Genomic DNA, 57,671 nt, shown 5'->3' with positions numbered 1-57,671 from the left:
CCACACGCGCTCCTGCGGGGCGAACTCGGCAGGCATGAAGAAGCCGTCGGCGGCGGGGGTAGAGTCAGACTCGTAAATAGTCTTCATGGGGAATCCTTTCGGAGTGAAATGGTTTCGGGATCGGGGGCGCGTCGAAGAGTTCGGGCGCGCCCCGGCACCACTTGGTCAGAGGCGGCCGGCACAGACCCGCCTCGGTTCCACGGAGGCCCTGATGGTTAAGGCTACAGGACCTTCTCGGGTTTGCCGCCGTTGGCGGCCAGGATGGCCTCGATCTGGGCGGGGTCGGCAGGCTCCAGCGAGTCCGTCTCGCCGGCGGCTTCGGCGGCCAAGCGCTCGGCAGCCGTGGCCTCGGTGAGGCCCGTGAACTCTTCTTTGCGGCCGCGGGCGCTCACCACGCGCAGCACCTCGCCCATAAGGAGGAATATGATGAAGATGGCGATCATCGGCACCTTGTCCGCCACTTCCTCGGCCGAGAACGGCACGAGCGTGGCCACGACGGCCAGCACCAGCTCGATGACCGGGATGGCCAGAATAACCTTCATAGCCGTACCCTGGAAGGGGAGGCGATACACGCGCGGACGGTTCGCATCCACCTTGCGCAGCTTGATGAACGCCGGGAACATGGGGATGTAGGTGAGCAGCAGGAACACGACCGAGGTGGCGAACAGCGTCCAGAACAACCCGTTAGAGATGGCCTCGTTGGGGATGAGCTGGATGAGCAGCACGGCGGTAGCCACGATGCCGTTCACAACGGCGGCACCGGTGGGCATGCCGGTCTTCGGATTCTCGTGGGCGAAGACCTTCGGCATGTTCTGGTTCTTCGCGGCGTACTGGGCCACGGCGTTCACGCCGAAGGACCAGGAGGCCATGTTCGCGAACAGGGTGATGAGGAACACCACGGCGATGATGATGAAGATGGGGGAGGTTTCGCCCACCATGGTCATTACGGCCACGATCATGCCGAAGTCGGGGTCGATCTGGTCGGCCGGGATGGCGGCGCCGATGCCGAAGCCGCAGAACAGGTAGATGGCGCCAATGGCCAGGCCGCCCAGGATGATGGCCTTCGGAATGTCGCGGGCCGGGTTCTGCATGTCCTTGGCGAAGGTGCAGACCACCTCGAAGCCCGTGAAGTTGAAGATGATGATGGACAGGTAGCCGAGCGCGGCAGTGTTGGTCACGTCGGGCAGGAACGTCTCGGGGGCCATGGATCCGGCAAATCCGTTGGCGCAAGCATACCAGATACCGAGCACGCCCACCGACACGGCCACGAGCACCTTCAAGACGGCTCCGCCGTTCAGAATCCACTCGGAGTCGGACACCTTGGAGAAGCTCATGAACACGACGATCCACACGAAGGCGATCTCGATGCCCAGCGTGAGCCAGATGTTCGACTCGATGTCGGCCCCGAACACCATACCGAGGATCGGCGGGAACAGGGTGGCCAAGCTGGCGATCCACAGCGGGAAGTTGATCCAGTAGTACCAGCTGATACGGGCACCCCACTTGTCGCCCAAAGCATCGCGCACCCAGTCGTAGATGCCGCCCTCGGAGTCGTAGGCGGTGCCGAGCTCGGCCGCCACCATGCCGTAGGGCAGAAGGAAGGTGATGATAAGGAAGATCCACCAGAAGAACTGCTGGTTGCCGATGGCAGCAGCCGGCGCCGCCGCCTCGCACACGAACACCACGCAAATCACCGACAGGATAACGGACACGAAGGAGAATTTCTTCTTACCACTCATAGTGTGGCTCCTTACTTGGAAGATAAAGGCGGGGGAGCCGCAGCTCCCCCGACCTGGTACGTCTTACAGACCGTGCTTACCGAGGGCCGCCATGCGCTCATCGATGGTGGCGCGGTAGGCCGTGGCCTTCTGCTCGTCGGGCTCGCTCTGGGGGCAGAGAGTGGCCAGGATGGCGCGAATGGAGTGCTTGCGGTTCTCGGCCTCGTCCCAGCACAGGCTGCGCGCGGGGTCGTCCATTACCTCGTCCACCACTTCTTCGCCACGGTTGGCGGGCAGGCAGTGCATGAACATGCTGTTCGGACCGGCCACGTTCATCATATCCCAGGTCACCTGGTACTTCGGATAGAACACGTCCATGTAGCTGGAGCTGGAGACTTCCTCGTCGTAGAGGCCGTACCACACATCGGTGTACACGAAGTCGGCACCCTCGATGCAGGAGATGTCGTCAGAAATGGTGATGGTGCCGCCGGAGACCTTGCAGTTCTCCTCACCGATAGCCATGAGCTGCTTGCCGAAGGCAGCGCGCTCCTCATCGGTGCCTATATGCAGGGCGCCGTCGGGAATCTGATGCCCCTTCGGCCCGAACTGCACGAAGTCCATGCCCATCTTCGAGCAGATGAACATGAGCGACACGCAGGTCTGGGTGGCATCGCCGATGAAGGCAAACTTGCAGTCCTCGATCTTCTTGCCGGCGGGCAGGTTCTCGATCATGGTCATGAGATCGCCGAGTTCCTGGGTGGGATGGTTGTACTCGCTCATGCCGTTGATGACGGGGGCCGCGGAGTACTTCGCCAGGCTCACCACGTCCTTGTGGCGGTCGACGCGGGCCATGAGGATGTCGACGAGGCTTCCCATGACGCGGCCGGAGTCCTCGATGGACTCATGACCACCCAGCTGGATGGAGCCGGGGCCGAAGAACTGGGCGTGACCGCCGAGGTCGGTCATGGCCGTCTCGAAGGAGATGCGGGTGCGGGTGGACACCTGCTGGAAGATCATGCCGAGGGTCTTGTTCTTCAGCAGCAGCGGGTACTCGCCGCCCTCCTTGATGAGCCCCTTCATGGCGATGGCCAGATCTACCATGCCGAGCAGCTCCTCCTTGGTGAAGTCGTTGGTGTCGATGTAATCCTTGACCATGGAAACCTCCTAAAGGTTCTCTGGGACCGGCCTGCCCCTTGCAGGACCGCGTCCCGAGCGCCCCGGGATCGGCGAGGCGCTCCTCTTGGCGCACAGCATGGGGCGCAGCGAAGGTTTTGAGAAGAAATAACCGGGATTATTTTCAGGTGGTAAAAGCTCACCGCGCACCTAATCCCAAATAATCCTAGTGCTTAGACGTATTGAACTGGTTTCTATGGTAGAAAAAGCCAATGCATTTTTTACCGGCTTCTCAACGCGTGACGCAGCCTAATCCGCCCTAGATCGCCATGGTTTATCATCGGACTCTGTGCATTATCGAGGAGGCTCGCTTTGGAGACAGCGTTCTACCTCTATACCATCGTCGTGATGCTCGTCTGCGTGGCATCGGGCTCCGTGTCGCTTTCGGCCTACTTCGTTTCGCGACGTCGCTCGTTCCTCTTCGCCGCGGCCATGCTGCTGTTCTACTTCCTCGATCTCGCGCTTATCTTTCAATACGAGTATTTGGGCCAGAACGTCGAGTACTCCATCACTCAGTTCTATACCATCGACCATCCGCAGTTGAAGATACTGCTCGCCCTGGGCACCCTCGAACCCATGTGGCTCATCTTGTGTGATTTCGTGAACGAGCGCCGGCGCACCTGGTGCCTCGCCCCGGCCCTGGTCTTCGTCGCAACCAGCGAGATCGTCGTGCTGTGCCTGCCCGTAGACGAGTTTCGTCAGTGGCTCTTTTACACACTGCGCCAGGCCTTTCTCCTGTGGTGCCTGGCTTTCGGAGCCTACCGCTACTGCACTGCCCGCAACGAAGTGGAGAAGGCTCGCCTGCGCCGCCAGGAGCCGCTGTTCTTCGTCACGACGGCCCTGTGCCTATGCGTCCTCATCGAAGATGTCGGCATGATCCTTGTCCTCGATGCCAGCTTCTTTGCGAATGCTGATCTTTTGCCTCTCTATATCAGCGAGCGGAACTTCTCCGAGAACATCCTGCTTTTGGCCCTGTCGTTCTTCACCCTGCGCGCTGCCGCCGACACCCTGCGTCTCCGTTCCAAGGAACCGCCGAGCACCGACGCACCCGATACCCAGGAATACATGGACGAGCTGCTTCCCGCCTTCTGCGAGCGCTATCACCTGACCGCGCGCGAGCGCGTCATCTTGGAAGAGGTGCTGCAGGGCAAGGACAACCAGAACATCGCCAGTTCGCTGCAACTGGCCCTGGGCACTGTGAAGGCCCATGTGCACAACATTTTGAAGAAAACCGACACCACCACCCGTCAAGAACTCACCCAGCTGTTCTGGAAGGGATGAAGAACGGCCGTAGACGGCCGATCCCGTAGGGGGCGGCCGCATAGCCGCACCGACCCACAGCCTCTCAGAATCCGGCCCTCTTGCGGCCGCGCAGTTCCTCTCTAAGTTTTTGCGCAAGCTCGTCTCGGCTACATACACCAAGCTTGGCGTAGACATTCGATATGTGGGTTTTCACCGTGTTGACGGAAATGTATTCTTGCTCGGCAATCTCCTTGTTCGACGCGCCCTTTTCAAGGAGCAACAACAGTACTTCCTCGCGCTTGGTCAGCCCGTATTCGCGAGCGATCCAGGGTACAAGGGATTCCGCCAGCTGCGCATTGCGTATCCGCCGATGATGCGCGAGGAAGACGTACGCAGCCACGGTGAAGCAGAGTGCCATAATCTCGACGGGAGCCTTACGAGGAGAGGCAGAGCCCCCGCCGTTCGCCTGTCCAAAGAAGTCCAAATACGTTGCCGTTTCTCCCAGAGCATATACAAGCACAAGCACAAGCGAGAAAACCCATCGCCAACGACTCATGTGTTGAAACTCCGCCACCAAACAGCAGGCACCGTACCCTATCACCCACAATGCCAGCAACCTGGCAAAGAGGAACTCGCGCCATAATGCAACCGTTTCAACCGATGAAGCGCCGCTTGCCCAAGCCACCATCATGCAAACCGCCCAAAAGAATCCCTCGATAGGAGAAAACCTGCGCGAGAGCAAGTTGCCGAGCACAAGCCGATACAGGAGGATTACAACCATGTTATATGCAGTGTGGAACATGGGGTAGACGCTTCTCACGCCTTCGAATTGCAGTGCGAATTCTGGAACGAACTCGTACATAAATAATAGAACAATATCTATCGTGTACGCAAAGAAGATGAGCGCGACGAAGAGGTAGCCCCGTTTGCACTCGACATAGTACAAGCTCCCATAGGCGGCGGTGGCAAACGCATAGGCAATGCAGCTTGCCACATTGTAGAGAAAAGCGAGGGACACAACTCCTCCTTCATCGGGCAGCAAACATTATAGACAATTTGGCAGCTAAGGCCAACGACTTGCCGTGTGAGTTACATGAATCCGGAGCGGTGCTCCCAGAGGGCCCCGGAGCCTGCCCTTGGAGGGCGCCGGCCGGGGCATTCGTCGACGGGAGCATCCTACCACACCTTCGAGAGGGCCTCGGCGCTGCGCTGCTTGGCGTGCCGCCGCGAGCTGTGGGGGACCTCCCATCCGCTTCCGCTGGACCAAGGCGCCTTCGCCGCGCTCGTGCCGACGGGCTGGCGGGCGGCCTTCTCCCGCTCGGTGAGCCACGCCCCCTTGGCGGGGGCCACGAGCGCCCGGCCCGTGCACGCCGCGCACCTCAGGGCGCACATGGCCTCGGCGCCCTCCCTCGACCAGGACATCCCGCGCCCCTTCATGCGGGCGGCTATGAGGGCGTTGGTCGACTCGGCGGTGCCCATGGAGGCGGCGCGGGCCCCTATGGCGGCCGCGTTGCGGCGCGCGTAGGAGGCGAGCTGGCGGACGCGCTCGCGCCTCGGCCCCGTCGCCTTGGCGGCCAGCCGCTCGGCCATGCGGGCGAGGGCGGCGCCCTTGCCCCGAAGCGCCAGGTGGCGGGCCCACTCCCGCGTCGGCCCCTCCGGGAACGCCCGGCAGACCGCCTGCATGACGTGGAAGGGGTCCAGCTTGAAGAGGACGCGCACGTGGGCGGGAAGCATCCCCCGCAGCCGCTCGGGGCCGCACCAGGCGCCCCCGTCGGCGCCGTAGTGGACCCGGCGCACGTCGTCCAGCTCGAAGGAGGCCGCCATCTGCGCCCGCACCCTCTCGAAGAACTCCTCGGGCGGCTCTGCCGAGGCCACGACCGCGAGCGCCGCGCGCCTCCTGCGCCCGCGCCCCGCATCCAGCTTGGCCGCGTAGGCCGAGGCCACCTTGAGCTCCATCGAGGAGCGCTCGCGGGACTGCTCGTAGAGGAAGCGCGGCAGCGCCTCCTCGCGGTGGGCGGCCCGCTGCAGCGCCACCCACAGCCCGTCCACCTCCACCCGGACGCCCTCGCAGGAAAGCCCAGGGCCCTCGGGAGCCGCCGCCAGCAGCAGCGCGCCCTCCTCGCGCGCGCAGCGCATGGCCGTGACGTGGGAGACCCGGGCGCCGCTCATCGCCTCGAAGTCGGCGGCCGCCTTGCGGAACGACACCTCGGCAGACCTCCTCGCCAGCCACAGGAACGCCCCCGCCGACAGCCTCGCCCTCGGGCGCACGCCCAGCAGCTCGTCGGCCCAGGCGCGCCTGCAGCCATGCTCGTCCAAGTAGACGGTGCGCCGGTAGGAGACCTCCCCGACGAGCGTCACCAGCGTGCGGGGCGCCACCTCGTGCGCCCTCCACCCGGGAGGCGCCTGGGAGCGCAGGGAGCGGTCGAAGCGCTCGATGCACGCCGACAGCGCCGAGGCGGCAAGGGCCCTGGAGCCCGCAGCGAGGGACGCCTCGAACGAGTCGAGGTCCTCGGTGGCCTCCAGGTCGGGCAGGAAGCAGTCGGCCAGGGCCGCCGCAGCGGCCTGGGCCATGGTATGATCGCGCATGGAGGGTCCTTCCTCTCCGTCTCCGGCCTAGACAACCCGAGAGGATACAGGAGGGGCCCTCTTCCTGTGGCACAGGGGAGCGACCCGGAATCCGGACAAAGTTAACTCACACCGACTTGCCCGGCACCCAACTTAACCTCCCATGTTTTCGCAGCTCAAGGGCGGGGGATAAAAATTCATCCTCCGATTAATCTAAAAACCCTCTCTGTTTTTCTTAACAAAGGACCCCCTGGTTCTTAGAGTTAAATCACTGCAGCGCCAAAAGAAGACAGCGCTGCGAACGAATTAAGGAGGGTTTTATGAGCGCACCCCATGTCGAACAACTTCTCAGCCGTCGTCATTTTGTCATTGGATCGAGCGCCCTTGCGGCCGCCGCGTTCTCGGGCGGACTTTGTGGATGCGCATCCGGGGAGCCGCTTGGATCAACTGGCGCACCCGCTTCCCCCGAGCAAAACATTGCCGATATCGTGCTCTACAACGGTCACGTGCAAACCATGGTGTCGGAAGGCGATGTTGCCTCAGCCGTGGCTATCGCGGGCAACAAGATCGTCTATGTAGGCGATGATTCAGGCATCGACGCTTTCGTGGGGGACAATACTCAAGTCATCGACCTCGATGGCAAGTTCGTCTCCCCCGGCTTCATGGACGGCCACATCCACGCCCCTGGCAACTGGTTCAACAGCCTCTTCCAAATCGATCTAACGGGACTTACCACCAATGAGGAATACCTCGAGGCAACCCGCTCCTTCGTGGAAGCCCATCCCGACGAAGAAGGCTACATCGGAGCGACCTTCATGCTCAATGCCTACCAGCTTCCCGACGGCTCGAATCCCGGGCCCAAGAAAGAGGATCTAGATGCCATCTGCCCCGATAAGCCCATTCTCATCCACGACGTCTCCTACCACGCCGCTTGGGTCAATTCCAAGGCCCTCGAAATGGCTGGCGTAACCGCCGACACCCCCGACCCAGAAGGCGGCCTGTTCTATCGCAATGAGAACGGCGAGCCTTCGGGGTGCGTCAGCGATGCCGCCAAGGGAATTGTATTCGCCATCATGCCCAACACCATGACCAACGACAAGCTGGAACAGGCCCTGTACAAATTCATGGAGGAAGCAAACTCCTATGGCATAACCGGCATTACAAATATCACCCAAGGCGGTTTTGATATTATCGACATGTATCACAAGGTGGAGGACGAGGGCAATTTGACCCTGCGCATGCGCGTCGTCCCCACTATGCGAGAAGATTGCACCTTTGACGAAGTGCTTTCCGTCATCAAGTCCTACAACGACTCCGCCACAGACATGATTTCTTCGAATACCGTGAAGATTTTCTACGACGGAGTGACCGAAAGCGGCACCGCCGTCATGCTGGAACCCTATCTGGAATCGACGGGACTCGGCAAAGACTGGTGCGGCACCCCCGTTTGGCCCCAGGAAGACTTTAACCGCCTCGTGCGTGACTTCGATGCAGAGGGTATCCAGGTGCACGTGCACGCCATGGGCGACGGCGCCGTTCACGGCACCCTTGATGCCTACGAGGAGGCTCGGGCGACCAATGGGGAGCGCGACGCGCGGCACACGATCACCCACGTATGCGCCATTACCGATGAGGATATCCAGCGCATGGCCGATTTGGATGTAGTGGCGAATCTCCAATTCCTGTTTATGTACCACGATGCTCTCATGGACCTGGAGCGCGCCTATGTCGGCGATGAGCGCGCCATGGCGATGTATCCGGTAAAGCACTTGGCCGAGGCAGGCATCTGCATCAGCGGCTCCTCAGACGCCCCCGTCATCCCATTTGTTCCGCTCGATGCGATCGAGGCCGGCGTTACCCGCAACTCGCCCTATCCCGGGGAAGAGGACACCGATATGACCCGCTGGCCCGAACAGGGGCTCACAGCCTACCAGGTGCTCGAGGCCTGCACCAAGAACAACGCCTACCAGAACTTCATGGACGATATTATCGGCACCGTTGAAGTGGGCAAGTTCGCCGATCTTGTCGTGCTGGACACCAACATTCTCGAAGTCGATGCCAAGGCCATCTCCGACACGCGCGTGGTCTACACCATCTCCGACGGCCGCATCGTCTACGAGGGATAGAACCACGCCAGAAGGTGCCAGCCATACAGAACGGCTCACAAACCTTCAGAACACAGGTCCCCGCGGCTCTGCGGTCATTAGTCCCGCAGAGCCGCGGGGACCAATCTATGCGCCCGCACAGCCCTTGCCGGCACTGCGGCAACACGCAAACACGCAGTATCCCGAAAAGGCGTTTCGGCCTCCTGGACTCACCCTCCCTATTCCAGAATGGATGAGAAGCCCGAAGAACATCTCGCTTTCCAATTTGCTTAAGCACATTTTACTAAAGTCTACTTTAGTAAAATTGATTTTAGTAATAGCATCTTCCAACGACGAGACTTCAGTTCATTTAACCGCCCTGCAGAAGGAGGGCGCCCATCGTAGGGAACAAGAGGGGAGGGCTTAAAGCCCTCCCCTGCCAGGAAGCGGACTCCCCGCCTGCGCTTGGGATGTACCGCCAGCGTTCCGCAAGCCTAGTTAAAGATTACATTTTCAGTCGTATAAGATGCCTGGGCATATCGCTGGGCATTGGCAAATTGCGAAGTCGCAAGACCATACAAGATCGCAGCCTGCTCCTTATCGCCCTGCGCTCCGGCGCAATCGGCCATGGTTGTGTAATTGCATCCTGTGTGCACTGCCTCAGCAGCCATATTGTAGTATTCCAACGAGCCATCATCTACCGACTCGTTCTTATACAATTCAGCTCCTGCATTTCTTACCGCAATACGCGCATCGGTTTCCGCCTGCTTATTAGTAGCCTGCATGTCCTCTCCAAGAATAAGCTTGCAGTAGTTAGCTGTACCATAGGGAACGTCTGAACGGAATTTCTCGTCATGGCCCCTCAGAACATACATTTCATGATCAGTCCCGTCAAAAATTGTCCTGAAAATTGTCTTGAACTCTAGATCATCGCCTTCCGGAGAGTGGAACTGATAGAAACCACCGAAATCCCAGTTTTCCTCACTCCATTTGCCCTCGTCATAGTAGCGAATGCTTCCGAGTCCGTTCGCGAGTGTAAGTGGGGTGACATCGCCGCTTTCGTCTAGCATAACCCTTTCCAGAGTATTAGCTCGCGGTACGCTGTCAGGATATGCCTCGTATGAATCATTCATCCATAACTCATCCTTGAAATGATTCGCTGCAATAAGATAGTCCGTCTCATCGTAGTCGCCGGCCTTGCGTACTACAAATGCATTATCTTTTTGCTCGATGAGATATGCGTTTCCGTTGTTATCGGAAACGTTGATGTTGCCTGTATGGATCCACTCAGTCTCTGTAAGCATTTTGACCGCTTCGTCTGCTGAAGCACACTTTGTAGCTGTGTACCAATAAGCAAACAGCGTATCCAGGAACGTGCCCTCCCTGTCGATCACCTCGGCACCTTCGCTCGGGGATGCATGGGGTCCCCCGGCATAGGTAATAATAAGGCCTTCAGAATTCATGAATGCATTTCCCTGCAATCCGCCTGACGCAATAACTGCATAGCCGTCATCCGGATAAGAAATCATCCCCGAGAACATTGCAGCAGGCGTCGCGCTGATTGCATCGAGATTGGCGCCTCCAAGATGATGACCATCCTGGGTCATATTCCCCCATGCAGATACATTCATACATGTTTTTGAACGCTCAGGATCGTAATGCATCATGAGATCATAGTTAAGAACAGATGAGCCCATAACTGCAACCACTGCATCTTCCTTTGAGATTCCTGCCCCGTCAGCTATCCCTGACAAGAAATCAAATACAGCTGGCTCATCCTCTTCGTAGTGCTTCAAAATCTTACCCATGGCTTCGTTATACGCAGCATCGTCTGCCTCCGTATAAATTAGAGCCATTACAGACGCCCAGTTATTCTCCAGTTGCTCCTTTTGCTGTAATCCATACTGCCTCCCCATATCAAACCAGGAGCCATTTACATATACAACTTCCTGCGCATTCCCTGCGTTGACAGTTGCGTCAAACACTCCATCAAACCCTTGATTTTCAGGAGTTGACGCTACATCTGCCGATGTATCGCCTGATGTTGCATTCGGCGCATTCTGTGTCGAACATCCTGCGCATGCCACCATGCTTAAGCATAAGCTGGCGCAGCACAATACGCTGACAACCTTTCTTTTCATAATCTAACCCCTTCCTTTCTCACCGAAAGCTTTGCATTGCCGACAGCTTGAGAGCTCGAGCAAAAGCTCCCTATCGTCAGCAACCTAATGGCTAGATTATGTAGTTCTTCAAACTATTTTCACATGAACTAACCCCTATAAAAATGCTCATTTTTAACCTATACCCTGGTTTAGTGCTCTATGAACTCTGGTTCATTCTGCCCAGAGCAGGCGTGAGCAAAAGGGAGCTGGATTCATATCGACCGATCCAGCTTAATCGGCGCTATAAATATTTGATTTTCTGCAGCAACTGCATCCTGTTGCCAACGCCGGCCTTTTGATAGATGTTATGCGTATGCGACTTGACCGTACCGACCGAGATAAACAGCAATTCAGATATCTCCTGTGTGCTCTTTTCTTCAAGCAAGAATCCCAAAATCTCTCGCTCTCGGAGACTGAGGCCAACAGATGTTGCATAGGTATCTACGACTTCTTCCGGAAGCCTCTCCGTCGAACCTTCATCATGAATCGGCTTCGCTGCGATCTTGCCAACAAAGAAATGCCCCGCAACAGCGATGAGATATACGGCAACGATTATTTGAAAAATATTCTCGCCAATATTACGGCTTCGAATTGCTCCACTGGCCACCAGACCCGCAACGTCATTACCGAGCCCATAGTATAGTCCCGTAACGACATCTTCAAAGACAATCACTATCCCAAGAATTCCAACCACTCTTAAGAATACATCTAACTTCAAAAACATGCTCTTCTGCGTTACCCTGCCGAAGGATTTGCTGCCGATAAAAGCTAGTACGACAACCAGAAGTTGGAATGGCAGCAGGTAACAAATATACAAGAACCCCGTACGCACCTCCAGCAAGGGAAACATGACGAGCCAAATGAACAAGAGCACTTCCACCAGTACTAATATCCATGCTCTTGATTTATCAAGAGCCCTCCTGAATAAACAACATACGAGAAAGACGGACGCACAATAGAGAAGCGACTTGGTCACCACGGGCGCTGAAAAATAACTATGGAGGTAATAGTAAATTGGCGAACCAGTCTCGTACCCTCGAACCATCAGCTCAATTAAGTACTGGCTTAGCATAAATAGAGCGATATACAGGTATTCCTTCTTCCGATCTCCGATAAAGAGAATTAAATACAGGGTCGCAGAGATCACACAGCCAGACCTTATTAACAAACTCATAATGGTAGATAGTACGAGCATCAGGCTCCATCCTTTATTTTGCAATGCAGATACCAGCAATAACGTCCCAGTGCGGATTCGCTTCCAAAGACAGTGTATCCGAAGTCGCAAAGGAAAAGCGGTGAACCGGAAACTGTATCGAGGTCATACCTGCATTCGGTAAATGAGTAGCTGCTAGATGTTTAGTACCAAGACGTGTTTACATTCGGGTGGTGGCAAACAAGGAGACCCCCGTCAAGCTGCGAGTTGTCGAGACTCATAGCGAGAAGGGGGCCTCCCGTGAAAACTGCATCCTACGTAAAGCTGGAATCGAGGAGTCGCCGCATCTATACGAAACCTTTCACCTCCGGCAAAACGAGAAGGTCGAGCGCATAGATCGTACGCTCGCCCAGGATTGGCGGCGTGGGAGGGCCCGGGAGAGCGAGACAGGGAGGGCTGAAGCCCTCCCCTACGGGATCGCTCCGCCAGGCCCGACCACGCGGGACCGAGCCCCGCGCGCCTAGGCGACGATGACGGTGCCGGTCTCGCCGCGCAGGCCGGCGGCCGCGCACTCCAGCGAGGTGATGAGGGCGCGGCCCTCGGGGAACTTCTCCACGTACTCGATGCAGGCCTCCACCTTCGGCAGCATGGAGCCGGGGGCGAACTGGCCCTGCCCGATGTACTCGCGGGCCTGGCTCACGGTCATCTCGGAGATCTCCTCCTGCTCGGGGGTGTTGAAGTTGACGCACACCTTCTCCACGGCGGTGAGGATCACCAGCATGTCGGCGCCCAGCTCGGAGGCCATGAGCGCGCTGGAGCGGTCCTTGTCGATGACGGCCGGGGTGCCCACGTAGCCCTCGGGGGTCTCGAACACCGGCACCCCGCCGCCGCCGGTGGACACGACGATGTAGCCGCCGTCCACGAGGTCCTTGACGGCGTCGAACTCGACGATGCGCCTGGGGATGGGGCTGGCCACCACCTGGCGCCAGCCGCGGCCGGCGTCCTCCTTCACGGTGATGCCCATGGCCTCGGCCTTGGCCCTGGCGGTCTCCTCGTCCATGAACGCGCCCACGGGCTTGGTGGGGTTCTGGAACGCCGGATCGTTCTCGTCCACCACGGTCTGGGTCACGATGCAGGCCGTGGAGCGGGGGATCCCGCGGGACTTGACGTCGTTTAAGATGGCCTGGGACAGCTGGTAGCCGATGTAGCCCTGGCTCATGGCGCCGGCCTCGGGGAAGGGCATGTCCGGGGTCTTGTCGTCGTTGGCCGCGGCGTAGGCGAACGCGTTGTTGATCATGCCGACCTGGGGGCCGTTGCCGTGGGACACGACGACGTTGGTGCCCTCCTCGATCATGTCGACGATGTGCTTGGCGGTGTTCTGCACGAGCTCCAGCTGCTCCTGGGGCGTGTTGCCGAGGGCGTTGCCGCCCAGGGCGATGACGACGGTCTTGCCGTCGCCCTTTTCGTATGGCATGGGGATTCCTTTCCTAACGGGATCTGTTTCTGGCAAAGCGCCGAACGGGAAGCCGTCCACCAATCACGAGGGGCACATCGGCGGACAGCTGATCTCAGCATGGCGCGTCGGCATAGGATAGAAAAGATCAAACCGAGATTATTTTTCTCCGCTACGTCCCTAAACCACGATAATCCCTCCCTGCGACCTGCACATTCAGTACCGGGGCAGATCGCAGGGCATCAAACCTACTCGCGGCCCTTCAGCAACTGCGCGGCAAAGGTTTGCGCTTCGCAGAAATGCGTGACGGCCTGTCCATAAGAGGAGAGCGCCTCGGTACTGTCATCAGAGGAACCAGCCACATTGAGGTCGTTGAATCCCAGCCAAATCGCGCGGCGCGCCTGGTCGAGCTTCTCCCGCTCCTCCTCGGAGGGCTCTTCCTGCTGCTCCCGCAAAGCCTTCCCGGCAAGCCAGATGCGATACTCGGCCTCGGCATAGGCGGTCTCAGCCACAGCGGCTGGTGAATCTTCGAGGGTAATAGTGCAAAATACACCGGGAGCTTCAGGAATGGCAGAGAGCAAGTCGTCACTCTGCCCCTGCATCAGGAACACCTTTCTCTCATCGGGAATCATGATGTTGCTGAAAAGCGTCTTGTACTGAACACTGCGCCCCTCGGGACTCCATAGATCCTTGGGATCCTCGAACGGCTCCTCCTGAAGCGTATCGGTAATCCACTGCGTGCCGTCCCAATACTTCGTGCAGCCCAGCATCTCCTCCGCATAGGGCTCGTCGATCTTTCCGTAGTTCTCCTTGATAAGCTGCTCGTAGCTCTGGTAGCGAGGAATGGAATCCCACAGGCCGCCCATCCACTCGTCTTTGTAGTTGGCCTCGGCCGCCTTCTCGTCGATAAAGTAATTGGTTGCGATGAGGTAGTCCTTCTCGCCGTGATCGCCCGCCTGCCGCACCGCCTGCACCGCCGGCGTATACTCGACGATGTACGCCTGCTGGGGATCGAGGAACTGGGCGTTCTCGGCCGAAGCCGGCATGTGCTCCAGGAAGCGGTCCTTCGCATCGGCAGCGTTGTCGTAATGCATGATGATGTCGAACTTCGCCGCCATGCTGTCAACGGAAAACGTGCTGTCCTCGGGCCGCGACCCCATGCCGCCACTGCCCGTCAGACCGAGGCCCTTATCGTTCAAGGCAAAGCCGCCGCCAGCCTGGCCTGCCCACGGCGGGCAGACGATGAAGCTGTTTCCGTCCTTTGGGTAGCCCACCACAACACAGGTGCACGCGCCCACATTCCAACCTTGATCGAGGTTGTTGCCCGCGATCATCTTCCCGTCGGCTGTAGCATCGCCCCAGGCGGAGAAATGGCTGCACGTCTGGGTGCCGGCAACATCGCCTTCCTCCGGCGGCATAATCAAGATAGGAAGATTCAAGTTGATCAGACGCACGCCGTCGTAATCGACTCCAGAGCCCTCGGCGATGCCCTTCCACATCTCCACCGCATCGGGGGTCTTCTCGCTCATGATCTTCTCGAATTCGTCGAGTCGTTCGACGATGGCCTCCTTCGACCCCCAAATGGGAAGGGCGGAAGCCTCTATGGCCGTGGCATTGCGCTGAATGTAATCGGCGCAGGCCTTTCCGTATTGAACTCCCATTTCGTAGGGAGTGCCCGAAACGATGACAACGGGACGCACCGCCGGCGGCACGACATCGGTCGCGAAACCATCCTGGGGCTCTTGCGCCGATGCCGGCGTCGCGGCGCTCGACGCACCAGCTCCCTGATTACCCTGATCGGCGCAACCAGCAAGACCCAGACCAAGACCCGTGCCGGCAATGCCCAGGGCCATTCCGACCCCTCCCGCCAAAAATGTACGGCGGCTCACTCTTTCAAGCCATGCAGAATTCATCCCACGTTCCTTTCTCCTCCGATTGTCCCAGCTTGGCCGATCCCGCAGGAACGGCCAAGCCCTGCTTTGCAGCAAACCATCGACCGGGTTGTCGGAAAAGAAAGAACAGGGTGCAATAGGAAAGTAAACCTTGTTCTTACTTGCCCTAATCTCTCGAGTTTAGACAAAATATATTGACTACGGGACAGAGAGGGGATCCATCATGGCCGAGCTGATTTCCCTGGGCGTGTTCATTTACACCATAGGCCTTCTCCTGCTCTGCGCCTTCTCCGCCAGCATCTGCCTGTGCGTGTTCTTCGTTACCCGAAACCGCGTGCAGGCGGCCATCGCCGTATTGTGCTCAAGCTATCTCCTGGAAACAGCGGTAGCCTTCTCGTGGGGTTATGCAGGCGTGCCGGGAATCAGCTACGATGCCGAAGGCGCCGTGGGAGCCATGCTCCTCATAATTCAGTTCGCCCTCTCGTTTTCCTTGCTCGCATCGGTTGCAATCGTTGCGCAAGAGCATGTGAACGGATCTCTCCAACGCTATCTGTCCATTCCCATTGGCGTTCTGCTGGTGGCAGCCGCCCTCTCCTTCATCGTCGGGCGCGATCAGACGCTTTACCAGTGGCTCTTTCTCATACTGCGGGAAGCCGCCGTTATTGCGTTGTTGGCCGCGGGACTTGTAGCGTACCGGCGCATCGGAAACGAGCTCGGCCGACGCGCCCTTCGCGATTTCGCCCACCTCTCCGCCTTCTGCATCGGCTGCATGGTAGTCACCGCCCTTTTCGACACGTTCGTGTTTCTCAACACTCCGCTTATCGCAAGCGGCTCCCTGTCTCCATGGAGCGCGTTTTTCGAGCGGAACTTCTTCGAGAACCTCGCGGTCATCGTGCTCTGCATTCACGCCATGCGGCAAGGGTGGAAAACCCTGGCGCTGCGCTTCGAATCGCCGCTGGCCACCGACGGCGTCGTGTCTGAGGTGCAGCTCGCCCGCTTCGTCGAACGATTCTCCCTGACACTTTCCGAGAGAAACGTGCTCGTGCACGTTATGGAAGGCAAGAAGATCAAGGTCATCGCCAGCGACCTCTATATCTCGGAGGGTACCGTGAAAACGCACCTCAGCCATATCTACAAGAAGACCCATTGCGCGAATCGCTCCGAACTGCAACAGACTTTCTGGAAATTCGTTTAGACGCCGAAAGCTTCGCTCCATCAGAGAGAGGGAGGTGGGCCGCCGACGGACGGGCGGCCCGACGGCGGCCCGACGGCAGGGGCGGGCTGATGAAGTGACCCCTTGTAAATAACGCGCCCCGGAACCGTTTTCGTTGAAACACCCCTGTTACGCGGGGAAATAGGGGCTCCCATCAACACCGCAAGATACCCCGCCCACCCATGCCTCGAGGCGCAATAGCTCCGACCCCAAAACACACGAAGGCCCGCGGGAGGGGGACCCGCAGGCTTCGCGTTGCGGCGACAGCGAGACGAGGAGAAGCTTCGCCGCTCAGTAAAACAAGAAGAGAGGAGGTGTCGCAGGTTCAGACTTGCTGCCAGGCTTGGCGCCTATGGCTCGTCCGTTCCTTCTGACAAAAGTTATAATATGGTAACTTATTCAGCAGCACAAGGTAGTTTACCGAGGTTTACATTTTCTTCACAAGCTGATGGAATCGGGTCGAACAGTCTCGCGCCCCCGCCGTGCCGCCCATTACAGTTAGAGCCGCCCCGCAAGGGCGGCTCCCTTTATCTTTCCCGCCTCGGGGTCTAGCATTGGGGGCGGCCCCGGACGGGGCCGCTGGCCGGCCGCGCCGGACGGCCCTTCGCCCCTGCCTCGCCGAAGGCCCGGGGGGTGTTGCCGCCGGCGCGGCTGCGGCCGCGGGGGACGACTGATAGAGATCTGCCGGGCGGGAGCCGCCACGGCCGGGTAATGTGGGTGTCGCGCACCGCGGCGGGACCGGCCAGCCGACCTGCGGAGAGGATACACCATGGAAGAGAAGCGCACAACGGCGCGGGCCGAGTTCCTGGGCTTCGACGTCGGCAAGGCCTCGCACTGGGCGTGCGGGCTCGACGGCGCCGGCCGTGTCGTCCTGAGCGAGAGGGTGGCCAACCGGGCCGCCGACATCGACGCGGTGATGGCCAGGGCCGCCCCCGGCGCGCTGGTGGCGGTGGACCAGAAGCGCAACATCGGCGCGCTCGTCGTGGCGCGGGCCCGGGCGGCCGGCAACCCCGTCGCCTACCTGCCCGGGTCGGCCGAGAAGGCCCTGCGCGACGCCGAGCGGGGCGTCGCCAAGACCGACCGCATAGACGCCGAGGTCATAGCGAGGGCGGCGCTCGGCATGCCCCACGTGCTGCGGCCCCTGGCCGAGGAGGCACCGCGTGCGGCGTCGGTGCGGCTGCTGGCCTCCCAGCTGGACTTCTGCGTGAGGTCGAGGACCCAGGCCAAGAACAGGCTGCGGGCGGTGCTCCTGGAGGCCGACCCCGCGCTGGAGGCCGCCGTCGACCCCTCGTGCGCCTGGCACATGGCGGTGCTCGCCGGCATCGGCGGCCCCGCCAGGTGCGCCGAGGCGGGAGTCAGGCGGTTCAGGGCCGTGGCCGAGAGGGCGGGCGGGGCCACCCGGGCGGCCAGCTCGCGGCTCTGGGACGCCCTCTCGGCGTCGGCGGCCGGAGGGCCCGCGGCGGCGCAGGGCGAGCTCGCCCGCATGCTGGCCCGCGGCATCCTGTCGCTGGACGCGGAGATAGCGGAGGTGGAGGCCCTGATGGCCGCCGAGCTGGAGTCCGACGAGACGTACCGCTGCCTGCTCACGGTGCCGGGGATCGGCCCCAAGACGGCCGCCGCCCTGGTGGCCGGCGTCGACATCTCCCTGTTCCCCAGCCACGACAGGCTGGCGAGCTACTGCGGCGTCGCCCCCGCCGACAGCCAGTCCGGCACGAGCGTGCGCTCCTCCAGGCCGCAGCGGGGCGGCAACAAGGCCCTGAAGAACCTGCTCATATTCTCCTGCAACTCGCTCGTGGGCACCGGGAACAGGTTCGGCAGGTACTACGACGAGTGCCGGTCGAGGAACATGCGGCACAACGCCGCCCTCAAGGCGGTGGCCCGCAAGAGGCTCAAGGTCATCTGGGCCATCATGAGGGACCCGAGGCCGTACGAGGAGCCGGCCGCCTAGGCGCCGCCCCGGGACCCGGCCCTGGAGGGGGCCTGGCCAAGTGCGGCCAAATCCCCACTGTGCCGAGCCAGCCAAGGGGTTGACAAAACTATAGAGACACCCCCCTCGCGCCTTCCCGCGCCTCGCCAACCACGAATTATCACGGGAAAGTGGACGGTTATTTACACGACGGTAACTAACCGCATGGGTGAGCCATAGGGTCAAGAATCACGGCCTATACTGCACTCAGCGAAACGGAAAAGAATTGAAATCCTCCTTTTCCCCTTTCCTTTCCTTCTTCTCTCTTTTGGAAGCCGGGATCCCCTCATTCACCTGGCTTCCGCGAGAACGAGATCTCCCCAATCCGTTCTCGACCCCACAAAGAAGCGGCCCCATCCCAGGCCGCTTCTTTGCTTTTATATCAGGGGACGGGCCGTGAAGCCCCCCCTCCGCCTCGCTGCAACCGCGCCGCATCACGAGAGCGCCACCCAACAGACCGTCACCCGACGGACTGCCCCCAGACGGGCCCCGCCGCGGCCGCCCTAGGCCTCGTCCAGAATCGCCAATGCCTTTCCGTAACCGCCCGCGCCGTAACTGAGGCACTTGGACACGCGCGCAATAGTGGTTGCCGACGCGCCGGTCTCGGCCTCGATGGCCGCATAGGACTTCCCCGCCGCCAGAAGCCGCGCCACCACCAACCGCTGCGACGTCTCGCGAATCTCGCGCACGGTGAACAAATCTTCCAGCAGCGAGAAAATGGCATCCGGATCGTCCATCGTCGCCAGCACCTTCAGCAGATCGTCCACATCGGCGGTGCGAATATCAGCCATCGGTTTCCTCCCGTACCTCGCAAGCCCGAAAGCTCGTCACCGGCCTTGTATCAGTGTGGTTCATTGTACTCCAATACGCTAAAGCGGTAGAGCACGGGACAAGGGAACTCCAGAGAAAGCGGACGCAGCACGGCACCACACCACCGCCGCTCCGTTAGAAGGGCGCCCCTCCCGTAGGGGCGGCCTCCAGCCCGCCCACCCCACAACAAACATTCCTAGGCCACTTTTACGTCGGAAAAATTGGCATTTGTACCACTTTTACGTCGGAAAAATTGGCATTTGTGCCAATTTTCAGGTGGAATATCTCATTTCGGCCAGTAAAATGCCTATGGCCGTGATAATCTTCGAGCAGTGGAAAGGAGACCTTGCCATGGAACGATTCGCCATGAAGGACCTCATCGCCTGGAAAAACTCTCCGCGTCGTCGTCCGCTGCTCGTGCAGGGCGCGCGGCAGGTGGGAAAAACCTGGCTCATCAAAGAATTTGGCCGCGCCAACTTCAACGACATAGCCTATGTGAACTTCCTCGAAGACGAGGCCATGGGGCGGCAATTCGATGGCGAACTGGCTCCCTCTCGACTGCTCGACGCCATGAGCTTGTACACGGGCGTCAACGCCAAAGACCCGGAAACGCTTGTCGTTCTCGACGAAATCCAGGAGTGCCCCCGCGCTCTTACCGCCCTGAAGGCCTTCGCCGAGCGCAGTCCGGAAACGGCGCTCGTCGCTGCCGGGTCGCTTCTGGGCGTTGCCCTCCACCGAGGCGTTTCCTTCCCCGTGGGGAAAGTCGACCATCTCTTCGTCTACCCCATGACTTTCAACGAGTATCTGCTGGCCACAGGCAACAAACCTATGCTGCAAGCGCTGGAGCATGCCGACTTCGACTTGGTCGACTCTCTCTCCGAGCGCTACATCGAGCAGTTGCGCAACTACTACTTCGTCGGTGGCATGCCCGAGGTGGTTCAGGTGTTTCTGGATACCGGCAGCTTCAGCGATGCGCGCAAGCAGCAGGACCGCCTCCTGTTCGACTACGAGCACGACTTTTCCAAATACGCCGACGCCTCTCTCGCCGAGAAGATCCGCCTTGTGTGGAACTCGGCGCCGGGACAACTCGCCCGCGAGAACAAGAAGTTCATCTACTCCGCCGTCCGAACAGGAGCCCGAGCGCGCGGTTACGAGGAGGCCATACAGTGGCTCGTCGATGCCGGCCTGCTCCTACGGGTCAACCGTATAGCGAAGCCGGGATTGCCCCTGGCCTCCTACGAGGACCGGGATGCTTTCAAGATCTACCTTTTCGACGTGGGCCTCCTCGGTGCAGCAAGTCGACTCGACGCCTCGGTACTCGTCGAAGGGCACGAGCTGTTTTCCGAGTTCAAGGGCGCTCTCACGGAAAACTACGTGTGTCAGGAACTTGTCGCCTCGGGAAAGGTGGTCCCCTATTACTGGTCAGCCGAGAACTCCTCGGGCGAGGTCGACTTCGTCTACGACTACGGCCGCTCGGTCGTGCCCGTGGAGGCAAAGGCGGCCACGAACCTGAAAGCGAAGAGCTTGCGGCTGTTCGTGGAACGCAACCACCTCAACCGGGGTCTGCGCCTGTCTCTTTCCCCCTTCAAGGAGCAAGATTGGGTGGTGAACCTCCCCCTCTACGCCGCAGGCCTGCTCCCCGATTGGTTCGCGAGAGCCCAGAAGGGCTAACCGGTGCAGCAGACGACATGGCCGCCGCAGCGCAGGAGGCTCATCGCCGCCACAGATTACGACAGGCCCAACGAGCGAGAAGCGAGCCCACCGTGCAGACGAGAGCCGCGAGCAGCCACGCACCCTCATAGCCGAGGGCGCTTTGGGCTTCCCCTGCCACACCCTGGATGCCCGACATTGTGCCCACAGAGGCAAACGGTCCGATAGAGGCAGCAATTTGGACGGCCATCGTCATTATGGTGACGCCCAGGGAGTGCTGGTTCAGCGCCAGGCACCGCAGCCCTGTAGTCTGGAAATTGGCACACACCGTGCCGCAGCCGACAAACACCACCAACATCCCCGCCAGCAGTGTGATCTCGCTTGCCATCCAGGCGGCTACGGCCATCAGCACCGATCCAGCAGCCGCCACGGCCAAACCTCGAGAAAGCAAGGGGGCGGGACCTCGGCGGTCGAGCCAGCGACCGCCGGCAAGCGACGCGACAGCATAGGCCACCACGAGCGGGCCCAGGCACAGCCCCGAGAGGGCCGGGCCGAGGTGGGCGCATTCTTCCAGATACAGCGGGCCCATGACGTTAAGGGAAAAGTAGATGCTCATGGTGAGCACCACGAGCAGGGCCGCGGCGACAAAACCGCGGTTGAGCAGCACCCCGCGAAGAGAGACGAAGCTCCCTTGGACGTCGCCGCGTCTCGAGGGCCTGACGGCGACAAGGCCCCACAGACCTATAAGCGCCGAAGCCACCAGGGGAACCACGAACACGCTATGCCAGCCAAAGGCGCTGACAAGGGCACCGGTGGCCACAGGCGCCACGGCGGGGCCCAAGGCGATCATGCCGTTGCCCACGGCGAGATAGGTGCCCAATTTCTCCGATGCCACCGTTTCCAATATGGCGTTCATCATAAGGGGGATGAAAATGCCCGTGCCCACAGCCTGCACGAGCCGCGACGCAAACAGCACCGCAAAGGTAGGGGCCACCAGACCGCCCATCGACCCGAGTGCGTTGCACGCCAGAGCGACGAACAGTAACGTCCGCGGGCCGAGCCGTCGATACAGGGCCGCCATGGCCGCCACAACGAACACCGTGACTACCATGAACCCCGTCACAAGCCACTGCGCCGTCATGGCATCCACGGAAAACTCGCCCATGATGGCAACAAGCGCCATGTTCACCAGGTTCTCGTTGAAGCCGGCGATAAAACCGCCCGCAAAAAATCCTATGAGACGACCCGCGGCATTCCGCGCGCTCATGAAAGAACCAACCGCCTCACGCCTACCCCTTCTCGCTCGATCCGTTCTCGGCCCGCTCGAAATCGCGGGCCAGATCATCATAGCCTTCTCGCGGCACAGGGGGAGCCTCCTCGGTCCCCGCATCGGGGGAACGGCCGGGTAGCACGAGGTTCAGCACAATGCCCAGCAGCGCCGCCACGGCCAGCCCCGGCACGGAGTACTCACCGACGGGAATGCTCACGCCCATCGACTGCATGCCGATAGCCGCGATAGCCGGACCGCCGAAAATGATGAGGTTCCGGGAATCGGTCATGTCGACGGCGTGCTCCACAAGCATCTTCAGGGCATTGCAGGCAATCAGCCCGAATATCACGATGGACACCCCGCCGATAACCGGATCGGGAATAGTGCCCACCAGCGCCCCCAGCTTGGGACAGAATCCGCCAACGATGAATGCCGTGACGGCAGCGTACCAGAATACTTGGGTCGCATAGACGCGCGTCACGTTGAGCACGCCGATGTTCTCAGCGAAGGTCGTCGCCGGAGGTGCCCCCAGAAGGCCGGCGACGGTGGTGGCCAGGCCGTCCCCCAAAAGCGAGCGCCACAGAATGGGATTGTAATTCCTGTGGGTCATCTCGCCGATGACAAACAGATGCCCGATATGCTCGATCACCACGATAATCGCGATAGGGCTCACCAGCACAATGGCCGTCACATCGACGACGGGCAACGTGAACTCGGGCAGGCCGATCCAAGCCGCCTCAGCCACAGGGGTGAAGTCCACCATGTCGAAAGCACATGAAAGGCCATAGGCCACCGCGGCCCCGACCAACACGGGGATGGTATTCAGCACCCGCTTCCCGAAGCACGCGCACAGCACGACCACGAAGAAGGCCACCCCCGCCACAACGAGCGTCTGCCACAGCGTCTCGCCCTCGGGCACGGTGAGCGCCTCCGAAACCGCCGTGGTAGCCAGCCCACAGCCAATAACGAAGATGATCTCAGCCATGACCACCGTGGGAATGAGCCGATCGATCCAGCGCGTTCCCGCCTTACGCACCACCAGAGCGCACACGACGAACACCAGGCCGGCCCCCACAATGGCCGAGCCGACCCCGGCCACTCCCGCCGTAGCGCTCGCAATAACCACTGGCCCCACGAAACTGAAGGAAGGTCCCAGGTAGCTCGGAATTTTCCCCTTCGTTGCCACGAGGTACAACGCCGTTCCGATACCCGAGCACATCACAGATACCGACGGCGAAAATCCCATGAGCATGGGCACGAGCACCGTTGCTCCGAACATTGAGAGGAAATGCTGTAGGCCCAGAGGCAGCGCCTGGTACCAGGGAAGCCTTTCCTCGACATCTACCACTCTCTTGCCCATGATGGACACCCCTTGTCAACGGCGCGGTGCCGAGCGAGCGCACAACTCTCTCGGCACCGCGACCCCTTGCTTGAACGGATGGGAAACCACAGCGCCTTAGGGCTCGACCAACTCGTCGTAGACCTGGACCTTACCGGCGCCCTCGGCCGCCGTCGTCGCCGTCACCGGCTTCTCGCCCTGAGATTCTTTGGGCAAGACGAGGTTCAGGATCACAGCCAGCACCGCAGCCAGCAGCAGGCCGGGAACATTGAAGGAACCCAGGGGGATGGACACGCCGGTGGTCATCATGCCGATGCCCACGATGAGCGAGGCGGCAGCGATCATGAGATTGCGATTCTCATTGAAATCCACTTTGGCATCCACGAGCAGCGACAGACCGTTGCCGGAGATGAGTCCGAACAGCAGGAACGACACGCCGCCCAGCACGCAGTTGGGAATGGAGTAGAACAGCATGGCCAGCTTCGGGCAAAAACCGCCGATGATCATGGCGAAAGCGGCCGTCCACCAGAAGATACGGGTGGAATAGCACTTCGACAGACCCATAACGCCGATGTTCTCGGCGATGGAGGTCAAAGCCGGGCCGCCCAGGAAGCCGGAAGCCACCGTGCCAAGGCCGTTGCCGAGCAGCGAAGAGGAGAGGTACTTGTTGCAGTCCTCGCCGGAAAGATTGGTCACCGTCATCAGGTGGCCGATATGCTCGACTACGAGCACCAACGCAATGGGAGCGATAACGAGCAGGGCATTCACGCTAAACGTGGGCAGCGTCACTTCGGGAAGGCCGATCCAAGCCGCCTCGTTGATAGCGGTGAAGTCCACCATACCCAGGGGAATGGCCACGATATAACCCACCACGATACCGATGAGCACGGGCACCATCTTAAGGAAGCCGCGACCCCAGGAAGATGCCGCCACGGCCGCGAGGAACGTGACGAACCCAACGATGCAGCCCATCGTGTCGAAGGTCTCCGACGCACCGCCGTCGAACATCACGGAGTTGACCGCCGTGGCCGACAGACCCACGCCGATGACCACGATGATGCAGCCGGTCACTACCGGCGGCAGCACCTTGTCAATCCAGCCGGTGCCGGTAAGCTTCACAATGCCCGCCACCACGCAGAGCGCCACACCGACGGCCACAATACCGCAGAGCGCGCCCGAGATGCCATCGACGGCCGTCACCACGGCCATGGGCGTGATGAAGCTGAACGACACGCCGAAGTAGCTCGGCACCTTGTTGCGCGTGCAAATAAGATAGATGATGGTGCCAAGGCCGGTGCAGAACACCGCCAGCGCCGGATTGAGCCCCATGATCATGGCGGGCACAATAGCGCCACCGCCCACGAAGGCCATCAGGTGCTGCAACGAGTACACAATGGCCTTCCCCATGGGGACCTTATCCCCAATGGCGTAACCTCCGTCTTGTCTCATAACGAAACCTCCTTTTCTTTCCCGCCGTGCTTTCCTGCACGGCGCTTCAACCATTTGACGGACCCGAATGCCAACGATGGTGCCGGCGCGGGTCGATTCACGGACGCCCCGGCAAAGACGCCGAGCCCCTAAAGAGACAGCGCCTTCTCGGGGCACACCGCCACGCAGGCACCGCAGGCGGTGCAAGCGTTCTGGGGCTCATGCTTCCTATTCGCCACCGGATCTACCGCTTCGGGGCACACAGCCGTGCACCGGTCGCAGGTCATGCCCTTCACGCGCAGGCAACGATGACGATTAAGCTGCGGATAGACGCCCTCTTTGTCGGCAGGGACGGCATTGGCCAGTTCCCAGCGGGCAAGATCGAACGAGCGGTCCTTTGCCTTCTCATCTTTCACCAGATCGCGAAGCACCTTGGCATCCAGGGTGAAGAAGGCACCGGCCGCCTCCAGAAGCCCGCGGTAGAACCGCTCGTCCACCAAGCGCGCCGCCAGAGCGGAGAACTCCGGGTACCAATTCAGGATATGGTGCTTGAGGAACGCCTGGGAAAGCAGGAGATTCTCACGCAGGGCCGTCATATCGGACGCGGCGCGCGCCTCAACGGCACGATCGGCCAACGTCGCCATGAACTCGCACATAAAGGCCAGGTGATCCTCGGGAAGATCGATGCCCTCCGCCAGCTTGAGCGCCTGCTTCTTGTAGATGTTGTACACCTTGCCCCGCGCTGTGCCCATGTAATGCTGCGTTGCGTCCACAAAGGCGCTCTCGTAGGGCAGGGCGTAACGGCCGGCTTCATCGCGCATACCCAGAAACGCCGCCGTGAAATCGCGTCCCAAGAAGGCGCGCGTGCCCGTGTGGCGCTTCTCCAGATAACGCTCCATGACGTGCATGCCGTGATCGAACGCAGCGTCCTCGCTCTTCAGGGAGCCGATTTGGGCCGCTGCAAGCGCCTCAATGTCATCCTGGGAGAGCGGCGCCCTGAAAAGACGGCCGAAAAGGCGGTACAACTTCGCACGGTTCGCCTGCACCAGGGAGAACTCGTCGGGGGTCATCATGGTTTCCCCACCTTTCTTTGACAGGGCGGGCACGATCCTTGCGGACAGGCCCGCCGAAAATAGCTAGCAGTTGAGAATGGCGCTGCGATTTGCTTGGGCGTCCTCGAAAAAGAAGAGGAATCCCGCACCGACGATCCACATGAGCATGCGCAGGCTGAGACCCCCCGCCATGGCGGCAACGAAACCGACGGCCACCACCGCGACGAAAGCCATCGAAGGCAGAGGAGCGAGCAGGATCGCCGCGCAGGCCAGAGGCACCACCAGGCCGCAGACCACGATGCCGACCCAGAACAGCGTCGGGTTCTTCTTCGCCGTCTGCATCCCCAAATGCCCCAGGTACGCGGCCACCGTCACTGCCGAGAAGACAGCGCAGGCGGCCAGCAGCAGCTTCATGGGCAACTCCATAGCCCAGACGCCCCCTGTCGCCACCGACACCGCCGCGTAGAGAAACCCGCCGGCCACAAGCGCCGTGCCCGTATAGGCCAAAGGCAGCTTCTTCGTATTCCAGGTGGGCTTTGATGAGATGAGGTAGCCATGGCCCGTTACAAAAGCCAGCACGACGCCGGCCAGCGCGCCAGCCATGCCGAGCACGAGGCGCACCAGCTCGTTGTCGAACCACAGGCACGCAGCGCCATAGGCCGCCATGAGCGCCGATACCACACCGAGCATGATCAGCTCCACGGAAATGCCCGAGAAGGACAGCAGATGGGTCACGGCCGCAAAAGCGTGACGCGGCGTGGCCAGATGCATCATGGAGCAGACGGCGCCCACCACAACGAGCACCAACGAGACGCCCGTCGCCCAGAGCGTGACCGTCGTCGACTCGCCGAGAGCGCCGGCCACGCCCGCGAAAGCGAAGCAGCATCCGCCGCACCCCGCAAGCATTGAGAACAGAACGAGGGGCCACTGAATTTTCGGTGCCATTTACACCAGCTCCTTCCAATGAGCCATTGAAGGCGAGAGGATATAGCGGGTCAGGGGCTCTTCGCCTTCGGGAGCGCCCAGCGTGTGAATGCACGCGTCGTCGTACTTGGCCAGTTCCCGGGAAACAGCCGAATCCGGGTCGTCCAGATCGCCGTAGAACCGGGCGCCGCCGGGGCAATTGTGCACGCAGGCCGGATCGGCCTTGCCATCGGCGGTCAGATGCTGGCACAGCGTGCACTTGCGGGCCACGCCGTCCTCTTCGCTGAAGCTGCGCACACCGTAGGGGCAGGCGTACAGGCAGTACTGGCAGCCGATGCACTTCGCCTCGTTCACCAGCACAATGCCCGATTCGCTGTCGCGATAAGAAGCGCCCGTGGGGCACACCTCCACGCAGCGCGCATGGGTGCACTGCTGGCACTGCACGGGCAGGTTGTAACGTTCGATGTTCGGGTAGGTGCCCGTAGGTCCTACCTGCATGACACGGTTGTAGAAGGTGCCCAAGGGCAGGTGATTCTCGAATTTGCAGCTCACAATGCAGCTGTCGCAACCGGTGCATCGGTCGATGTTGATGACAAGGCACTTCCTAGGCATGGCAGGCCCCTTCCTCGGTACGGGACTCGAAGGTGCGGCTGGGCATGAGGGGCTGGAACTGCTCCGGCTCGGTCCACAGGCCCTCGGGAGCCTCGGCTTTCCTCACGTTGACGCGGTAACCGCGCCAGGAAGCGGAGGCGAAGTTGTCGTTGACCACATCATCGCGGGCCATGAGGTTCACGTTGCACTGGCGCCAGCCGCCGCTCATGGTCTTGGTGGAATGGTCGTAGCTTTCGGGGAAGTAGAAACGCTCCATCATCACCACGCCGGGACGCACGCCCTCGGTGAGGTAGGCGCGGCCGCGCGTGGCACCGCGACGGCTCGACAGCTCCACCCAATCGCCGTGGGCCACACCGAGGGCCGCGGCATCGCGGGGGTTGATGCGCATGTCGGGAACGGGAATGAGCTCGCGGCTGTAGGGAGCGGTGCGCAGCGTCGTGTGGTGGTAGTGGGCCACGCGCCCCGTCGTGAGGTAGAAGGGGAAATCCGGATCGTCCTGGAGCATGTTCTCGCTCTGCTCCTTGTAGGTGCACACGGCATCGTACTCCGGCCACGTGCCGTCGGCGGCCACCTGGGTGTAGGGGAAGTGATAGGGAAAACCGGTGCGGCCGTTCAGCACCGCCATGGTCACATAGGGCTCGCACTTGCGAGACAGCGTGGCGAATCCGGCAGGCAGCCCATCGTCCACGATATCCAAGTGCTGATAGAACTGGTACAGTTCGTCAATAGGCACCGTGAGCGTGTGATCCTCGGAGTGCTTCACAGCCTCGGGCCAGCTTTCCACGCCGAACATCTCGGCCCAAGCCGGATAGATGTCCTCCTTGGTGCGATAGGTACCGTTGAATTGGAAGTCGCGGCAGAGCACCGCATCATCGCTGCCGAGCTTTTCGCACAAGCTGTCGACGATACGCGTCACGCAGATGAACGGATCCTCCGTTTCGCCCATATGCACGATTTGCTTGCGCATGAAAGTCTGGTTGAACTGGGTGGTCGTCTCGGTGGCGTGCTCGAATTCCAACCACTCCTGCATGGGCAGGAACAGGTCGGCGTCCTCAATGGTAGTGGAAGTCATGTGGGGCTGCTGGTGCACGCAGAAGTCGATGTTGGCGTAAGCCTCGTTCCACTGCTCGCCGTTGCTCATGACGCAATACTTGTTGCCGGACTGCTCCCAGCGCACCGAGATCTTGTAGGGCTCGCCGGTCAGCAACGCCTCGCGCACCGGTGCCAAGGCGTTCAGCTGCCACTGGTGCACGGCCTTGTGCTCCAGCGATCCCAAGCGGGCCAGCTGGTAGTCCACAAAAGCCTGCTGCTTGGCCTTGCCATCGACACCCTTCGCATTCCAGCGCTCCACAGCTGCTTGGGAACGGCGAAGGTTCTCGCCCTCGGTCAGGCCCACCGTCCAACCGATGCCGAAGGTCTCCTGATAGGGACGGTTGCACCAGAAGTGGGTGGGGCGCGCGGTGTGGCGCGATTCGGGCTTCTGCTCGGTGAGCACCACGCCCGGCTTGTTCACCTTGCCGCACAGCATATCCAGAGCCATAGTACCGAAGATGAAGTTCGAGGACAGCTCGCTCATATCGGCGAACTGGCCAGTGCCGATACCCGAGAGCGTAGTGGCGTACAGCTTGATCGCACGCTCGATAGTGTCGGCATCGACCCAGGTGAGCTCAGCGGTTTTCTCCAAGGTGAAGTCCTCGCAGGCCTCCCACTGGATTTGGCCAGCGCTCTTGCACAGACGCCCGTTCACCTCGGCTTCGCAGAATACCACGGGATCGACCGGAGAGTCCTCCGGGGCGGTGTAGGGGAAGGGCTGCACGCTGTTGGTGCGAGCATCGAAGCACACGTAGGCCGGCGTGTCGTACACGTCGTTGGGATCAGCCGACGGGTTCACGTAATCGGGCCACACCTCTTCCGCCTTCAGCGGCAGACGCGTGTCCGGGTCCACCAGGAAGGGGTAGTTGGTCCAGTACTTGCAGAACTGCTCGTCGTAGAGCTTGTTCGCGATGATGTAGTTGAACCAGCCCAGAAGCATGGCGATGTCGCCCATGGGGCGGATGGGCAGCCAGATGTCGGCCTTGGCCGCCTCCTCAGTGTAGTAGGGGTCGATGACGATGGTCTTTATACCGCGCTCCCGCATGTCGGCGTTGGCCCGGGCGGCGTAGGCGGCGCCGGAGGCGCTGGTCTGGGCGCCCCACAGCACCACGCACTCCATGGCCGGCTGCCAGGCGTTCCACATCTCGCGGGCGTTGTTGCCCTCGTGGCGGTTGTTGGAGCCACCGCGCATCCACTGACCCGCGCAGTCGGCGGGCAGATAGCACTGGCAGCCACCGCCAGAAATGCACACCGGAGCACCAATGGCATCTTGGGTGACGCGCTGGAACACGTTACCGTAGGTGCCGCCACCGCCAGCGCCCACCATGATGGAATAGGGGCCGTACTTCCTCGTAGCCAAGGCCATCTGCTCGCCCACGATATCGTAGGCCTCATCCCACGACACGACTTCCCAGTCGTTGCCGCCGCGGGATCCTACGCGCCTCATGGGATGCAGTACGTGGCGCGGGCTGTACACCAGATGCTGCTGGTTGAGGGCCTTGGTGCACAGGCAGCCCTGGGTCAGGGTACCGTCGTAGTCGCCCTCGATCTTCACTACCACGCCGTCTTCGGTGTACACCCACAAAGGACAGCAGTTGTAGCAGCCATGGCAGCAGCTGTGATGGCGCTCGCGCAGCGGGGCCGAGCGGGCAAACTGCTCGTCGGTCTCCACGAGAGAGGCGTCCGAGGCCCAGTCGATGCCCTGCACCTTCTGCGCCATGTGGGCGAGCTTTCCGTAGCTCGACTTCCGTGCCGCCATTACTTGCTCCTTTCGTTTGAGGTCGCGAAGCTCGCTCCGGCCGGGGTGGTACTCCAGGCCTCGTCCCACACCAAGCCGCCGGCCTTCTCCAGGTGCGCCACCAACGCGCTAGGGTACAGAGGCAGCCCGGACTTCCCGTTAAGCGAGGGCAGGGAGAGCTGCTTGCCGAGTAGCGCCTCTATTTCCGCAAAGGCTTTGGGCTCGCTGGCCGCGCGCAGAATGGCACGGTAGGCGTCGTTGCGCTCCGGCGTGCGGGCGAACAGCTCTTCCAAGCGCACCTCAGGACGATGGGCTTGGGCAACCTGGACCCCAGCCGGTGTCGTCTCCAGAGCGCAGAACTGCACGAGTTCGTCTGCTGCGTCCTCATCCAGAGATGCCAGACGAGCCGGATCCACGGGGTTGCCATCCCGATCCAAATCGATGCGCGCAAGGCCGCCGGCCTCGACGAGCATGAAGGCGATAGCGGCTTGGCTCTGATCGACATACTTGAATTCCGGGTAACTTGCGATTTCGTCCTCCACCTCTGCCAGAAGCCGGCGCTGGCGGCAGAAGTCCAGGACTTTGCCCATAATCTCCGTGAAGGCGCCGCGGCGATGCAACGCCTTCTCGACGCGCGCCACGGCGGCCCCGTCGGGCTGGCCCCCAGGGACGGCGGTGCTCGGGCAAATCGAGTCTGCCATGATGCGTCTCTCCTTCCTCGTTGAGTTTCCCGCACATAATTGATGGCCCGAGCCTACCAGCGCGGCCAAGGGGGAAACCATCGTTGAAGTGGTTGATTTTGAGTGCAACGGCCCATCCATCAAAACGTTGATTTTTAAGAAATGCCAGTTCAAGGCTTTGTAATTCGAAAGCTAAATTGTTGCGGCCCAAAATAGCGCTTTCTATAATGGGACGAGCGCAGCGAAAGGGGAATCATGTCGGACGAATCGAGATCACTGTTCTTCATGCGAACGTTCGGCTTCGCCCTTTTCTGGATATGGCTCTTTTTGGTGGCCGTATCGCCCTCTCCGTTGTTCGGAGCGCTTAAAGGATTGGGGAGCCTCCCCTTTGAGGTATGGGAAGTGGGCGCGCGCCTCTTACTTCTCTCGCTCTCCCTTGCGGCCACCCGCCTACTCACCACCAGCCGAGGACGCTGGGTCTACCCCGTCTGCTGCCTTGTCGGCGGCCCCGTCGCCGCCCTCGCCCTTTCCTCTGCCGCCACCCCTGAGGCCGTAACCTTGGCGGCCTTCATCACGGCCGTCGTCGATGTGGCTATGCTCATCATGTGGCTCTGCTATTTCGGCTATGCGAAAATCGGCGATATCGCCTTCATGCTTGCCTGCTCCTACGCCCTGGGCTCGATACTGTACCTGGCCGTCGTTGCTGCGGGCGAGACGGCGATGCTCGTCGCCGCCATCACAAGTCCTATCTTGTCGGGAGCGCTGTTCGCCTATTTCGTGAAGAACCCTCCGTCCCTCGCTTCCGAAGGGCTGTTTCAAGCCTCCCCCGCTGCAGGCCGACGCCCGAAGCTACCGGCGGCCCTCAGGCGGCTGGCCATCGGTCTTACCCTGTACGCCTTCGTGTTCGCTCTCTTCTCGAGCCGTACCGCCGTCTCCGAATATACATTCTCCAGCGGACCGCTCGTACAAGCCCTCGCCAGCATCGTGCTTGCCGCTGTCGTCATCGCGGCCATACGCCTCAGCGATGTGAGCGGCGGCCTTTACGCGCTCTACCGCAGCGTGCCGTTGGTATTCGGCGAGGGCGGCGCCCTCTTCCTCGTATTGCCCGCCGGACTCTCCCTGTGCGCGGGCTTCTTCGTCATGTTCGGCTATCTTCTCTTCGAGGCGCTTTCCTTCAACGATTTCTGCAATGCCACCAAAACCAACGACGGCTCGCTCTTGCGCTCGATGCTCATCGTGCGCATCGCCGGCTCCCTCGGCATTTTCCTCGGCTGGGTGCTGGGCGCTCCTCTCAGCGCCGCGCTGGATCCCGATCAATCGAGCCGTCTGATAATCGCTCTGTGCTTTGTTGTCGTCATCGTTGCCGCGTCGCTCGTCTTCACGGACAAGGCCATGGGGACACTCGGCACCATCGCCGGCATGCGAGCCCGTCAGGAGGCCGCCGAGGCGCGTCTCGACAAGACGCGGCTCATTCCGCTGTTCGCCACCGAGCACGACCTCTCGAAACGCGAGGCCGAGGTGCTAGAGTACCTGCTGCAAGGCCGCACCATGCAGTACACTGCCGAAAAACTGTTCATCGCCGAGTCCACCGCCCGCTCCCACGTTCACAAGATATACCAGAAAACCGAGACCCGGGGCCGTATGGAGCTTATCGACCGCTTCGAGCAGTTCTGCTCCGAGCATCCGAAAGTTTAGCAGCGTTTTTGTGGTGCCTCTATGATCTGGCACCCAACGCGGGGGGGTGCCAAACGCAGAGGCACCACGACTGGAACCCTCAAAAACGTTTCGAGATAGTCACGCCAGTCTGAGAGCCGACCCCGCACTCGACACCAGCGGCCACACAGATACGGGCACCCCAAATCGGGGCGCCCGCGGCGCTCTGGCGGAAGAGAGTGCGGCGCGGAAATGCTTAGACTAGAGCTTCTGCCGCGCTATCCTGGCCCTGCCGCTGGCTCGCGCCGCCCCGGCCCTGCTGCGGAGTCGCGTCGACATCTTGGGCGCCAGTTGCATTGCCCCGGGCATCGCGCGCGTCGCCCCGCATGCCGCCGCGCTGGCCGCCCATGCGGGCCGCCGGCGTCGTGGATGCCGCAAACTCAGTCGCCGCGCCATCGACGGTCACCGCGCCCGTATCGCCTTCCGCAAACTGCGGCGCCGAGACGACGACGCACTGGAAGGCAACGGGCGCCGTATAGTCGACCACCGTCGCACCCGCCGCATCAGCCACCGCCACGCTCGCGCCCGCCGCGCCCTGGGCCATTACCAGCGCGAAGGGCTGCGTGCCCTCGGTGAAGGTCTCGGCCATGCCGGCCGCGCCGGCCAAAAGCACCGTACCGCCCGTGATAGTGGCGCCGTACTCGTAGTCGAGGGCGCTGTCGCCGTTGCCGGAGCTGGTGCCGAGCAACGTACCGCCCGTCACCTCGATGTATCCGTTGGAATCGACGGCATCGCCGCCGGCCTGGATGGTCACCTTGCCGCCGTTGATCTGGATGAGGCAGTCCTCGCTTGCGTTGGCGCCCGCCGGGCCGCCCATGCCGCCGGGGCCACCCATGCCGCCTCCGCCAGCACCACCCCGGTCGTCCTGGGGCATCTGCCCGGGTTCCGCGTTCTGCTCCCCCTCGGGAAGCTCGGGCCGCTCGCCGTCCTGCGCGCCCTCGGGGCGTTGGGGCGCCTGCCCCTCCCCCATGCCCTCGGGCATCTCGGGGCGCTCGCCCTCGGGCAGCTGCGAAGGGTCGGCGTCCTCGGGCATCTCGGGCCGCTCGCTGCTCTGCGGATCGAGGCCCTCGGGGGGCTCAGGCGCCTGGTCGTCTGCGCGCTGCCCATCTTGCGGCCGCTGTCCCCCCTGGCCGGCCGCAGAGCCGCCAAGGCGATCGTCGGCGTTGCCGGAAGCACCGGGATCGGCTCCGTTCGAGTCATCGGCTGCCGCATCGCCTGCTACATCCCCGGACCCGGCAGCATCGCCGACCGCCTCGCTGTTCTCGTCGGAACGCTCGGCCACGGCAGCGTTGATACCGTCGTCGGCGGCCACGATATTCAGCTCGCCGTCGTTGACGATCACCTTCTCCGCCTCAATGCCCTCGTCGCTGCCCGCCACGGTCAGCGAACCGCCGTCCATGGTGAAGCGGGTCTCGGGGTTCATGCCCTTGCCGCCGGCCTCCACGGTGAAATCGCCTCCGGTCATGGCGGCCTCCACCTCGGAGCGCAGAGCATGATCGGCGGCCCGCACGGCACCTTCACCGCCCGTGATGCGCAGATACGTGGCCGCCTGCACGCCGTCGTCCTGCACATCCAGCGCGAACGTGCCGCCGTCGATGGACACGAACCCGCGAGTGGGATCCTCGTCGTTGCTCGACTTCACGCCGTCGCCGCCCGCCGTAACCGTAAAGGAACCGTCGGCGATCTTCACGCAGTCCTTGCCGCGCAGCCCGTCCTCCACCGCCGTCACGGTAATGGCGCCGCCCGTCACCACCAGGTCGTCCTTCGAGTTCACGCCATGACGGTAGTTGCCCTCCACCGTCAGCGCGCCCGTACCGTTGATGGTCAGGTCGCCCTTCGAGAACAGCGCCGCGTTCGGCTCGTCCTCCCCTTCTGCCAGGGCGTATTCCGCCCCGTCGGCCAGGGTGTTCTGCGAGCCTTCGGCCAGAGTGACGAACACCTTGTCAGCCTGTCGCACCTCCAGCGCCGCGCCATCGGCGTTGCGAATGGAGGCACCCGCCAGCACCACCTGCACCTTGTCCTGGTCGGTCGCGTTCACCACAAGTGCTCCGTCAGCCAACTCGCCCGACACCACGTAGGTGCCCGCCGCCGAGATGGTCACCGTCGAGCCGTCAACAGCGGCACCGTCGCCCGCAACCGAGGCCCCCGTGCCTGTCAGTGTAATGATCGTCGCCGCAGCCGCATCGTAGGACGCGTCCTTGTCGTGATCGGTGTAGTCGAAGTCCATCCCGTCGATATCGATGAGCGCATCCCAATCGACCGCCTCGGTTGTCGCGGCGCCCGTCGATCCCTCGCGCGTATCGGCTTCCCCGCCGTCATCGCCATAGGTACCGCCCGCGCACCCGGACAGCGCCAGCGTGGCCACGAGCGCCGAGGCCACCGCCCCACGCGCCCACCGTCGCCGCTGCTGCGCCACCGCTTCCAACATGTTCACCTTCATCATGCAAATCCTCCCAATAACGTATTACGTTTCCGTTCCATTCGGGAAAGCGAAACCTCTCGAGGTGGTTCCCCGGCGGCCTGATCGTGGACGTCTGAGCGCCCTCGGAGAATGCGGCCTTCGAGAAGCAGATTCCACGTCAGCACCAACGATTGCGAGATAGTACCGGCTTATGTGCGTCATCCTCTCTGCTTCCTTGGCCGCATTCGCAGAGGGATCCAAGCGAAGTCGGCCGCGATCAGGCGGCCGGGGAATCCCGCCCCAACGGGGGCATCCGACCGCCCTACAGCGTCTCGCGCCCCTGAGGCACCATCCCCAGCGTGATCTTCAAGTTGCCGTTCAGGCAGCGAAGCTCGTCGATAAGCGCCTTTTCCGCCCCCGGTGCGCGCAGCCGCAGCTGGTAGGTCAGCTGGAACAGGCTGCCCATGTTGGTAGTCGTCACCTCGGTCAGCTCCGCCTCGGCGGCATAGCGCCCCAGCACCTCGTCGAACACGCCGTCGTATTCCAAATCTTCGGGAATGGTGATGCGCAGCGTCTTGCCCGGCTCGCGCGGGCGCCCGAAGGGGCTCAGCACGAACAGCAGGTTCACCACGGCCACCACCAGCGTGAACACCACGGCGAGCCCCAGAAAGCCCATGCCCGTGGCCAGGCCCACCGCCATGGCCAGAAACACGCTACCGATGTCTTTCGCCGAACCGGGGATGGAGCGGAACCGCACGAGGTTGAACACGCCCATGACGGCGATGCCCGCGCCCAGATTCCCGTTCACCAGCGTGATGACCATCTGCACGATGAGCGGCAGCAAAGCCAGGGTGACCACGAAGTTCTTCGTATAGGCGTGACGGAACATGTATACGGCGGCACAGGCCGCACCGAGCACGATAGAGGCGACGCAGCACAGCAGGAAATCGGCGGTCGATACGGCGCCCACCAGGGACTCCGTCGTACCGAATACGGAGCTGAACGTTGACTCAAGCATGGGATTCCTTTCTCTCTTGCACGTTTTTCGCGCAATAATGGCCAAAAAGTCGAGTTATGCGCTGCGAATCAAAGCGAAAACGGCCCAGACCCCCTGCCGGAGGGCCAAAAAAGACAGTTTTTCGAGAAATCGAGGGCTATCGGACGGCGAAAAGCGGCTGAGGCAGCGCAAAAGTCGAACTTTTGGCCACTTGCGAGCCTCCTTCGTGCAACGCGGCCATTTGGTAGGCCGTGCCGTACTTAGTGAAGGACGCCGGATAAAGGCCGCGCGCCGACAGCACCGCCACGAGCCATGGCGGATAGGGGCCGGCACTCTTGATCTCCAAGATGGACGCGCTGGCCCCGATGATCGGCCGCCATGAGTCGGACGCGGCAGCGGCTCCACGGCCCGCGCTGCCTCCAGCGGCCCCGATAGCCCCCACGGCCCCCGAGGCGCGGCACTCGTGGCAGTCGCAGTACACGAGCCGATCGTCGAAGGTGAGCCGCAAGTCGGACGACGGCAGCAGGGCGGCCGCCACGCCCGCCGACCCCCGGCCACGGACGCCCGCAGGCTCCCGATCTTCCCGCTCGCCCGGCCCCGCAAGCCGCGCCGCCCAGGCCTCGCGGTCGCAGGCGATGCCCATGGAGGGCACAAGCGGCAGCCAACGATCCATGGCCGCGGTCAGCTCGCGGGCGATCTGGCGCGTGGCGGGAGCCAGGGCCGCGGCCGCCCCCGACCCCGCGGCCAGGGGCCAGCGCACGCAGGCCAGCTCGTAGGACAGCCCGCTCACGAAGGCCAGGGCCGCCGGCAGGCTCAGCGCCAAGCGCCGCTTGTACACAATGCCCCGATACTTCTTCTTGATCCCGAAGAACACCGGCCACGCTCCGCCAAGTATCTCCGCGGCGCTCGGCCCCACGGCCCCTGCCGCGCCCGGCCTCGCGCCCTCGGCAACCCCCGACACGGCACCCGGCACCCCAGCGCCAACCGAGCCTTGCGCATCCCCTGCAGGGGCGGGCCCCGAGCCGCCCGCAGGCCACCCGTCACCAGCGCCCGAGCCCGCAGCTCCCACGACCGCCACGGCCCGCGCCACCCGCGCTTCCACCTCGTCGTCGGACAGCGGGACCGCCCCATTGCGCACCAGCGGCGCGCCGCAGAACGCCTCCATCAGCACCGCGCCCGGCACCGCTCCATAGACTCGCAGCCTCAACTTCTCCTTGTAGAGGGGCTTCTCCACCGAGCGGGCGATGGCGGCCCGCTCGGGCGTGTCCAAATACAGGCTCGTGATGCGACTGCGCCCATAGGCGTCCACGGCCATGAACGGCCGCGCCGCCGCCTCTACCGCCCGACGGTCGGCCGCATCCAGCCGGTATTTCTTCTCCACGCGCTTGAACACGCTGTCGTAGGTCATGCGATGCCTCTTTCCCATTTTTGACGGCGGCCATCATAGGCATACATCCTGAAAACTCACTGAAGCGCGGGATTCCTTTCAGGTTGCCTTCAGGCAGCGCGGTACAATGCCCTTAACACAAAACGCGAGACGCGAAGGAGCCGACCGGTGCATATCCTGGTAGTTGAAGACGACGTTCGCCTGGCCGAGGCGCTGGCCCGCATTCTGGAAGACAACGGCTACACCGTGGATACCGTCCACGACGGCCAAGCTGGCATCGATTACGGCTCGGCCGGCATCTACGACGTGATCATCCTGGACGTGATGCTGCCCAAGGCCGACGGCTTCACCGTGGCCCAAAGCCTGCGCCGCGAGCACGTAAGCACCCCCATCCTGCTGCTGACGGCCCGCGACGCCACCGCCGACAAGATCACGGGCCTGGACTCGGGCGCCGACGACTACATGACCAAGCCCTTCTCGCCGGCCGAGCTGATGGCGCACCTGCGCGCCCTCACGCGCCGCCAGGGCGACGTGGTATTCGAGACCATCACGGCGGGCGACCTCACCCTCGATCTGGAAAGCATGGTACTGACCTGCGGCGATGCCAGCATTAGCCTGAGTCAGAAGGAATTCGCCATCGCCCGCATCCTGCTGGGATCACCTGGCGCCGTGGTGTCGAAGGAGGCGCTCATCTCCCGCGCCTGGGGCCCCGACTCCACCGCCAGCGGCAACAACGCCGAGGCCTACATCTCGTTCTTGCGGAAGAAGATCGACCATGTCGGGTCCACGGCTCGCATCGAGACCATCCGCTCGGTGGGCTACCGTTTCGCGGAAGGGCCCGACGGGAGCGCTCGCGCCACGGGCCGGGACGCCTAGGACCCTATGGAAACCCCCGCCTCCTCTGAACCGGGCGCCAGCAGCACAACCGCAGCCGCGGCCGCGGATACCGCCGCGATGTCGGCCAACGCGCCTGGCAGCCCCGCCGCACACCCTCGAGCCGAGCGCGCCCAGCGCCTTCTGCGCAGCCTGAAGGCCTCCGATCCGGCCACGGCGCCGGTGCTGCGCAAGCTGCGGGCGAAGTTCATCGCCGTGAACATGGGCCTGGCGGCCCTGGTGCTGACCATCGCCTTCGCTACGGTGTGCTATATGGAATACCGCAGCGACACCGACGAGATCTACCGCACCCTCACCCAGGCCGTCGACCACACCGTTGTGCAGCCCCAGCTGATTCCCAACCACGGTCCCCTCACGTCCGAGCCGACCCCCGGCGGCCCCGGCGACCGGGGTCAGCGCAATCAGAGCTTCGACCGCACCATCGGCGGCGAGGGCGAGAAAGCGCCCGCCGACGATGCCGCCGAGACCGGGGAAGCCCCCGACAGCGACTTCGCGCCCCCGGAAATCGGCGGCCCCCAGCGGGGCGATGCGGCCCTGCCCGTGGCGGTGTACTACGACGAGAACGGCACGGTCATGCAATTCGCGGACCAGTCCACGGCCTCGGTGGCCGGCGACGTGCTGATCACGGCCCTGTCTTCCCTGGGCCACAGCGAGGAGCCCTACGGCTATCTGCCCGAGTGCGGCCTGTTCTACGTGCGCCACGCCGTGGGCCCCGGCGTGATCATCGCCTTCGCCGACGATGCCCAGGCCAGCGCGTGGCAGTCGCTCGCCTGGGTGCTGGCCGGCGTGGGACTGGGCGCCCTGGCCGTGCTGCTGTTGCTGAACCTGCTGTTCTCGCGCTGGGCCTTAGGGCCGGTGCAGCGCGCCTGGACCCAGCAGCAGCAGTTTATCGCCGACGCGTCCCATGAGCTGAAGACCCCGCTCACGGTGATCCTCGCCAACAACGCCATCCTGCGCCAGCGCGGCGAGGAGACCATTGCCAGCCAGGGCCAGTGGATCGAGAGCACCCAGATGGAAGCCGAGCGCATGCAGGCCCTGGTGACCGACATGCTGGATCTGGCGCGCCCCGCGCCCACGCTGGACGCCGCCGACACCACGCCGCGCATCGATTTCAGCCGCCTGGTGGAAGGCGAGGCGCTCACCTTCGAGTCGGTGGCCTTCGAAGGGGGCCTTACCTGGAAGACCTCCGTGAACGAGGGCATTGCCGTACGGGGCGACGCCCGCCGCCTCCAGCGTCTGGTGGCCGCCCTGCTGGACAACGCCTGCAAGTACACCGCGGCAGGCGGCCGCGTCACCGTGCGCCTGGGCACCGACGAGCACGGCGCGGTGCTGACCGTGAACAATACCGGTGCGCCCATCGACAGCGCCGATTTGCCCCATCTCTTCGACCGCTTCTACCGCGCCGACAAGGCCCGCACGCGCGACGCCGCCCCGAAGCGCGCCCGAAAGGCGACTGAGGCCGACGACGGCGACGCGGCCGCCGCACCCGGGGGCTACGGACTGGGCCTGGCCATCGCCCAGGACATCGCCCGCGTTCACAAGGGCACCCTGACCGCCGCGAGCACCGTCGAGGAAGGCACCACCTTCACCCTGCGCCTTCCCCTAGCCTAAGTTTGCGGCCTCCCGCGCCCTCAAGCGACCAAAATCACGTTTGGGCGAGGGTCGCGCCGCCCTCGCACGACCAAATTCACGTTTGGGCGAGCTTTTGCGCGGAAAGTGGCCGTTTTTCACGCCTCCACCCTCGCCCAAACGTGATTTTGGTCGCTTGGGAACTCCAGGGTGATGGCGAGCTCGTCGTCGTCCAGGCGCGCGGATACCGTCGTGTCCAGGGCGGCCGCCAGGCTGGCGACCACGGCCAGCCCCAGGCCCGCGCCACCTTGGGCACGGGCGGTATCGGCGCGGTAGAAGCGCTCGAACAGGCGGTCGGGATCGATGGACGCCGAATCGGCCACGGCGTTGGCGAAGGTGAGGCGGCACCCCTCCTGGGTGATCACCGGCGCGGCCGCGCCGTAGCGCAGGGCGTTGCTCACCAGGTTCTCGAAGATGCGCACCAGAGCTTCCTCGTCGGCTTCCACGGTGAAGGCCTCGTCGGCGAAACGCACCGCAGGCTCCCACCCCCGCTCCTCGAAGGCGGGGAACTGCCCCGTCAGCACCGCGGCCAGCACCGGCAGCACCCCCACCGGGCGACGATCGAAATCCACCTCGGGGTCGTTGGCCCGCGCGTAGGCGAACAGCTGATCCAACAGCCCTTCCATGTCGCCGAGCCGGGCCGTGGCCGCCGCCAGATAGTGGGCGCGCCGCGCGGGATCGGCCTCGTCGCCGGCTAAGGCCACATAGCCGGCCGCCCCCATGAGCGGCGTGCGGATGTCGTGGGACAAGCTGGCCAGATCGCGCTGGAACTGCCGTCGCTCGGCCTCCATTCCGTCCAGGGTCTCGTTCACGGCGCGGGCCATCTCCACGAAGCCCGGCCCCGGCATCTCGGTGGTCATGCGCCCGTTGGAATGGCTCTCACGGGTGCGCAGGAAGGCGGCCATGCGACGCAGCTCGCGTCCGTACAGCAGCAGCATCACAAGCCCGCACAGCGCCAAGGCGCCCAGGCAAATCGCAGCGGTCATCGGCTCCGCCTTCCTCTTCGTCGGTTCAACACGGCACGGCTACATATCGCGCTGGCGTAGCGCCGTCAGGGCCAGCGCGATGCAGGCCGCCGCCCACACCACGCCCACGATCAGCACCTGCACCGCCACCGGCGCCATGGTCAGGGGCGCGGCGGCCGGAGTGCCGAGCAGCGCGCCCGCAAAGGCCCCCAGATCCTGCACGCAGGATGACAGCAGCCACGGCTCCAAGGCGCCGAACCACGGAGCGATAACGGCAAGCGACAACAGCACCTGGCCCACCGCAGCGCCCAAGAAGCCCGAGCACACCACGATGGCCCAGGCCACACCGGCGCCCGCGCTGCGGCTGATCCACACGATAACCGCCGCCGAGCAGCCGTAGGCGAAAATGACGAGCCACGTCAGGCCGAAGAACGCCAGCAGATCGGTCAGGCTGTTCGCGGCCTCGTAGGTAAAGCCCGCCACCGCGAAGGACGCCACGCTGGTCAGCGAGACCACCGCCAGGAAGAATGCCGCCAGCACCCCTACGAGCACGATCTTCTCCCCGTAGTAGCGCACGCGCCCGCGGCGGTCCATCACGAGGTTGCGGGCGAACCGCGTTGTGAAGTCCTGGGCGCAGAACAGCGCCGCTACCAGGGCGACGATCAGGGTCAGCATGCCGCCCGACACCACCGAGTCGCCCAACATGTCCGCAGGCGTGGCGAAGGTGCGCATCTCCCGGGACACGCCCTCGAAATCGGCCTCGCTCAGAGCCTGGGGGTCCTCGGCGACCGAGGCCCACAGCTCCGCCGAAGCCGAGCCAGACGCAGCACCCTCCTCCGCTTCCGCAGCATTTTCGGCGACGTCATCGACCGCTTCCGCCGCAGCTGCCACCGATGCCGCGGCCGCGGCCGGGCCCTCGGCCTCATCGCCCGAAGCCGCGCCACGGGCTCCTTCGTCATCGCAGGTCGTCACCGTCATATCCACGGCCGATGCGGTCATGGAAAGAAACTCCGGCGACGACACCGCATGCATCATGGCAACCACGAGAACGCACGCCGCCACCACGATGGCCGTTACCACCCACAGCATCTTCCCATGCACCAAACGGTACAGATCGCTCTTCAGCAGGTTAAACATGGGTCGCACCCCCTTCCATCAAGGCAACGAAGTAGTCTTCGATGTCACGGTGGTCCTGGGAGAATTCCAGGACCACCTGGCCCGCACCGCTTAAGGTGCGGGCCACCGCCTCGGTGTCGAAATCGCCGGCCATCACGATGGTGCCGCCCGGCTCCGCGCGAAAGGCCGCTGCCGGATAGGCCTCCTCCAGCACGGCCAGGGCCCGGGGGCTGTCGGCGGTGCGCACCCGCAGGCTGCCGCCGCACTCGGCCGCCACTTCCCCGGCGGTCATCTCGCGCACCATACGTCCCTCGGCGATCACGCCGTAGCGGGTGGCCATGCGATCCAGCTGATCCAGTACGTGCGAGCTGATTACCACGGTGATGCCGAAGGTCTCGGCCAGGTGCACGATCAGGTTGCGCATGGCGCGGGTGGCCTCGGGGTCCAGCCCGTTGAAGGGCTCGTCCAAAAGCAGCAGATCGGGGCTGCCCAACAGCGCCAGGGCCAGGCCCAGCCGCTGCTTCATGCCCAGGGAGAACGCCTTTGTCTTGCGCTTGCCGGCGCCTTGCAACCCCACCAGGCGCAGCACTTCCTCGCAGCGCGCCGGGCCATCGGCGATGCCGAGGGCCAGTGCCTTGGCCATCAGGTTGTCGTACGCGCTCAGATTCGGCAGCAGCGCCGGCTCTTCGATGAGCACGCCGATGCGCCGCACCTGGTCGGCCGCCGCGCTCGCAGTCGCGCCTCGGCCCTCGCGCCTCTCGGGCGCGGCGCCGAACAGCACCACCTCGCCGGCCGTGGGCGTCACCGCGCCGCAGATCATCTTCATCACCGTGGACTTGCCCGCGCCGTTCTTCCCCACAAAGCCGTAGATATCGCCGGCCGCCACGGTCATCGCGAAATCGCTGACCACCCGACGCTCGCCGTAGGCCTTGGCCAAACCGCGCGTCTCGATCACGTTCATGTTCCTCTCCTTTCTCGCTTAAGGTATACCGCACCTTTGAACGTTTCCCAGTGTGCGACGGGAAAATAAAGAAAGTTCTATCGAAGCATTAAGAATGTTTGAAGATGCCGCTCGAAGCCCCGCGCCCGTATTATGCTTCGGCCCAGACAACGAGCGAAGGAGCGACAGCGCGACCGATGGAAACGCCACTGAACATTTTGGTGATCGAGGACGACCCCTCTATCAACGAGGTGGTCTGCGCCCATTTGGAGCGCCAGGGTCATCGCTGCACGGCGGCCTTCTCGGGTACCGAGGGCACCCTGCAAGCCGCCCAGCACCCGTTCGACCTGGTCATCACCGACCTCATGCTGCCGGGTGCGGCCGGGGAAGAAGTGGTGCGCGCCATTCGCCGCACCGATGCCGCCCTGCCCATCATCGTCATCTCGGCCCGCATCACCCCCGCCGACAAGATCGCCTTGCTGGAACTGGGCGCCGACGACTACCTGACCAAGCCCTTCGACCTGGACGAGTTGTCGGCCCGTGTGGCCGTGCAGCGCCGCCATCACGCCCGGAGCGCAGGCGGCGAGGGGGCGGGCGCGGGCGCCATGGCGGGGACGAGCCTCACAGCCGGGGCGCCGGCGGCGGGAACAGCCGGCCCCGACGCCGTCGCCTTCCCCGAGCGCCTGCTCCACTTCCGCGCCTGGACCTTGAACCAGGACGCGCGCACGCTTACCGTGGGCGGCGCCGAGGTGGCCCTCACGCGCACCGAGTTCAACATCTTGGAGCTGCTCATGGCACGGCCGCAGAAGGTGTTCACCAAGCAGGAGCTGTTCGAACTGGCCTGGGGCGAGCCCTATTCCGTGGAAGACTCCACGGTGAACGTGCACGTGTCGAACTTGCGCCGCAAGCTGAAGCCCACGGGCACCGACGGCTACATCCAAACGGTGTGGGGCATGGGCTTCAAACTGGCCGGCGCCTGAGCGACGGCCCGCGCGAGCCGAGCGGCGCTTTCCGGCCGTCCACCCCCGCGCGCCGGCCGCGTCGCGCGACTCGCCTCCCTGCGACGCAGCCGCCGCAGCGCCCGCCATAACGCCCTGCGAGGTTTACGGTGTTTTCGCAACCACTTCCCTTTCGCTCGGCTTCGCGATGTGGGACAATAGTACAACTTGACTACTTGACTTCCCCATGGGAGGGAGCACACCGTGTTTGACTTTTTCCGCAAGAAGAATCAGAAGGGCTCCGACGACGCCGCGGCGCAGGGAGACGCCGCCCCGGGCCCCAGCGACAAGACCACCCGCGACGTGTTGGGCGACTTCACCGCCACGCCGCTGCCCGACGCCGTGGACGGCCTGCTGTTCCGCGTGTCCATGGCCGATGCCGCCAGCCCCGCCTCGGGCTTCGAGGCCTATGCCGCCCGACTTCTGTCCGATGCCGAGGCGCCGAGCCTGCGCGCCATCGCCGTGGAGCACCCGGTGGAGCTGCGCCGCCTGAACACCACCAACCTGTTCTGGTCGGTCTTCGACGACAGCACCATCAGCGCCGGCGCGCGCGGCACCATCTTGCGCATCGAGTCGGTGCTCGATCGTTTGGCCATGATCTCGGCGATCATGGAGGACGATAACGGCGCGGTGCCGGCGAACGCCTTCACGGAAGGCCAGTGCAGCGAGGCCGACTGGCGCGTGCTGCGCTCCATCGCCAACGACGCCAGCCACTACCTCGGCGCCGCCGACCACGACAACAAGTTGAACGCCCAGTACGGCACCACGGGCATCCGCGGCGGCAACTGGGATCTGTCCACGCGCTTCGCCGCCGCCTGCGAGGAGATGGTGCTCCCCTTCCGCCTCGAGTACCGCTTCGTCTGCGACTCCGGCACCGGCACCATCGTGGCCGACGTGTCCATGCCCGCGCCCGACGTATTCCCCAAGTCGCGCTTCGACGAGGCCGCCGGCCAGTGGGTCGACGTGTCCGCCCAGCGCCCCGGTGCCGCCGCAGCCTACGGGCTGCGCTTGGCCGCGCTCATCGCCTCGGCCGCTTTCGGCTCTTCGGTGGGCATCACCCGCGTCATCGTGAACGGGAAGGAGGGCTCCATCGCCGGCGCCACCATCATGTCGCTGGAGTTCGCCCGCATCCCCTTCACCATGGGCACCATGACCGCCATCCGCGACGGTCGCTTCAGCGCGCCTGAGACCGAATGCGATCCGGCAGCCCTCTTCGATATGCTGCATCTGCAGAACCACGCTATCAACCTGGATGAGAACGACGGCGTGCTGCAATCCGTGGAGCCGGTGGAAGTGGCCCTGAACGTGGTACGCACCCCTGTGGCGGAAGACGACCGTCCCCTGTCCGACGAGCTGCGCGGCCTGTTGCACGCCGACGTGGTGCGCGACCTGGATGTGATGAGCGAGCAGGACGCCGACCTGGCCGCCCGTTACCGCGCCATCATGGAAGAGCGCGACGATTCCCTGCTTTTGGCCGTGGCCCAGCTGGAGGACATCGTGGCCGAAACGACCAAGGCCACCGAGGAAGAGGAGGCCGCGCGCGCCCTGCGCGAGGCCGGCGTCACCGTGAAGCCGCTGTACTGCGAGAACGTCTTCGCCCGCTACCTCACGAGCGTCGTGGAAAGCGATCCTGCCGTGCGCTATCAGCGTCTGTCCGACATCGGCCAAGCGGCCCGGTCGTCGCTGTCGCGCATCTACCGCGACATGGGCGATCTGGACGCCGCTGAGGCCCAGGCCCGCATGTGCATCGACCTGGCCCCCACGAGCGCCCCGGCCTTCAACGACCTCATCACCTGCTATGCCGAGGGCGACCACTACGACCGCATCATCGAAGTGGCGAAGGACGCGCTGCGCGTAGCCGTGACCGGCAACGACATCTCCTATGTATTCTATCGCCTAGCCTTCGCCTACTGGCAGACCGGCCGTTTGCCCGAGGCCCTGGCCTGCTACCTGCGCGTGCCCGAGGCCAGCGCCATGGGCGAAGCCGCCCTGCGCGAGCGCAACGATCTCATCAGCGAGATGGGCAACAAGGTGCCCGGCAACGACTGGGACCCCACGGCCTGCCTGCGCACCGCCGGCGTGCCGCTGGCGCCCTTGGACGATGTGATGGAGGTGGTGGGCCGCGCCCTGGTGCTGCTGTGCGATCAGAACATGCCTCTGGCCGCCGCCCCGCTGGCCAGCCTCGTCGCTAACACCCAGCGCAACGACATCTTGCACGCGGTAGCTGCCAGCTTGCGCCAGGGGGTGTAGGGAAGACGCAGGGACGGCCTTCAGCCCCAGTACCTCCGTAGGGGCGGGCTTCAGCCCGCCCGGCAAACGCAATCCACTCGCGGGCGGCCTCAAGGCCGCCCCTACACTAAAACGAGGGAGCCCGCATCAGGAGGACTCCCTCTATATATTACCTTCTTTTGTCCCCGGAATGCGCCCAAGGAAGTCAGCGAGGGTCCGACAGGTGCCTGGAATTGGCCCGCCTTTGGGCCAAGCGGCCTTCGTGCCGCGCCGTGCCCAAAACAAGGGTCAAGGCCAGGTGCCTGTCGGACCCGCAGCGTCAGGCGTAGTTAGAAGCGAAAAGCTTCTAACTACGCATAAAACAGAATCTCGTTGTAGGTGGGCACGGGCCAGGCCTCGCGCTCGACGATGATCTCCATCTCGTCCACGGCGTGGCGCAAAGCGTCCATCACCGGCACGATCTCGTGGGCGTTCATGTTGGCCCGCTCCTGCTGATCGGCTATCTCCACCGAGGCGCGGTGCAGGCTGTGCAGTTTCTCCAGCTGGCGGTTGATCTCGGCGGCGCCCGCCACCAGGCGGCGCAGCTTGTCCTCCATAAACGAGGTGTCGCCATCGGGCAGCACGCCGCGGATAGCAGCGATGCCGTTGGCAAGCTTCGCCGCATAGCGGTTGATGGCGGGCAGGTAATCGCGGCGCACGAGACGCTTCATCACCCGGCACTCGATGTTCATGATCTTGTTGTACTTCTCCAGCTTCACCTCGTAGCGGCTGCGCACCTCAGTCTCGGTGAGCACGCCGAACTCGGCGAACAGCGCGATGGACTTCGGCGACACATAGCAGGGCAGCGCTTCGGCCGTGGTACGGTGGTTGGCCAGGCCCCGACGGGCTGCCTCGGCCTCCCACTCGGCAGAATAGCCGTCGCCGTTGAAGATGATGCGCTCGTGATCGCGCAGGGTCCGCTTGATGTAGTCGATGGCCGCGGCCTCGAACGCATCGCCGGTCTTGCCCTCCATGACATCGGCGAAACCCTTGAGCGATTTGGCCATGGCCGTGTTCAGCACCATGTTCACGTCCGACAGGTTCTGGGCGGAACCGGGCATGCGGAACTCGAACTTGTTGCCGGTGAAGGCGAAGGGGCTCGTGCGGTTGCGGTCGGTGTTGTCCTTGATGAAGTTCGGCAGCACGTCCACGCCGAGGTCCATGGACACGCGCTCGGCCGAGGTGTAGTCGTGCTCGTCCACAAGCGCCTCCACGATGGCCCCCAGCTCGTCGCCGAGGAACATGGACACGATGGCCGGCGGCGCCTCATTGGCCCCCAGGCGATGGTCGTTGCCAGCGCTGGCAGCCGACATGCGCAAAAGCTCCTGGTACTCGTCCACAGCCTCGATCACGCAGGTGAGAAACACCAGGAAGCGTAGGTTCTCCATGGGATTCTCGCCGGGATCGAACAGGTTCTTGCCGTCGGCGGAGATGGACCAGTTATTGTGCTTGCCGCTTCCGTTGATGAACTCGAAGGGCTTCTCGTGCTGCAGGCACACGAGACCGTAGTGGCTGGCCAGAAGCTTCATCTTCTCCATGGTGAGCAGGTTCTCGTCTACGCCGCGGTTCGTCTCCGCGAAGATGGGCGCCAGCTCGTGCTGGGCCGGGGCCACCTCGTTGTGCTTGGTGCGGGCCGATACGCCCAGCGCCCACAGCTCGTCGTCGAGCTCTTTCATGAACTCGTTCACCGTGGGACGGATGGCGCCGAAGTAGTGCTCCTCCAGCTCCTGACCCTTGCAGGGGGAATAGCCGAACAGGGTGCGGCCCGTGAGCATGAGGTCGAGGCGCTGCTCGTAGTCCTTTTCGGAGATGAGGAAGTACTCCTGCTCGGCACCGAGCGTGGTGGTCACGCGCTCGCCGGCCTCGCCGAACAGGGCCAGCACGCGCTTGGCCTGAATCTCGATGGCCTTCATGGAGCGCAGAAGCGGGGTCTTCTTGTCCAGCGCCTCGCCGGTGTAGCTGCAGAAGGCGGTGGGGATACACAGCACCTCATCTTTGATGAAGGCGTAGGAGGTGGGATCCCACGCGGTGTAGCCGCGGGCCTCGAAGGTGGCGCGCAGGCCGCCCGAGGGGAAGCTGGAGGCGTCCGGCTCGCCCTGGATGAGCTCCTTGCCCGAGAAGGTCATGATGGCGCGGCCGTCGGGGGTGGGATCGATGAAGCTGTCGTGCTTCTCCGAGGTGATGCCCGTCAGCGGCTGGAACCAGTGGGTGAAGTGGGTGGCGCCCTTCTCGATGGCCCATTCCTTCATGGCATGGGCCACCACATTTGCCACGTCGATGTCGAGCGGCTCGCCGCCCTTGATGGTGCGCATGAGCTGCTTGTAGGTGGCGGAAGGCAGGCGCTCCTGCATGGTGTGCTCGTTGAACACCATGGAACCGTACAGATCGGTCACTTTCGACATAACGGGTCGCTCCTCACTCGGTCGATGATCGGACAAAGATACCACGTTGCGGGGCCGGCGACGAGACGGGCCGACGGTTTACCAAACTAACGGCGCATAGTTTCGGGAGGTTTTCGACCGGCAAAAAGGAAGCCAGTGCAACCCGAGCAAGCGCGCTGCGCGATCATAGGGTGGTTTTCAACGACAAAAAGCACGGTTGGGCGAGCCTTGGGCCGGACAAAACTCGCTCAATCGCACTTTTCTTCCCTTTACAGGCTCGGCAGACTCGCTCAACCGCACTTTTTGTCGCGCCAGACAGCAAAAGCGGCTCCAGCAACGCCATATTGCGGGAAGGAGCACGGACGCCCACGCAAAACGGCCCCGACAATGCGGGGCCGTTTTGCAATTACGCGAGGGACGAGCGCGGCTTAGTCGATATGCTTGCCGTAACGCTCCTCGGTGATCTCGTCCAAGGTGCGACCCTGGGTGTTGGGGCACCACGCGACACCCACCACGAGCGACACCAGCAGAAAGCCGCACATGATGATGCCGGCCGTCACGAAGCCCGCGGGCGTCTCCACGCCGAGGCCCGCCACCGCCACGAGCGACCAGATGCCCAAAACACCGCGCACCAGGAAGAACATGATGCCCTGCACGCCGCCGCGGTACAGCGTGGGGAACAGCTCGGTGGACCACAGGGCGTAGAAGCACTGGGCCGAGAAGCCGGCCGAGATACCCCACAGCGCCACGAACACCCACAGCAGCCAGCCCCACGCATCAGCCGTGCCCGCTTGCAGCTGCGTGCCGAAGAACACCATGACCGCCCAGGCCGCCAGGGCCATAAGGGCCGTGGCCGCGAACAGGATGCGGTGCGGGATGCGGTCGCCGAACTTCGAGAAGATGGCAAGCGACCCCACCGCCGTGAGGATCCACATGACCGCCTGCAGAAGCGAGATGGTGGTGTCGTCCAGATTGCCGGCGGCCGCGTACATGTAGGGCATGAACTGGCCCATGGTGCCGGCCACAATATTCCAGGTCAGGTATACCGCCACCAGAAACACGATGGACTTCACGTTCACGGAGTTCGTCAGCGCCCGGCGCATCATGGCCACGAACGTATCGCGCGGGCCGGCCGCACCCTGCTTCTCGGTCCAGTCCTTCGACTCCTCCAACTTGCGCTGCAGGTTCCAGGCGATGAGCGCCACCACGAACAGGATGAGGAACAGCAAGCGCATACCGAACAGGCCGTCGAAGGGCCCGTAGGTGCCCGCGGGCAACAGCGCGCCGTCGGGCCCGAACGTGGGGAACACGAACGAAAACAGAAGCGCGATGAGGAAGATGGCCGCCGGGCCGCAGGACCAGGCGAACTGGCTGATGCCGATGTTGGCGGCGCGGCTCGTGGAGGAGGACATCTCGGAGATGTAGCTCCACGACGAGGGCACGCCGGCACCCACGGACAGGCCCGAGACGACGATGCCGATGCACAGCATGGGCAGGTTCACCGCGCACATGATGATGAACACGCCCGCTGCGTACACGAGCAGGTTGTAGGTGTAGATGAATTTGCGGCCGAATCGATCGGCCAGAAAGCCGCCGATGAGCGCACCTACGGCCGCGCCGAAGGCGTTCGCACCCACGGCGCCTAAGATGGACACCCACACGTGGTCGAAGTTGAAGGCGATGGCCCAGGCGGCCAGCGCCACAGCCGAGGCCACGATGCAGCCCGAGTCGAGGAAGTTGGTCATCGAGACCGCGATGGTGCCTTTTTTCTCTTGAGACAGTGCCATAACCGTTATGAACCTTTCTTAGCTGTTGCCCTCCGAGGCCGCGGGGAAGCCCAGCATGGCCTCGTTGATCTTGATGTTGAACTCGCGGCCGATGGCGCGCAGGCCGTCGTCGGTGATAGTGTTCATGAAGTCGTCGGAGCCCCCGTTCATACAACGGGCACGCACGTAGATGTCGGCGGCCTTCTCCACGGTATGCATGAGCCCGAAGGTAGTGTCGAAGTCGGGGCCGGAGGCGAACAGACCGTGCTGGGCCCAGATGACGGCGTCGAAGGTCTCCATCATGGCCGCGGTCTCTCGCGCGATGTCAGCGCCGCCCGGCACCATCCACGGCACCACGCCCACGCCGCCGGGGAACACCACCACACACTCGGTCATGGCCTTCCACAGCGCCCGGGTGAAGGTGCGCGATTCCAGGGGCAGCACGAAGGTCATGGCGATGACGTTGTTCGGGTGCGCGTGGTACAGCACCCGCGACGCCCCGCCCGTCGCCCGCATGCGCACGGCGTGGCACATGAAGTGGCTCGGGAATTCCGAGGTGGGACGGCCGCCGTCGGTGAGGCCCCACACGATGCGCCAGGCGCTGCCGGCCGGGTTGATCTCCACGATGCCGATGTTATGGGCCGGATCAGCGGCCACGTTGCGCATGTAGCGCCCCGAGCCGGTGGTGAGGAAGAAGGCCCCGCCCAAATCGGCGGCCTCAACGCCCATGGGCACCCACGGGCCCGGCTCCGGGCTGAAGAAGGGGCGGGCGGCGCTTGTGTCGGCCTCGGTCATGCGGTAGGTGAGGTTACCGCCGTTGCGCTCGTGCCAGCCCTGGCCCCAGCCGTCGCCGCACAGGCGCACGAAGCCGCGCACGAAGCCGAGCTGCTCCACCGCCACGCCCGACACCGCCCCGCGGGCCGCGCTGGCCCCCTTCGCCAACAAATCCTGTGCCTGATCGATAAATGCCATTGGTTGCTCCTCTTACTGTCGGGTCGGCAGAATCTTCGCCTCGTAGGCGGCAACGAGAGGATACACCTCGCCATCGGTGGGACAGCCCGCGCGGCGGCAGTACTCGTCCCACACGGCGCCGAAGGGCATGGACTTCGCCTGCTCGGCCAGGGCCATCTTCTCGGTGAAGCGGTAGGTGTCCTGCATCTCCTTCAGCTGAGCCGCCGGCTGCAAAAGCGCGTACAGCAGCGATTTCTCCATGGCGCGGGTGCCGATGGCCCAGGCGCCCACGCGGTTGATGGAGGCGTCGAAGAAGTCCAGCCCGATGATGACCTTCTCCCAAGCACCGGGGCAGTGGGCCACTTCCATGGCCATCTCCTTCACCGGGTCGTCGAACAGCACCACGTGGTCGGAATCCCAGCGGATGGGGCGCGTCACGTGCAGCGGCACCTTGTCGAAGAACAGCAAAAGCGCGCTCAACTTGTCGGCCACGTTCTCGGTCGGGTGGAAGTGCCCCAGGTCAAGCAAGTCGTACACGCCGGGATGAGTGGCGGAGTAGGCCAGGTAGAACTCGTTGGAGCCCACCGTCATCGATTCCAGCCCGATACCGAACACCTTCGACTCGCAGGAATCGATCACGCGGTCATAGCGCTCGGCATAGATGGCGTCCAGCGAATCGCGCAGGCGCTCGCGCAGCCCGTAGCGGTCGGCCGGCACGTCCTTCAGGCCGTCGGGAATCCAGATGTTGCAGAGCGTCTCGTCATCGAGCGCCTCAGCGATCTGCTGGGAGATCTTGCGGCAGGCCTTGCAGTGGCGAATCCAGAAGTCGCGCGTGGCCGCGTCGGGCGAGGACAGCGACAGCTCGTTGTTCATCATGGGATGCCCGAAGATGGTGGGGTTGAAGTCGATGCCGAAGCCGTGCGCCTTCGCCCAGGCCACCCAGGGTTCGAAGTGCTTGTACTCCAGCGCATCGCGGTCGACCCAGGGGTTCTCGTCGGTGAACACGGCGTAGCTCGCGTGCAGGTTGATGCGCTTGGCACCGGGCACGAGGCTCATGGCGGCCTCGAAGTCGGCCGTGAGCTCTTCGAAGCTGCGAGCGCGGCCGGGGTAGTTGCCCGTGGTCTGGATGCCGCCGGACAGACCGCCCACCTGATCGAAGCCGAGCACATCGTCGCCCTGCCAGCAGTGCACCGAGATGGGCTTTCCCGCCAGCTTCGCCATCACGGCCTCGGTGTCGATACCGAGGGCCGCATACTCCTCTTTCGCCAGTTCGTACATGGTAGTCATCGGGTTTCCTTTCTATTGCCATATCAAGAAACTACTTGCGGGTGCGGAAAAATCGAGGTATATAGCATTCGCATAAGCGGAATTGCATCTTTTTCGACTTATGTAGCGTTTTCCACCGCTCTTTTTCCCTTCAAAATGCTATATATCTCGACTTTCCTGCAATAGAACGCCTCATTCTGTCACCGCCTGCTCCTGCGGGCACCCAGCCGCACGATCCTGCAGGCACCCGAGCGCTCCCGCAGGCTGCCGAGCGCGCGGCCGCCAAACGCACGGCGAAACCACCCGGAATCATGGCTCCACTTTCGTGACTTCGAAGCTTTCCGCAATGGCAGCTCGCACGGCTTTCAGGTGCGGGAACACGCCGTCGGCGAGCATTTGCACGGCTAGGTTACCAAGAGCGGTGCCCTCCACAGGACCGGCGTACACGGGGATGCCGCAAGCCTCGGCCGTGCGGCGGTTCAGGTGGCCGTCGCGGCAACCGCCGCCGACGATGTTGATGGAGGCGTAGTCGTGACCCGCCAGCGAGGCCAGCTCGTCCACGGCGTCACGATAGCAGCTCACCAGGCTCTCGTACACGCAGAGCATCAGCTCGCCCAGCGTCTGGGGCACCGACTGGCCCGACTCGTCGCAGGCCGCGCAAATCTCCTCGATCATAGAATCGGGCGCGAGAAACCGATCGTCGTTCACGTTCACGATGGAGGCGGTCACGCCCGCCGCCTCGGCCTCATCGGCCGCCTTGATCAGATCGGGGAAGTCTACCTCGTGGCCGAGCCCCTCGACGCGCACGTACTGGTGCAAGCGGCCCTTGCGGATGGCCTTCTCGTCCACCACGTAGGTGATGCCGTTCAGCTCGCGGCGGATGGACTGGATCATCCACAGCCCCATGATGTTCTTCAGGAAGCGGTAACGGAAATGGTAGCCGCCCTCGTTGGTGAAGTTCGCGCGGTAGGCGCCCTCGGAGCAGATGGGGCTGCGGTTCTCCACCCCCAGCAGGCTCCACGTGCCCGACGAGAGGAACACCGCCGGCAGCTCGCAGGCCGGCACGGCCAAATAGGCGCTGCCCGTGTCATGGGTAGCCGGCAGCACCACGCGCGGCTCGTAGCCGATGACCTCGGCCACCTCGGGCAGCACCGGCCCCAGGCTGGCACCGGCATGGGTCACGTTGGGAAACAGCCGCCGCGGGATGGCGAAGGCGGCCATAACCGCCTCGTCCCAGGCGCCGGTTTCCGCGTTCAGCAGGCCCGTGGTGGAAGCGTTGGTATATTCCACCGCCTTTTGGCCCGTGAGCAGGAAGTTCAGGTAGTCGGGAATCATAAGGAAGGTGGCCGCCGCCTCCAGCTGCTCGGGGTGTTCCCGCTGCAGGGCCAGCAGCTGGTAGATGGTGTTGAAGGGCTGCCGCTGCAGACCGCAGTGACGGTACAGCTCCTCGGGGGCCATGATGGCGTCGGCCACCGCGTACATGCCCGCCGTGCGACCGTCGCGGTAGGCCACGGCATCACCTACCAGGTTGTCGGCGGCATCCAGCAGCACGAAATCGACGCCCCAGGTGTCGATGCCCACGGTCTTGGGCGCGAAGCCGGCCTCCTTGCAGCGGGCCAGGCCACGCAGAAGCTCGCTCGAGAGCAGATCGAGATCCCAGCAATCGTGGCCGTCGCGGCGCACCTGGCGGTTGTCGAAGCGATGGACCTCCTGAAGGCGGATGAGCCCCTCTTCCAGATACCCCACCACCACACGCCCCGACGATGCCCCGATATCCACCGCCGCGTAGCAATCGGTCATGGGAAGACCCGCGGACTGCCCCATAGCCCCTTCCTATCTACGGGCCAGACGGCCGCCGCTATGCGCGAGGGTCGCAACCCGTCTAATAATGAGCAAATTTATCAGCTTTGAACGGGCGAAACGCACCGTCCAACAATGCGCGGGACAGTGTACCAGCAAGCGGGGACCCTAACCTCCACAACGGCAAACAGGCAACCCCCTGTAACAAATCAACAACAATGACTTTATAGGTGAGGAAATCGCGGCGCCCTTTGGCTGGACCCGAGGCAGCCCGCCCCTTCGGCCAAGTTATTGGCATCCCCCCTCTCGCCTTTCCAATTGCGCCCCCTCATCGTCCCGTCGCGCCGAGTCGGTCAAGGGGTTGACAAAACCATAGTGACACCCCCCCCTGCAACGCGCTCTACCCCCCGTTCCTCACCCGGGCACAAAAAACCCGCTGCGAACAGCGGGCTTTCTGCAGGTTGTATCTCGCTGCGACTTAGCGCTTGGAGAACTGCGGGCGCTTGCGGGCCTTCTTCAGACCGTACTTCTTGCGCTCCACCACACGGGCGTCGCGGGTCAGGAAGCCGGCCTTCTTCAGCTCGGCGCGGTAGTCGCCGGCCTCCAGCAGGGCGCGGGAGATGCCGTGACGCAGGGCGCCGGCCTGGCCAGACACGCCGCCGCCGTCGATGCGAGCCTTCACATCGAAGTGACCAGCGGTATCGGTCACCTTGAAGGGGGTCATCGCGTAGTTGAACAGCGCCTCACGACCAAAGTACTCCTCGCCGTCGCGGCCATTGATGGTCACCTTGCCGGTGCCGGGAACGAGACGGACGCGCGCCACCGCGTTCTTGCGGCGGCCAGTGCCGTAGTACAAAGCCTCATCTGCCATGATTAACCCTCCAACTCAATCTTGCGGGGCTTCTGAGCAGCATGGGGATGCTCAGCGCCAACGTACACCTTCAGCTTCTTGCCCATCGCGCGGCCCAGCGTGTTCTTCGGCAGCATGCCCTTGACGGCATGCTCGATGACGCGCTCGGGGTGCTTGGTCATGGCCTCGGTGAACGTCTCCTGCTTGAGACCACCCGGGAACCCGCTATGACGATAGTAGGTCTTGGTGGCAGCCTTGGTGCCGGTGACCTTGATCTTGTCAGCATTGATGATGATGACAAAGTCACCCGTGTCCACGTGGGGGGTGTACTGCGGCTTGTGCTTGCCCTTCAGAATCTGAGCTGCGCGGGCAGCCACGCGACCGAGGACCTGATCCTCAGCGTCGATGATGACCCATTCGCGCTCAACCTCACCGGGCTTTGCATAATACGTCTTCACTGTTTCCTCCATTAACTTGCAGGTTCTGTCCGACGGGTGAAGCCTCCGCTTCTCCGTGCGTTGCGACCTTGCGGCCGCGCTGCCTGGAGGCGCGGAACCGTCTTCCAGAGTGTTTGTTTTCAAAAGTGCACGATCCTTGGAAGCCGGTTTCCTACGCCAGCACGCGGTGCCGCGGGCCTGGACAACCCTTGGCGGTTGCGTTTCCTTGAACCCATGCGTTTACGGGGCTTTTGAAAGCGAACTTTTGCATTTTCACGCGCGAGCGCGTTTATGTCAACGGAGGCGGTCGACGAATACCCACAATCGTCAAAACTTTCCCGCTGAGAGGCGCGAGGAGGGCCAACGTAAGCGTTGATGGAGTCGAGATCGGCCGCATCAGACGCAGGTACCCGATCCCTCTTAGCGCAGGCTGCGACGATGGCGAAGGCCGCCCTTACCTTCACGGACATGCCTCTCGCAGCTTCGTCGGCTTTATGGCTGGTTCGGCCAGCGCACCTTATGCGCTCAATGCCCCCACAACGAGCTCCAGATACACCGGGGATAAGGTTCCCAGCGGTTCATCGCGCAAAAGATTCTCGAAAGCAACCTCAAGCTTTTGGTCAATCCGCAGGTAGGACGGCTTAAGCAGCCCGCACTCGCGCCAGTCGATGATCGGAACACACCTGCCCGATCCATCTGCGCTCAAATCCTTCGATGTAACCTTTGCGGCAATCGCAATGCACATTTCGCTTTCAACATCAATCACGAACACCGGACGAACCTTGCCGATGCCGGGATGATCGAGAAACTCCACGTAGGCGAGCCAGATTTCTCCAGGCTTCGGATCACACGAGGGCATCGTAAACCCCATCGTCCTCTTCGTTGTCCCAATCAGCGGGCAAAACGGTCCGGCGAGTTTCCGGATCCACCCGAATTACATCCTGAGCAGCCCAATCGATATGCGGAATGCGATCACCGTAACCACTCTCGATGGGCGCAACCAGTACCCAGGGCTTCGAGTTCTTGAACACGGTCACAGGCTGCCCGGTCTCGCGCACCGTCGCGGCAATCTTCGAGAAGTTCGCCCGCGTCTCAGCTACCGTTGCGGTCATCTCGGTCATAGACTCCTCCTTGTCGCGTCAATCATAGGCCCATTGTAGCTATCTTTATGTACATTTTCATGTACATAAAATAACATTTTGATCAATGTGGGCACCAGGAGGTTCACATTCCCCAGAGGAGGAGGTTGAACGCCGCGAGGACTGCAACGCCGAGGGCCGCGACACGACGCCCGGTCTTCACCTCGCAGAAAAAGAGTGCGGCCAGATAACCGTAGAAGACTATATTCTCCGCGGCTCCACCAACGAAAATCGGCCCCTCTGACCGGAAACCTGCCTGGTCAGAGGGGCTTTTTCTTCGTTTTTGAAATATGTAGGAATTGTGAAATTGGCTATTTATTGGCTGTAAACGACCTGGGATTTCTCGCAGCTTCTCACAACTTTAGCCAATAAACAGCCAATAATCTGACCGAAAACGGGACACCCAGGGCGCGTCGCTTGACAGGGCGGCGGGGGAGTGCTTCAGATCGAGGGCACGGCCCCCATGCCGCGGGCCACGTCGGCCCCTCCGGGCCTCACGTAGCGCCTCAGGGTGGTGTTGATGTCCGCGTGGCCGAGGATCACCGACAGGTCGGCCA

At 63.0% G+C, this 57,671-nt stretch carries 43 protein-coding genes (1 of these 43 running past the window's edge); 10 read left to right on the top strand and 33 right to left on the bottom strand.

The genetic code is table 11. The features are described from left to right. The 3 genes from G503_RS0110440 to ptcA form a co-directional block, all read right to left on the bottom strand. Positions 1–87, bottom strand: the 5' end (the start) of a protein-coding gene (locus tag G503_RS0110440; RefSeq protein WP_028027528.1) for an agmatine deiminase family protein. 1,119 nt of this gene lie to the left of the window's left edge; only the first 87 of its 1,206 coding nucleotides appear in the window; the start codon lies at positions 85–87; its stop codon lies off the left edge, out of view. A 134-nt stretch (positions 88–221) separates the two neighbouring features. Continuing rightward, positions 222–1,739, bottom strand: a complete 1,518-nt coding sequence (locus G503_RS14835; protein ID WP_035022853.1) for an APC family permease — start codon at positions 1,737–1,739, stop codon at positions 222–224. Positions 1,740–1,802: 63 nt separating this feature from the next. After that, a complete protein-coding gene (ptcA, locus tag G503_RS0110430; protein WP_028027527.1) occupies positions 1,803–2,873 on the bottom strand; it encodes a putrescine carbamoyltransferase in 1,071 nt (356 codons plus the stop codon). A 330-nt stretch (positions 2,874–3,203) separates the two neighbouring features. Here ptcA and G503_RS0110425 point away from each other — a divergent pair, with 330 nt between their 5' ends. Then, entirely contained in the window at positions 3,204–4,172 is a 969-nt protein-coding gene (locus tag G503_RS0110425) for a helix-turn-helix transcriptional regulator (protein WP_028027526.1), read from the top strand. A gap of 64 nt (positions 4,173–4,236) precedes the next feature. Here G503_RS0110425 and G503_RS16925 read toward each other — a convergent pair whose 3' ends face one another. Both G503_RS16925 and G503_RS0110415 read right to left on the bottom strand, forming a co-directional pair. Further along, on the bottom strand, positions 4,237–5,151 hold the full coding sequence (locus tag G503_RS16925) for a helix-turn-helix transcriptional regulator (RefSeq protein WP_051191135.1): 915 nt from the start codon (positions 5,149–5,151) through the stop codon (positions 4,237–4,239). A gap of 158 nt (positions 5,152–5,309) precedes the next feature. Further along, the gene (locus tag G503_RS0110415; RefSeq protein ID WP_028027525.1) at positions 5,310–6,719 is read right to left on the bottom strand and encodes a UPF0236 family transposase-like protein; all 1,410 of its coding nucleotides are present in this window, start codon (positions 6,717–6,719) and stop codon (positions 5,310–5,312) included. 299 nt (positions 6,720–7,018) lie between these two features. Between G503_RS0110415 and G503_RS0110410 the strand changes: the two genes are divergently transcribed. Next, positions 7,019–8,824, top strand: coding sequence for an amidohydrolase (locus G503_RS0110410; protein ID WP_028027524.1), 1,806 nt, complete (start codon positions 7,019–7,021; stop codon positions 8,822–8,824). Positions 8,825–9,276: 452 nt separating this feature from the next. On the opposite strand, the gene G503_RS0110405 is transcribed toward G503_RS0110410, so the two are convergent. The 4 genes from G503_RS0110405 to G503_RS0110385 form a co-directional block, all read right to left on the bottom strand. Further along, a complete protein-coding gene (locus G503_RS0110405; RefSeq protein WP_084636538.1) occupies positions 9,277–10,923 on the bottom strand; it encodes a C45 family autoproteolytic acyltransferase/hydolase in 1,647 nt (548 codons plus the stop codon). Between the two features lie 262 nt (positions 10,924–11,185). Continuing rightward, entirely contained in the window at positions 11,186–12,091 is a 906-nt protein-coding gene (locus G503_RS0110400) for a helix-turn-helix transcriptional regulator (protein ID WP_169628168.1), read from the bottom strand. A gap of 526 nt (positions 12,092–12,617) precedes the next feature. Continuing rightward, positions 12,618–13,571, bottom strand: coding sequence for a carbamate kinase (arcC, locus tag G503_RS0110390; RefSeq protein WP_028027520.1), 954 nt, complete (start codon positions 13,569–13,571; stop codon positions 12,618–12,620). A gap of 227 nt (positions 13,572–13,798) precedes the next feature. Beyond that, on the bottom strand, positions 13,799–15,403 hold the full coding sequence (locus G503_RS0110385; protein WP_028027519.1) for a C45 family autoproteolytic acyltransferase/hydolase: 1,605 nt from the start codon (positions 15,401–15,403) through the stop codon (positions 13,799–13,801). Between the two features lie 262 nt (positions 15,404–15,665). On the opposite strand from G503_RS0110385, the gene G503_RS0110380 reads away from it, so the two are divergent. Both G503_RS0110380 and G503_RS0110375 read left to right on the top strand, forming a co-directional pair. Further along, positions 15,666–16,637 carry a helix-turn-helix transcriptional regulator gene (locus tag G503_RS0110380; RefSeq protein ID WP_028027518.1) on the top strand — a complete coding sequence of 324 codons (972 nt, stop codon included), beginning with the start codon at positions 15,666–15,668 and terminating at the stop codon, positions 16,635–16,637. A gap of 787 nt (positions 16,638–17,424) precedes the next feature. Continuing rightward, entirely contained in the window at positions 17,425–18,603 is a 1,179-nt protein-coding gene (locus G503_RS0110375; protein ID WP_051191134.1) for an IS110 family RNA-guided transposase, read from the top strand. A 521-nt stretch (positions 18,604–19,124) separates the two neighbouring features. Here the strand turns inward: G503_RS0110375 and G503_RS0110370 are convergent. After that, positions 19,125–19,412 carry a YerC/YecD family TrpR-related protein gene (locus G503_RS0110370; RefSeq protein ID WP_028027516.1) on the bottom strand — a complete coding sequence of 96 codons (288 nt, stop codon included), beginning with the start codon at positions 19,410–19,412 and terminating at the stop codon, positions 19,125–19,127. Between the two features lie 370 nt (positions 19,413–19,782). Between G503_RS0110370 and G503_RS0110365 the strand changes: the two genes are divergently transcribed. Continuing rightward, positions 19,783–21,102, top strand: a complete 1,320-nt coding sequence (locus G503_RS0110365) for an ATP-binding protein (RefSeq protein WP_028027515.1) — start codon at positions 19,783–19,785, stop codon at positions 21,100–21,102. Positions 21,103–21,142: 40 nt separating this feature from the next. Here the strand turns inward: G503_RS0110365 and G503_RS14825 are convergent, their stop codons facing one another. The 8 genes from G503_RS14825 to G503_RS0110325 all read right to left on the bottom strand — a co-directional run bounded on the left by G503_RS14825 (position 21,143) and on the right by G503_RS0110325 (position 31,237). Next, positions 21,143–22,348 (bottom strand): MFS transporter, encoded by a 1,206-nt coding sequence (locus tag G503_RS14825; protein ID WP_051191133.1) that lies wholly within the window; start codon positions 22,346–22,348, stop codon positions 21,143–21,145. 22 nt (positions 22,349–22,370) lie between these two features. Continuing rightward, positions 22,371–23,711, bottom strand: coding sequence for a uracil-xanthine permease family protein (locus G503_RS14820; protein WP_051191132.1), 1,341 nt, complete (start codon positions 23,709–23,711; stop codon positions 22,371–22,373). Between the two features lie 96 nt (positions 23,712–23,807). Further along, complete coding sequence (locus G503_RS14815) at positions 23,808–25,139, bottom strand: uracil-xanthine permease family protein (RefSeq protein ID WP_084636534.1); 1,332 nt, start codon at positions 25,137–25,139, stop codon at positions 23,808–23,810. A 128-nt stretch (positions 25,140–25,267) separates the two neighbouring features. Beyond that, the gene (locus G503_RS14810) at positions 25,268–26,191 is read right to left on the bottom strand and encodes a molecular chaperone TorD family protein (protein WP_051191131.1); all 924 of its coding nucleotides are present in this window, start codon (positions 26,189–26,191) and stop codon (positions 25,268–25,270) included. Between the two features lie 63 nt (positions 26,192–26,254). Continuing rightward, positions 26,255–27,115: a DmsC/YnfH family molybdoenzyme membrane anchor subunit gene (locus G503_RS0110340; RefSeq protein WP_028027514.1), complete on the bottom strand. Its 861-nt coding sequence runs from the start codon at positions 27,113–27,115 to the stop codon at positions 26,255–26,257. Then, positions 27,116–27,706: a 4Fe-4S dicluster domain-containing protein gene (locus tag G503_RS0110335; protein ID WP_028027513.1), complete on the bottom strand. Its 591-nt coding sequence runs from the start codon at positions 27,704–27,706 to the stop codon at positions 27,116–27,118. Beyond that, a complete protein-coding gene (locus G503_RS14805) occupies positions 27,699–30,557 on the bottom strand; it encodes a molybdopterin-containing oxidoreductase family protein (RefSeq protein ID WP_051191130.1) in 2,859 nt (952 codons plus the stop codon). Before G503_RS14805 ends, G503_RS0110335 begins: the two co-directional genes overlap by 8 nt. Next, positions 30,557–31,237: a hypothetical protein gene (locus G503_RS0110325; protein WP_028027512.1), complete on the bottom strand. Its 681-nt coding sequence runs from the start codon at positions 31,235–31,237 to the stop codon at positions 30,557–30,559. Before G503_RS0110325 ends, G503_RS14805 begins: the two co-directional genes overlap by 1 nt. 381 nt (positions 31,238–31,618) lie before the next feature. Between G503_RS0110325 and G503_RS0110320 the strand changes: the two genes are divergently transcribed. Next, positions 31,619–32,911, top strand: coding sequence for a helix-turn-helix transcriptional regulator (locus G503_RS0110320; RefSeq protein WP_169628167.1), 1,293 nt, complete (start codon positions 31,619–31,621; stop codon positions 32,909–32,911). A 214-nt stretch (positions 32,912–33,125) separates the two neighbouring features. Here G503_RS0110320 and G503_RS14800 read toward each other — a convergent pair whose 3' ends face one another. The 3 genes from G503_RS14800 to G503_RS16595 form a co-directional block, all read right to left on the bottom strand. Then, positions 33,126–35,372: a carbohydrate-binding domain-containing protein gene (locus G503_RS14800; protein ID WP_035022849.1), complete on the bottom strand. Its 2,247-nt coding sequence runs from the start codon at positions 35,370–35,372 to the stop codon at positions 33,126–33,128. 280 nt (positions 35,373–35,652) lie between these two features. Then, positions 35,653–36,348: a DUF4956 domain-containing protein gene (locus G503_RS0110310; protein ID WP_028027510.1), complete on the bottom strand. Its 696-nt coding sequence runs from the start codon at positions 36,346–36,348 to the stop codon at positions 35,653–35,655. 136 nt (positions 36,349–36,484) lie between these two features. After that, positions 36,485–37,735: a VTC domain-containing protein gene (locus G503_RS16595; protein WP_028027509.1), complete on the bottom strand. Its 1,251-nt coding sequence runs from the start codon at positions 37,733–37,735 to the stop codon at positions 36,485–36,487. A 147-nt stretch (positions 37,736–37,882) separates the two neighbouring features. On the opposite strand from G503_RS16595, the gene G503_RS0110300 reads away from it, so the two are divergent. Further along, the gene (locus G503_RS0110300; RefSeq protein ID WP_028027508.1) at positions 37,883–38,590 is read left to right on the top strand and encodes a response regulator transcription factor; all 708 of its coding nucleotides are present in this window, start codon (positions 37,883–37,885) and stop codon (positions 38,588–38,590) included. A gap of 6 nt (positions 38,591–38,596) precedes the next feature. After that, positions 38,597–40,219, top strand: a complete 1,623-nt coding sequence (locus G503_RS0110295; RefSeq protein WP_051191129.1) for a sensor histidine kinase — start codon at positions 38,597–38,599, stop codon at positions 40,217–40,219. Positions 40,220–40,335: 116 nt separating this feature from the next. Here G503_RS0110295 and G503_RS0110290 read toward each other — a convergent pair whose 3' ends face one another. The 3 genes from G503_RS0110290 to G503_RS0110280 are packed head-to-tail and all read right to left on the bottom strand — an operon-like array spanning position 40,336 to position 43,279. Further along, positions 40,336–41,223: a sensor histidine kinase gene (locus G503_RS0110290; RefSeq protein WP_028027506.1), complete on the bottom strand. Its 888-nt coding sequence runs from the start codon at positions 41,221–41,223 to the stop codon at positions 40,336–40,338. Positions 41,224–41,262: 39 nt separating this feature from the next. Continuing rightward, positions 41,263–42,339, bottom strand: a complete 1,077-nt coding sequence (locus tag G503_RS0110285; RefSeq protein WP_028027505.1) for an ABC transporter permease — start codon at positions 42,337–42,339, stop codon at positions 41,263–41,265. After that, complete coding sequence (locus G503_RS0110280; protein WP_028027504.1) at positions 42,332–43,279, bottom strand: ATP-binding cassette domain-containing protein; 948 nt, start codon at positions 43,277–43,279, stop codon at positions 42,332–42,334. The genes G503_RS0110285 and G503_RS0110280 overlap by 8 nt, the downstream gene beginning before the upstream one ends. Before the next feature lie 176 nt (positions 43,280–43,455). On the opposite strand from G503_RS0110280, the gene G503_RS0110275 reads away from it, so the two are divergent. Both G503_RS0110275 and G503_RS0110270 read left to right on the top strand, forming a co-directional pair. Further along, a complete protein-coding gene (locus tag G503_RS0110275; protein WP_028027503.1) occupies positions 43,456–44,238 on the top strand; it encodes a response regulator transcription factor in 783 nt (260 codons plus the stop codon). Between the two features lie 222 nt (positions 44,239–44,460). Next, a complete protein-coding gene (locus G503_RS0110270) occupies positions 44,461–46,506 on the top strand; it encodes a tetratricopeptide repeat protein (RefSeq protein ID WP_028027502.1) in 2,046 nt (681 codons plus the stop codon). 329 nt (positions 46,507–46,835) lie between these two features. Here G503_RS0110270 and G503_RS0110265 read toward each other — a convergent pair whose 3' ends face one another. From G503_RS0110265 to G503_RS15700, 9 genes are all read right to left on the bottom strand, one after another. After that, positions 46,836–48,926 (bottom strand): glutamine synthetase III family protein, encoded by a 2,091-nt coding sequence (locus tag G503_RS0110265; protein WP_028027501.1) that lies wholly within the window; start codon positions 48,924–48,926, stop codon positions 46,836–46,838. Between the two features lie 407 nt (positions 48,927–49,333). After that, positions 49,334–50,692: an MFS transporter gene (locus G503_RS0110260; protein WP_035022846.1), complete on the bottom strand. Its 1,359-nt coding sequence runs from the start codon at positions 50,690–50,692 to the stop codon at positions 49,334–49,336. Between the two features lie 18 nt (positions 50,693–50,710). After that, positions 50,711–51,643: a rhamnulose-1-phosphate aldolase gene (gene rhaD, locus G503_RS0110255; RefSeq protein WP_028027499.1), complete on the bottom strand. Its 933-nt coding sequence runs from the start codon at positions 51,641–51,643 to the stop codon at positions 50,711–50,713. Positions 51,644–51,655: 12 nt separating this feature from the next. Beyond that, complete coding sequence (locus G503_RS0110250) at positions 51,656–52,909, bottom strand: L-rhamnose isomerase (protein WP_028027498.1); 1,254 nt, start codon at positions 52,907–52,909, stop codon at positions 51,656–51,658. A gap of 288 nt (positions 52,910–53,197) precedes the next feature. Further along, positions 53,198–54,712 (bottom strand): rhamnulokinase, encoded by a 1,515-nt coding sequence (locus tag G503_RS0110245; protein WP_202805178.1) that lies wholly within the window; start codon positions 54,710–54,712, stop codon positions 53,198–53,200. A gap of 454 nt (positions 54,713–55,166) precedes the next feature. Then, on the bottom strand, positions 55,167–55,559 hold the full coding sequence (gene rpsI / locus G503_RS0110240; protein ID WP_028027496.1) for a 30S ribosomal protein S9: 393 nt from the start codon (positions 55,557–55,559) through the stop codon (positions 55,167–55,169). Between the two features lie 2 nt (positions 55,560–55,561). After that, entirely contained in the window at positions 55,562–55,996 is a 435-nt protein-coding gene (rplM, locus tag G503_RS0110235; RefSeq protein ID WP_028027495.1) for a 50S ribosomal protein L13, read from the bottom strand. A 496-nt stretch (positions 55,997–56,492) separates the two neighbouring features. Further along, positions 56,493–56,846, bottom strand: coding sequence for a hypothetical protein (locus tag G503_RS14790; protein WP_022926530.1), 354 nt, complete (start codon positions 56,844–56,846; stop codon positions 56,493–56,495). Next, positions 56,821–57,096 carry a type II toxin-antitoxin system Phd/YefM family antitoxin gene (locus G503_RS15700; RefSeq protein WP_016309685.1) on the bottom strand — a complete coding sequence of 92 codons (276 nt, stop codon included), beginning with the start codon at positions 57,094–57,096 and terminating at the stop codon, positions 56,821–56,823. The genes G503_RS14790 and G503_RS15700 overlap by 26 nt, the downstream gene beginning before the upstream one ends. Positions 57,097–57,671: the final 575 nt, after the last annotated feature.

Source organism: Adlercreutzia mucosicola DSM 19490 (genome assembly GCF_000422625.1).
GTDB classification, from domain to species: Bacteria; Actinomycetota; Coriobacteriia; order Coriobacteriales; family Eggerthellaceae; genus Adlercreutzia; species Adlercreutzia mucosicola.
This window is presented reverse-complemented; position numbering and strand designations above follow the sequence as displayed.

Bases quoted from the DNA above. Each gene is read 5' to 3' on its own strand.
- G503_RS0110340 (WP_028027514.1), bottom strand. From the start codon at position 27,115: ATGGCACCGAAAATTCAGTGGCCCCTCGTTCTGTTCTCAATGCTTGCG.
- G503_RS14790 (WP_022926530.1), bottom strand. From the start codon at position 56,846: ATGGGGTTTACGATGCCCTCGTGTGATCCGAAGCCTGGAGAAATCTGG.
- G503_RS0110375 (WP_051191134.1), top strand. From the start codon at position 17,425: ATGGAAGAGAAGCGCACAACGGCGCGGGCCGAGTTCCTGGGCTTCGAC.
- G503_RS0110405 (WP_084636538.1), bottom strand. From the start codon at position 10,923: ATGAAAAGAAAGGTTGTCAGCGTATTGTGCTGCGCCAGCTTATGCTTA.
- ptcA (WP_028027527.1), bottom strand. From the start codon at position 2,873: ATGGTCAAGGATTACATCGACACCAACGACTTCACCAAGGAGGAGCTG.
- G503_RS0110415 (WP_028027525.1), bottom strand. From the start codon at position 6,719: ATGCGCGATCATACCATGGCCCAGGCCGCTGCGGCGGCCCTGGCCGAC.
- G503_RS0110310 (WP_028027510.1), bottom strand. From the start codon at position 36,348: ATGCTTGAGTCAACGTTCAGCTCCGTATTCGGTACGACGGAGTCCCTG.
- G503_RS0110295 (WP_051191129.1), top strand. From the start codon at position 38,597: ATGGAAACCCCCGCCTCCTCTGAACCGGGCGCCAGCAGCACAACCGCA.
- G503_RS14835 (WP_035022853.1), bottom strand. From the start codon at position 1,739: ATGAGTGGTAAGAAGAAATTCTCCTTCGTGTCCGTTATCCTGTCGGTG.
- rpsI (WP_028027496.1), bottom strand. From the start codon at position 55,559: ATGGCAGATGAGGCTTTGTACTACGGCACTGGCCGCCGCAAGAACGCG.
- G503_RS0110285 (WP_028027505.1), bottom strand. From the start codon at position 42,339: ATGTTTAACCTGCTGAAGAGCGATCTGTACCGTTTGGTGCATGGGAAG.
- G503_RS14820 (WP_051191132.1), bottom strand. From the start codon at position 23,711: ATGGGCAAGAGAGTGGTAGATGTCGAGGAAAGGCTTCCCTGGTACCAG.
- G503_RS14805 (WP_051191130.1), bottom strand. From the start codon at position 30,557: ATGGCGGCACGGAAGTCGAGCTACGGAAAGCTCGCCCACATGGCGCAG.
- G503_RS14800 (WP_035022849.1), bottom strand. From the start codon at position 35,372: ATGATGAAGGTGAACATGTTGGAAGCGGTGGCGCAGCAGCGGCGACGG.
- G503_RS0110260 (WP_035022846.1), bottom strand. From the start codon at position 50,692: ATGGCACTGTCTCAAGAGAAAAAAGGCACCATCGCGGTCTCGATGACC.
- G503_RS0110290 (WP_028027506.1), bottom strand. From the start codon at position 41,223: ATGACCGCTGCGATTTGCCTGGGCGCCTTGGCGCTGTGCGGGCTTGTG.
- G503_RS0110325 (WP_028027512.1), bottom strand. From the start codon at position 31,237: ATGGCAGACTCGATTTGCCCGAGCACCGCCGTCCCTGGGGGCCAGCCC.
- arcC (WP_028027520.1), bottom strand. From the start codon at position 13,571: ATGCCATACGAAAAGGGCGACGGCAAGACCGTCGTCATCGCCCTGGGC.
- G503_RS16595 (WP_028027509.1), bottom strand. From the start codon at position 37,735: ATGACCTACGACAGCGTGTTCAAGCGCGTGGAGAAGAAATACCGGCTG.
- G503_RS0110280 (WP_028027504.1), bottom strand. From the start codon at position 43,279: ATGAACGTGATCGAGACGCGCGGTTTGGCCAAGGCCTACGGCGAGCGT.
- G503_RS0110370 (WP_028027516.1), bottom strand. From the start codon at position 19,412: ATGGCTGATATTCGCACCGCCGATGTGGACGATCTGCTGAAGGTGCTG.
- G503_RS0110265 (WP_028027501.1), bottom strand. From the start codon at position 48,926: ATGTCGAAAGTGACCGATCTGTACGGTTCCATGGTGTTCAACGAGCAC.
- G503_RS0110275 (WP_028027503.1), top strand. From the start codon at position 43,456: ATGGAAACGCCACTGAACATTTTGGTGATCGAGGACGACCCCTCTATC.
- G503_RS0110335 (WP_028027513.1), bottom strand. From the start codon at position 27,706: ATGCCTAGGAAGTGCCTTGTCATCAACATCGACCGATGCACCGGTTGC.
- G503_RS0110410 (WP_028027524.1), top strand. From the start codon at position 7,019: ATGAGCGCACCCCATGTCGAACAACTTCTCAGCCGTCGTCATTTTGTC.
- G503_RS14825 (WP_051191133.1), bottom strand. From the start codon at position 22,348: ATGAGCGCGCGGAATGCCGCGGGTCGTCTCATAGGATTTTTTGCGGGC.
- G503_RS14815 (WP_084636534.1), bottom strand. From the start codon at position 25,139: ATGAGACAAGACGGAGGTTACGCCATTGGGGATAAGGTCCCCATGGGG.
- G503_RS0110245 (WP_202805178.1), bottom strand. From the start codon at position 54,712: ATGGGGCAGTCCGCGGGTCTTCCCATGACCGATTGCTACGCGGCGGTG.
- G503_RS14810 (WP_051191131.1), bottom strand. From the start codon at position 26,191: ATGATGACCCCCGACGAGTTCTCCCTGGTGCAGGCGAACCGTGCGAAG.
- G503_RS0110250 (WP_028027498.1), bottom strand. From the start codon at position 52,909: ATGACTACCATGTACGAACTGGCGAAAGAGGAGTATGCGGCCCTCGGT.
- G503_RS0110365 (WP_028027515.1), top strand. From the start codon at position 19,783: ATGGAACGATTCGCCATGAAGGACCTCATCGCCTGGAAAAACTCTCCG.
- G503_RS15700 (WP_016309685.1), bottom strand. From the start codon at position 57,096: ATGACCGAGATGACCGCAACGGTAGCTGAGACGCGGGCGAACTTCTCG.
- rhaD (WP_028027499.1), bottom strand. From the start codon at position 51,643: ATGGCATTTATCGATCAGGCACAGGATTTGTTGGCGAAGGGGGCCAGC.
- G503_RS0110380 (WP_028027518.1), top strand. From the start codon at position 15,666: ATGGCCGAGCTGATTTCCCTGGGCGTGTTCATTTACACCATAGGCCTT.
- G503_RS0110385 (WP_028027519.1), bottom strand. From the start codon at position 15,403: ATGGCCCTGGGCATTGCCGGCACGGGTCTTGGTCTGGGTCTTGCTGGT.